Consider the following 57,671-nt stretch of genomic DNA (forward strand, 5'->3'; position numbering starts at 1 on the left):
CTGAACGCTCGCATTCCGACCCTCCCCAACTGCGTTCAGGAGGGTGATTTCAACCTGGCAAGCACAGCACTTAAAAACTGCACGACCTCTTCAACAGGCGAGGTTCGCAAGTTGTTGCGAAGGCGAACGGATTAAGAGAGCGTTTGAATGCATTCGATTTGTGAAATGCGTTCCAAAAGCAAACTTGGCACCGGAACAGCTGGGGACAACTGTTCTACTCGTCGTCATTCAAGTGTTCGACAAACGACGTGATCTCATCTTCGGTCATCTTCAGCTTTGTTTCCATCAACATGCGCTTCAAATGCTTCTGACCGCTATCGCTGGATGGGAAGCCAATATTGCTGCCATCATTTTCTCGGTTGGAAGTTACTAATCGTTTGCCGTCCGCATCGACGATTGCAAACCATGGAATGCCGCCCTCTGCCCCATCACGAAGTTCTTGCATCAATTCACGAGCACCGGTGTAGCGGTGATCCATCTTCACCCACAGGTAGTCCGCTTCCCAATCGCGGTGTTCGCTGAGGAAGTCGGACAACATGTGGCACGGCCCGCACCAAGTCGCCGTTTCTTGAACGATGACACGTTTGTTCTCTTTCTTGGCTTGAGCCAATGTCGTCTTCAGTAGCTCTCGAGCGTCAATCGGATCCGGACGGAACGAGTCAAGCCAATCGATCACGTGTGACTTCGAAAGCTGCTCTTCGACGATGAAGTCCTTGTCAGATACATGTTCGATAAGCTCGCCGTCCGCGTTGACCAGCACCAATGAAAACTCAATGGATTGATCCAGGTTCTTGACCCCAAGTTCGTCCAGCAACTCGCGTGCTTGTTCCTTTTGTTCTTGGCTTTCGGTGGAGATCGCCATGACCAAGTAGTCATCTCGAACCTTGCGATAGTCGCTGTCCTCGTATCGCCACTGCATGAAGTCATGCAGGCGAGGCTCGTCCACGGTTCCCACGGCAATCAGCAGCATTTGTTTGGAACGCTGAACTCGCGGCACCGCACGGCCAAAACGTTCCATAGCCGTCCCTTCGACCGCCATCGCTCGCTCGATGCGTTCATCGAGTGTTGACGCAACATTCGGTTTGTTTGGGGCGGGCATTTTCAAAGTGCCAAGATCTCTGTTTTCGCCAGCTTCCAACTCGAGCGTGCCGAGTGAACCTCTAGACCGGCCATCCTTCCCCGTGATTTTCAAATTGTATTCTTGGTCAGGAACCAAGTTTTCAATGACGAACCGACCCTCCGCGTCGGTTAAGACGGTGCCGCCAAAACTTGGCTTGGAAGTTTTAAAGTTTCGGTTTTGCACTGGGACAGCGTACTGAAACACTTCCATCGCAGCCGGCGAATCGGATTCGTGTTGGTGAAGCACTCCATGAGCTGCCCCAACCGGCTGCAATTCAATGTCGACCGCGTCAGAGGTGTTTTCAATCACGAGGATCGATGCGAGGGTTCCACCCCTGTTCTTCGCGTGGATGTAGAACGAGCTGTCCGCGGTCTCGACGCTAAATGTCCCATCGGGACCGGTGCGAGCCTGCCAGCCTCGAATTCGAAATTCAGTGGGCACGCCCTCCAGATGGGCATTTGCAATGGGCGTTCCATCGGACTTGTTTCGAACGGTGCCTGTCAGCTCGACCTTGCGAATGACTTCCGCGGTGGCGTCGACCGTCAAAGACTCCTCACCCGCAACCGTAAATTCGACGTGAGTGCGTGGAGGAGAGGGGGAAATTCGATAGTCACCGTTTCCAAGTTTCAACTCATAGCGACCTTGATCGTCGGTTTGCCTGACGAAATAGTACATCGGTCGAACATGTCGATTCGAGTTTTCTGAATTCGCGATTGTGACGTTCTTGAGTTCGTTCAGCGGTGTTCCATCGAGATAGACCACCAATCGATTTCTAGGGGCTGGATCGCCAGTTTTCACATCAGTGACGGTTCCTGAGACAACGGTCGGTTCACGCAACTGAAGTTCGATGCCTTCGATGGGGGATCCATTGTTGACCGCGAACGTGGGCACGCCATCGGTCACCCATGTCTCATCTTCAACCGTCAGCAAGTAGATCTGTTCGCCGGGAACCGACATTTCAAAGGTTCCATCTTCGGCGGAGATATCTTGACCACTTCCACCATCGGGCGCGTGGCCGCTTCCTCGAGCGATCACTCGAATACCTGAGGCCGGCTTTCCCTCAGCATCAATGACTGTTCCACGAATCGGAACGGTTTTGTTCATGACCACCAAAAGCTCTTGGTGATTGGAGTTCGGCAAATACATCGCACGTCGTTGTGCGTATCCATCGAGCGAAACCGTTAACGGTACAGGAGACGTCTGCCAGCGAGGCATCCAATCGAAGGCTACCAAGCCGTTCGCATTCGTTTGCTGGACGAACGAATCAGTGCTGCTAAGACTGATTCGGTCGACGCCAGGTCCCTTCCCTAACACCCATGGGTACACATCGGCGCCGGGCAATGGCTCTCCGCTGCCAGTGACCACCTTCAACGTCGCGGGACGAGTTCCGTCAAGCCGAAGCGTCTCACCATCCTCAGGAAATTCAGGTGCCTTCGCGTTGTTGTCGCTTCGAAGCTCATAGGGCAAAGAATAGGTTCTGTAATCTGCTCCAAGCTTATCCTTCCGAGCGATGACGGACTGAATGGTCGACGATGGTGGGTACAGGACCGCGTACTCTCCTGGCACTTTGGTTGGCATTCCATCCAAACCATAATTGTTTGCCAACATGAACAGCACCTTCGCATCCTCGACGGGTTTGTCGTCCCCGTCGATGACTCGTGCGATTGCACGAGCGGCCTTTTCAAGCTTGAGCTTCACCGGATATGGACGTTCCTTGATTGGCTCGGGTCCAACCATGTGAAACGTCAATTGGGATCCATCCGGATGGCTCGTCCGGAAAAGAGTTTGACGGAATACCAGCTCACCGATCCTGACGCGGAACCGGAACTTGCCTTCCGGATCGGTCTCCGTTTGCGCGGTTTGCCGGGGGTTGATACCGTCGTAGTAGCGGACTTCGACAGGAGCGTTTGAAACCGCGAGCCCCTCCGCATCAACGACCGATCCGACAAATTCCGTTGGTTGGTCGAAGTCGGGCTCGGGAATTTCTTCGCAGCGCCCAACGCTCGGCAATATGAAAAGAAGGAACAAGAACTGAACGGGCTTCAGAAACGAGATTGGATCCCAACGCATCACAACTTCCTTTTGCAACGACAAGCATTAGAGAGAGCGGCTTCAAATTCACCCGCTTGATTGTAGGGGCAACGTACTAGTCCTGCAGCCGTTCTATTCATTCTCCCTGTACATCTTCACCCACTAAAAAACGCCAGCGAAGCTGAGCCTCGCTGGCGTTGGTGGCGATCGATTGTCGTGAGTCCTACGACATCAGACGCAATTGACCTTGGTCGAGTGACAATGATTCGAGCAAGCTTTCCAGTTCATCTCGGTCCTCTTCTGAGTCCAAGTCGACTTGGCTGATCGCGGAGTAATCGAGCGAAGCTTGCGGCGCCACATTCAACAGCTTGCGAGCCTCACGTTCGACTTGTCCGAGAACGGCATCGAGCACTTCGACACTTGATTCATCGCTTGGCTCGCTGGATGGGACTGCATTGTCGACAACGTCGTTGTTGCTGAGAGCGTTGATCACACGAAGGGCATCGACCGCCGTTGTGGCACCGTCTTCGTTCACATCGAGGAACGCTCGAGACATCTGCGTATTGGGTTGGTTCAACGCATTGATCACCAACAACGCGTCCAACGCACTGACTTGGCCGTCATTGTTGACGTCCGTTTGCACACGTTGATTGCTGAATGGACCGAAGTCCGCCAAACGCTGTTGTCCGGCTGCCGAAGCAAATTCGATCGCGACGGGTGGACCAGCCAATTCCGGCGTGGGGTAGGTGTTGCTGAACCCAAGCTGATCGCTTTCCGCGGAAGTCAATCCGTGGTTGGCATCGAACAGGTCAAGGTCTTCGAAGTCCACTTGTCCCGAACCATCGAAGTCCGCCCAAGCGGCCAGACTGTTGGTTCCGCTGACAACCGCGCCAAAGACGCTGGCGAAGATCGAGAAATCAGCGAAGTCAATTTGGTCGCTGTCGTCCGCGTCGTAAGGGACCGCCCACATGCCAGTATCAGGGGTTTGGCTGACGCCGGCACTGCCGACGATGCTACCTGATGTGACGGTGGCATTTTCGACCGCCAGTTCCAAATCGTACGCACCGATGAAATTGCTGTTCTCATCGACGGGAGCGTCATCGTTTGCGGTTGGTGCAAAACGAATTCGACCGAGCAGGATCGGACCGCCATCCGAGACCGGCGTGGATGCGATCAGCGAGATATTGCTGACCAAGCCATTGGCATCGTCGACGTTCACCGTGCCATCCAATCTGAACGACTCGGCGGGTTCGAATGTCCAAGCACTCGTCAGTGAGGTGTTGTACGAGAGGTCAAACGAAACCGCGTCAACGGCTTGTGTGTTGGCTTCGGGCGTCAGATAGATCTCCGTGGTGAAGCTTTCCCATTCGTGAACATAGCCGACCGATTCAGGCACCTCGTTCACGCGGCCACCTTCTTCCAGAACGGTGTCGTCCCGAACAACGGCCAAATCGAGCATTGCGGCTTGAACATGTTGAACGGATTCAACATCGGTCAGATCCACGGCCCCAGCGTCCAGGTTTCCTCCGCCAAATCGTGCAAACGGAAGAGCCCCGGGTGCCAATGTGTAAGTCGCGGTTCCGCCGGCGTTGGCAACCACTTCGAAGTAACCCAAACGGACCCAAGTTGGTGCCAAGCCTTGCCCGGTCTGCAAGGTTCCGCCGCCAAGATCGTCAATCAGCCCGGCTGAATCGTCGATCGTTCCCGATGGCAGCAAGTCGTAGTCATCATTGGAAATCCCAACCGCGTCGACGACATCGGTGTTGTAGCGAACGTCAATTTGTCCGCCGGCCAGGCCATTGAATTGGTTGTCGAAATCCTGCACCCAGGCTTCGACGTAATAAGTCCCACCGATGGGGCTGGTCGTGATCGCAGAGGGCAATTCGGTCGAACCAGCGAGGCTCGGCGTCGCGACAGCACACAATTCCACGTCCAACACGGACTGGCCGAGCTGGAAGACGGTGACGCTGCCACTGACTTCGTTGGACGCGAGCAACAACGGTTGACCGTTGGGACTGTCTGCTGCGGAAACAAACTTCAGGTCTTCCACTCCCAGATCGCCAGCTTCTTCAATGTTCATCGCGTTGGCATCGCGATTGTTGATGTACTGAACGAAGGTGGCTTCCGCGGGCGACGTGATGTCGTAAACGAAGACGCCACCGGTACGTTCCAATCCGATGAAGGCATACATCCGATCGCCGATGACTCCTGTGGTGATGGCCTCGGGTTCAGGCCCTTTTGCATCGCTGCGCGAATCAAACTCGTTTTCATCATTGCTGCTGTTGAACAGATCAGGAACCAACTGAGCCGTGAGTTGCTCGAACTGGTCGCCTGAATCAAACACAACGTCGCCGGATGCGTTGAAGATCGTGAACGATCGGGCTCCAAAGGTGAAGAGCTGATCATAGTCGCCATCACCATCGGTGTCGCCATCGATATTCGAAATGGTCAGACGCCCCAAAACATCGTCTTCTTGCAGATCAGCAGCATTGGGGAAAACGGTGGGGTCGAGAACAATGTCTTTGATACGGTCTTCGTCGAAATCTCGCGAATCGCCTTCATTGGCGGTGGCATAAAAAGTCTGTCCGCCGACTTCGAATGAGGTGATAGCGTCGGGCATGTACAGGCCGAAGACGGGATGCGGTGCAATTGCCACAGAGTCGTCCCGATCGCTCGGGTCGATGCCGTTGCCCGGGAGCGAATGGTCTTTCACGCCCAGCGGTTGGATTTCCAAAATTTCAGGTTGGACCAAGTCCACGACCGCAACGGAGTTGGCTTCTTGCAGCGTCACATACGCTCGCGTTCCGTCCGGAGAAATGGAGGCGTACTCAGGTTCCAAATCGCGTGACGCCGAGCGGCCCGGGAAGATTCGGACGCCTTGCGAGCGTAGCGTGTCTTCTTGTCCATCAAACGCGGTGAAATCGAGCGTGGTCACGTCGAAGGATGTGATGAAGCCGTCCTGACGCAATCGAGTCAGGTCAATCACGCTGATCGTGCCCAAGGGGTCAATGGTTGGGGTGGGGTCTTCTAAATCGTCTGGTTCGCCTTCACCAGCAACGACCACTTTCATCCCGTCAGGTGAAAACGTCAGTGAGTCGGGCAAAGCCCCAACGGTGACACTGCCGAGCAGGTTGCCGTCGACGTCGAAGAACAGAACTCCACCAGGATCGGTGTGCGTTGGAGCAGCGACTGCGACTGCAACGATGCCGCCGGAAACCGCGACGCTGTTCACGCCGCCGGTCCCACTGGGGAACGTGATCGGGGAGAGTTCCGTGGGAGAGGTCGGATCGGCAATGTCCAGCACGCCAATGTGGTTGGCGTCGGAATTCGTGAAGAAGACTCGCTGGGTTTGCGGGTCATGAGCCACGATTTCCGCCGCCGATTCGTCGAACACACCGGTTTCGAAGGTGCCGGCGACGGAGATTTTGAAACTGTCGATCGAGGACGGCGTCAGAATCGTGTCGTTGGTGACCGCCAAGTTTTGAATGCGTTGATCCTGAACAGGCGAGGTCTCGCTCTCTCGAAAAGGAGCGGTTCCGCCGTCCGGATTGTGGTTGGCCAGCAGGTATTCGGCCAACGCATCCTGCTCCTTGCCGGTGGTAAAGACATCGGACGCACCATCCGACAAACCAGCCGAGGCCAGATGTGTCAGGGAATCACCGTAGGCCGGGAATGGATAGCCATCGCCTCCGATCGGTGAACCGCCCGAGAAGATCCCAGCGAGGAAGTCCAAGGTCACGATTCGAATTTCGCGATTTGGATTGCCGATCAATTGGCCGTCTTGCACCAAGACGTCGATGACCTCACCGTTGTCGTCGACAAGTGCGAAACTGCGAACTCTTTGGCCTTCTTGAACGACGTTGGCGGAAGCGCCCAACACCAAAGCTGGTTCGTTTGGATCGAAGCTGAACTTGGCACCACCGATTTGCGGGAATTGACCGGGAGTCGCATTGCCGGCCGCATCGGTCGCCGCAACGCCGTGTTCGATCAATCGTTTCAGCTCGATCGCGGTGACGGTCATCACCGTCAAACCGTTGTCGAACCGCAACGCGTTCTCGATGTCCAGTTGAGAAATCTCGCCGGCTTCCTTCCCTGCGTCCGGGTTCGCCGCGGTTGGAAGCTGTTCACCGGTCAATCCATCAATCGCACCGATCGCGGCGCGGATTCCGCCACCGTTTTTGATCGAAACCGCCACCGTGGAATCGAACTGACGAGCAGCCACGAGGTTCGCATCCGCGGTCAGGTTGCCCAAATTCGTTGCTTGAGTTCAAACCTCCGCGCGGCGTCCTTCGAGGAAGACATCGGTGGCACCGAAGATCTCGCCGTCTTTGGCAGTGACGACACCACGAACGGCTTGAACTAATTTGTTGACTTCGGTGGCCTTATTGCTATCAGCAATCGCGGTGGCAATGTCTGCCGCTCCGGTGACAGCCAATGTTCCCGCCTCGTCCGTTGCGAAGACTCCGCTAACCGAAGCGTCCAGCATCGAAGGAATCACAACGCCATTGGCGTCGAAATCCACGACCAAACGCCCGACATAACTGTATTCGCCGTCGGTGCTCACGATCAGCGTCGGATCATTGTCCGCGTTGGTCGTTTGCAAAGGATAAGTTCCTTCGGCTACATCGCCCGCACGCAAAGTGTCTTGCGCATCGGCGAGCAGTGTGTCGGAACCACCGGCGACAATGATGTCGACACCGTTGAGCAATCCAGCCAATTCTTCTTCCAGCGAAATCTGCTGGAGATGGCTAACCAAGATGACTTTGTTGACATCATCCGCGTTGCCCGCGATGTCGTCGTCGCCATCGGCGATGTCCGCAATGATCGGATTCAGGACATCGGCCAAAGCCTGCATGTCGTTGGTTCCACCCGCGTTGGAAACCGTTGCCCCGGGTGACGAAATCTGGCTCAGCAACTGAGTGGTCGCACCGACGATCGCGACCGATTCTCCATTCACTTCGGCAATCGTCGCGGGAGCAATCTTGGGGGCAGCGGCGGTTGCGGCCAAATCACCAAGATCGGCTTGATAATCGGTGGTGGGCAGAACATCGGCGGTGAACAAACCGGCCAAACTTGGATCGCCAGAGAAGTCTAGGTTGGCACTGAGCGAAGGGAACTGTGCCCCTAGCCAACGCACATCACCCGGCGTGTTGCCGCGAATATCCGTGCCAATCAAACCACCGAGTGTGTCGGTACCGAAGTCGAATTCATGGTTCCCCAGAGCCGACGCGTCGAACTCCAGCAGGTTCATGATTGAAATGTCGACGCGGCCACCGTCTTCGCGAATGTTGTTCAGGCCGGGTTCGCCGAGCAACCCTTGATAGGCTTCTTGCAGCGGAGTTCGCAGACTGCCATCGCCGGAAGCACTGAAGAAGGGGCCACCGATGAAATTGTCACCCGCCGAAACCAGCAACGAACCGCGACCGTCATTGGCAGCTTCTGTTTCCAAGCTATCGACAATCGCCGCGAAGTGAGGTGCGTCGGATATCGCCTCCACACCGCCTTCCAAATCACTGGCGTGGAGCAGTTGCAACGAGAAATCAGAAGCCAACATTTGGCGGGATTCGAGTGCTTGCAATCCCGCACGCAGGTGCTGACGGCGTTGATTGGAACGACGGGAAAGAAATCGTTTTGCCACGAGAGTGATCCAAATTCGATGGTAAGAACGGGGGACGATGTAAGTCCCGCGGATTCTGACGATCGAAAATGAAGTTGCTGCAAACGTTCCTCACAGAGTTCCATGCGAATTCAGTGAAGATTCGCAGAAGGCAGATTCGCATCCAACGCGATAGGCCGGCGACCGTTGCGAACGACGAGGAGAACGTCTCTATCACATTTCGATATCGAAACCGGAATCCTTGTGCAATCAAAGCACGTCGCTCGGACTCGTCGAACTTCGCTTGAAGCTAATGTACCCCCACGCGTCGCGATAGAAGAATTGCCAATTCCCTTGGCGAATTTCTTCCGCATCGAAATGTAGCCTCTGAATCGGCTGTGATTTTTTTAGTCGATTGTTCTTTCCCAAAGTGCCTCAAGCAGCGTGACCTATCCGCTCCCTAAGCACAGTTACTGGCTGCGGCGACGACTCCACGCAGCTTCGCCAATTTCAAGGGGTTGAAGTACTTCACTAACGCTCTCGCCGAACACCAACATGGAGTTGGCGTGACGCAGCTTGTTGATGGTGTGTTCGGACGACAGCGGTCGTTTCTTGCACATGGAAATCCTCGATCTGAAACGGCTCTAGATTTTCATTACGCTGGATTAGCTTTTGGGGGGCATCCCAAAAGCAACATGACGCCGTTTTCGCGTTAGACGAGCAGCAGCAACCAGCAAACAGATTATTGCCGAAGAAGGCTCGGGAACTGCTGTAGCTGTCGTTGTGATGGAGGCAAAGCCGTCTGCAATAAATGCATCTAGAACCGTGAAATCGCCCGCTATGTTGTTACCACCGGCACTAAAGTCTGTTGCTCTTAGCTGTGTTGTCTCAAGCGGTGAGTTGCCCGCAGTGAAGGCAAATGTACCCAAGAAGATTTCATTTCCAATGATCGGCGAAAGTATGTCGTCCACGCTGTCCTCAAAACCAGCGCTAACATTCGCATCCACGTCAACGTCCGCACCAAGCAATGAATCATCAAACGCCGGATTGATTGTTATATCGGGGATACTTTGGACCGTTGCCGGATCGGCCGGAGTTGGGTCATCAAAAAAAACACGAACTCCACCGGCAATTAAGCCCTCGTCAGTGAGGACTGTTGTCGGTGAGGTCTGTATAAGGCTAACTGAGATGTCAACAGTTCCGCCAGGAGCAACAGAATACGTGGCGGAATCAAACCTGAACACAAGGCTTGCAGATGCGTTTTGTGCGCTGACACAACCAGTAACAAACAACGTCAAGAGTAGAAACCAGCGATCGATCGTAGAAGGACAATGGTGATTTAAAAGTTTGAACATCTTATTCCCAGCCTAAAACGGAACTGTAGCGTTCCCTGAATCTGAAGTAGTCCAGACGATCAACATCGCTGTCGTCATCAAAGTTGAATATATTGTCGAATCCTTCTTGGCCTTCTGACTTGCCGTACGTTTCCCGGAATCGAAAGTAATCAAGGCGATCGACGTCACGATCACCATCTTTATCACCGAATAGTCGGTAAAAATTGTCAGTCGAGACTTCACCAAGAAGAAGCTGATCGTCGGAAAGTCCATCACCGTCCGAATCAACCCCAAACCCGTCCAGGTTCTCGATCTTAGTTCCATCAATCGTGAGTTGGTAATTTCCGTCGACTAGCGAACCATATTCGACGAAAGTTCCACTGAAGGTGAGGTCGGCGATGGTGTGGCCGTTTTGGTCCAGACGAGTGGTGTAGGCGACATCCACATTGCCGCCGTCCGGGCCGCGTTTGACAACGGTGAATGCGCCGAGAGCAATCGTTACTTCAGCGTCGAATTGGATGGACAGTGATTCCACGCGTGATCGCTGGGCGGTGCCGTCACCCACCGTGATGTCTTGTTTGGTGACCTCCACCAAGTTGTTGACCCCGAGCGTCAACGACTTCTCGAATACCAGGCCAGCACCGTCGGTGACACGCACACGGACGGAGTAGCTTGCTTGAGTCTCATGATCAAGTACTTCGCTCTGTCGGAGGAGCAGTCGGTCCGCCGTGATGAGGAAGCGACCGTTATCAGTATCGCCAACCCCAGAGACCAGCTCATAACCGTGCGTGTCATCCTCGTCGGCGTCCACGGCTGACAGGGTTGCGAAAAGCAGGTCCGCTGCCGAGGTGTCTAGATTCTCGTTGATCGAGTCAGTATCGAGAAGAATGTCCTCGGGAGCTTGAGGCGGCCGCTCCAGCACGACGGTATCTGAGCTCCCATTACCAAAGTTGCCCGCGGTATCCGTAAAGCTTCCTGACGGTATGGCGATGGTCCCGATGCCGTCCACTGCTGGATCCGCCGTGAAGGTCGCGGAGTAATTCATCCCGCTTCCCGAGAAATCCGACAACGTTCCGTTGGACACCGACACGTCCGCTGCCTCAAAGCCACTAACGTCTTCGCTGAATGTAAACGTGACGACGGATGTACTGTCATTCTCATTGAGCACCGTATCGACGATGTCCACGACCACCTCGGGATTGAGCGTGTCAATGTCAACCGAATCCGAGGCAGCTAATCCCGCATTGCCAAACGCATCCGAATAGCTGCCAGCGTTGACGGACACGGTGCCGATTCCATCGAATCCATCCACGGCAGTGAATGTTGCCGAATACGTCGTACCGCTACCGTCGAAATTTGAAATCGCTCCGTTGGTCACGACCACGTCGCCGACGTTAAAGTCGGTTGTTGTAGCACTGAATGTGAATGTGACGTTGCTCGCGTCGTCTCCATCAAAGAGCTGCGTGTCGATGATATCAACCATGACCGAGGGTGGCATATCGTCGTCCGTAACATCAACAGTCCCGTCGGTGCCCGCGTAACCAGTTGCGGTCGCCGTGATGGTGACGGTTTGGGTTCCGTCCACAATCCGATCGTCTACACCGGAGATAGGGACCGGGTCGGACACGCTTTGACCTGCGGGAATTGTCACGGCAAGTGGAATACGTGCTTCCCCGTTGTCACTCGTCGCAATCGTCACCGTGAGCGGGTTCGTCGTATCGGTGTTGCGACTGACCGTCGCAGTGGTTTGGCCCCCATTTTCCGAGATCTCAGCGTCAGCAATCGAAAGTCCCAATTCTGCCACGTCGTCATCAGTCACGTCGATGGTTGCACTCCCTGACGCAATGGCTGCCCCGTAGCTGAACTGAAAGTTATCGAACTCAATCGTTGCTGGCGTCGGACCAAGATTGTTTCCATCCTTCATGTTCAGACGAATAACGGCACGATCCATGATCACTGATTCAGTGTTGACTGCAACGCCATCAATGTAGGAGGTTGCAGTCATCGTGTCGGCATCGTAGGTGAATTTCAGCTGGTGCCACTGAGTCTGTTCGTCACCAAATCGATTCTGTACTAACTTGTGGCCGGTGAATTCGTCGTTGTGTAGCCAGACGCGATAATGGTTCTCGCCAAAGAAGTACAAACCATACGTTTGCGATGTGCCTTGACCCTGCGGACGACGGCCCAGGGTGAGCCAAGCCATCGCGTTTCCTTCGGGGACACGAAAGTCAACGCTGGCTTCAAAGTCCGAACCCGAGAAGATCGTGGCGCTTTCGACTTTGCTGTCAGTAAAGGTACTTGGAGCGGTAGGGCTGTTGATTCGTAGTGCACCGTCAACCTGAGTGATCGTTGAATCGGGGATCCCGGCACTCACGTTCCAAAACGAGTCAATGGTTGGACCGGAGAAATCGTCAACGTACTGCTGGGCGAGGCTGCTGACAGTGGATGTGGATGCGGTGATTGTGACCGTCTGCGTACCATCAACAACGGCATCGTCAATTCCGTTGATTACGAACGGAGCGGAGGTCGCTTGGCCTGCAGGGATGGTGACCGTTTGCGGCAAAGTGACCTCACTGGTATCGGATGCGGCAATCGTCACGATCAGTTCCTCGGTCGTGTCCGTATTGCGGCTGACGGTTGCCGTCGTCGAGCCTCCGTTCTCGGAAATAGAAGCGGCGATGATATCGACGGTCAGCCCCGGCGTTTCATCGGTCAGAATCATCCCGTCTGCAGTCGCGACGTCGATGGTCGACGAAACACTCGCGTTGCTTAGCGTGACGCGGAAACCCTCGTCGGCTTCAGCCAGCACATCACCTGTGACGTCAATCGTGATGAGCATGGATTCCTGTGCATCGTCAAACGCGAGCGTTCCTCCCGGCAAAACTCCAGTGAAGTCATTCGCGTCTGCCGCGTTGACTCCGTTGCCGGAGACCTGATAGTCGACACTCGCCGCACCGCTTGTGTCACCGCTTCGCGTTACCGTGAAGGTAAACGTTGTCAGGCCGGAATCACCTTCCAGCTTCGTGGCTTCGGTCGCCGTGATTGAGAATCGTGGCAACGTTGTCGTGCCTCTTTCAAAGGCACCAACGTCGACATTAGATCCAGACAGTCGCGGGAAACCTGTTCCACGCTGCTCCAAGTTTTCAGTGGATGTCGTATCGCCAGCGTCCAATGCCGGACTGCTTGCCAGTACGGCGTGCGTCAGCGTCGGACCACCGTTGTCAGCCAGGGGATTCAAACCAGGATTGACGACAAAGGTTTGGTCTGATGGTCTGGTGAATCGGTCGGACACGGCGTTACCGTTTCCGACGACATTGAACCCGTCGCTGAATACCGAATCCAAAGGGGCTGCAGGACCGGCGAAGACAATTTGATCCACATCGCTGTTGCTGTTACCTGCAATGATGCTGGAATAGATCGTTGTCACGATCGCAGATGTCTGAGAGGAGGTGAAACTGGCCACACCTCCGCCGTTAGCCGCTGGCGCTGAATTGTTTGTCACCGTGCTGTGATCGAGATGGAACGAACCGGCGAAGTTGGCGATGCCGCCTCCGTAAACGCCCGCACTATTGCCCGAAACAGTTGAGTTTGTCACGGTCGCCGTGAATCCAAGCCCGTCAAACGCAACGCCCCCACCTGAGCCGGTGACGGAGTTCCCTGAGATCGTACTCCCGAGAATTGTCAGATTGCCGCCACCGACCGTCACACCACCACCGGTTACGCTGTCGGCCGACGACATATTGTTTGAGATCGTACTCTGCGTCAGCGTCAAATTTCCATTGATCACGAGAACGCCGGCACCGACGCTCAAATCGCCTGTCATGGCGTTGCCATCGATCACGCTATCTTGAATCAAGACGTTGGATCCTCGCGAATGGATGCCCCCTCCCAACGCCGACGGCGCAGTTGTCATGTTGTTGGAGATGACTGAGTCGGTGATGGTCAAGTCACCGTCGCTATGCATTATTCCGCCGCCATCACCGAGTGATCCGCCGGCAACGTTGCCGGTGATGACGACGTCGGTGAGCATAAGATCGCCCGATGAAAAGATCGCGGCACCACTGTTAGGGCTGCCCGTATTGCTGGGACGTCCGCCGGTGATCGTCAGCCCCTGAAGTTCAAACGAACCAACGTTCAGCGATTGGAACACTCGAAACGAATCGCCGCCATTGATCGTCATGCTCGACGATCCCAGACCAGAGATCGTTAAATCGTCGGTTACTTCCAGCTGATCGACGGTCAGCGTGATGGTGCCGCCAGATAGTGCGGGCGCAAACTCGATTGTGTCGGCACCGGCTTTGAAGTTGGCCAATTCGATTGCCTCTCGCAACGACAGGTCACCGGGCGAGAAATCTCCATCACTTTCGTCGGTGAGCGTGTCGACAATCAAAGGGGCGGCCGAAACGATCGTTAACTGGTGATCCTCGACTTCTCCGTCGGCCGCGGTCCCGGTGACGCCAAGTCCACCAAGGGTACTCACCCTAAATCTGGCATACGTGTTCCCGGTGACAACGTTGTCACCGGTGTCTTGCGGAACCGCAAAGCTAAGGACTTGTCCGCCGTCACTTGTTCCCAAATCAAAACTGGTAAAGATTTGTTCGCCGGGATCCGCCCAGTCACCGTCACGATTGAAATCGATCCAAGCATCGAGTCGGTTAGATAACGGGTCAGCGTTTTGCAGCTCCACGACGACTGTCCCGGTCAAGGTCGCGTCAGCGGCGGCGAAGACGACGCCGCTAGTGAAAAACACGCCGTCTTCATCATCCGAACCATTTTCTTCGTCAAACTTGGCTTCTGAAGAATTCACTCCGTCGAGTTCTGCGTCCGCTAGGAAACCGAGGAAAGGACCACCCGCGGTCACATCGTGACTGGCACCCGAGTCGGCGAGTGTCACCGGGTAACCGATCGGCGCGTCCCCGAAATCAAAGTTCGAAGCATCGTCGTCCGTTACATCGACACTGGATGATCCGCTAAATGGAATGACTCCAGAAGAAATCTTCGCGATTTGAATGTCCGAGAGGTTTCCACCAAGTACGAGCAGACTGGCATCCGGAGTCATCGTAGACGCGAGAGTCAGTTGTGAGGAATTGCTCCCCAGCGTGGTGACCAAACGTCCGTCGCCATCGAAAGTATTATCGAGCGATCCGTCGCTATTGAGTCGCACGACAGCGGCTCGATTTCCTCCGACGGGCGTCGTGAACCCGACGACAAACAGTTTTCCATCGATTCCGATTTCCAGAGACGTCGCAAAGTCATCCGAACCGGCGACGTCGAGGGTGACCAATCCATCTGAATCGAACGATGGATCAAGGACTCCATCAGAACTAAATCGAGCCAAAGTAAAGTCGTCCGCAAAGCTCTCTGTCGCAGTTCCCGCGATGACGATGTTGCCCTCGCGGTCAACCAAGAGGTCTGTGAAAACTTTGGTCGCCGAGGTAAAGGGCACGAATGCCTCGCCTTCGTTTCCGAACGTCGGATCGACGTTGCCAAATTGGTCACCGCGAATCATTCTTCCGTCATCACCCAACAACAAAAAGTTGTCATTTGAAAGTGACGCAACATCAATGGCTTCGGAAAACACATTTGGAAAACCAGCTACGCCCGCAGTTCCGAATGAAGCATCGAGTTGACCGTCGGGGTTGATTCGCATGGCTCGAAACAGGCTTGAGTTGTTCGAACTCAGAGCAACGAGCAGTTTTCCATCGTCGGTTAAGTCCATTCCTTCAATGGATACCAATCCAACGCTCGTTAGGTCTGCGATGCCTCCGACGCCGAATGACGAATCAAGCGAACCGTCGGGATTGAATCTTGCTAGAAATGGCGTCTCTGCTCCGTTGGCCAAAACACCGCCGATGTAGAATTTGCCATCGGGGGCGACTTCGATCGATTTCGGAAATGGCTCAGTTGGATCAAGCGGCGCGGTTCCTGACGCGACCGTTGGAACAACGACGCCGCCGGTGCCAAACGAAGTGTCGCTCGAGCCGTCTGCGTTGAAACGCTGAATAATGAGTTCAAATTCCGTGCTAGCCTCGCTAGCTGCGAGAATCTTGCCATCGGGTAGTGAGGCAATGACTCCGTGCGGCGGTTGGTACTGCGAGTCAAGCTGGGTGTCGGCTTTGCCGAACGTTCCGAAGGAGTCGTCCAAACCCGGCATTCCGTCGGCGATCCCCCCGACGACTGATGCCGTGATGGTGACTGATTGTGTGCCATCCACCGCGGTGTCGTTGAGCGCGTTTAAAGTCATATCGACCGAGTTCTGTCCGGCCGGAATCGTTGCTGTCAGGGGCAACGAGGCTTCCGACGGATCACTGTTGGTAATCACAACGTCCAACGAGTTGGTCGTGTCCGTACCGCGAGTGATCGTGACAGTGGCGCTGCCGCCGTTTTCAGAGATCGAAGCAGGAGCAATCGCAACACTCAGTGGCTCCGTTGAACCTGAGATCTGTTGGATCGCGAGCGCCGCTAACGAGATATTGTCGCCAGCATTCGGCGTGACATCGACTGTAATGTCTCCGCTGGAACTCGCGGTGACGACCTCGGCATACGACTCCAGTGCCCTGAGATCCGAACCCTTTTCACCATTCACGTGAAGATTCTGGGAGGTCAATACTTGAGTGAAGGAAACCTCGCTTCCGCTTTCACCGGCGATCGTGACCGTTTGCGTGTTGCCGTTCCCGAACACGCCCGAGTGAGCGACTACATACACTCGGTAGGACGCTCCGGCTACCAAACCGCTGAAGGTCGCCGCGTAAGGAACGCCGGCCGTGCCCACGTACACATCATCGATCTTGGAGAGTGATTGTGTGTGGGAAGGTATCGTTGCGGCGTTCAGAATCGTGTTACCGATCCCGCCACCGCTGCTGAACTGAGAAACGACATCGATGCCCGTTGGCTGTCCATCTTCCGCGATCAAGTCATTCAGACTGAAATTAAGCAAGAACGACGCGTTCCAGTTCGTTGGCGAATCGTCGGTCGGGTTATTCTCACCAAGGTCGATCCCAACCAACTGGCCCACACCCGGATCGTCATTATCGAGGATCGTGCCGGTCGCCGAACCAGGCGAACCAACGACGTAGTCATTGTTCGGATCGATCGTTAGGACAACCGTTTCGTTCCCCTCTGGGATCGAATCCGGTGTCGCGTCGATCGTGACGGTCGCGGTTGCCGACCCAGCAGCAAACGTGACGGTTCCTGTGTGGCTTGCCGTATAGTCCGTGGCTGAAGAAGCGCTGCCACTCGTCGTAAAATTCACCGTTAGCGTTCCCGACATATCACCCGTTCGCGAGAGCGTGTAGACCATGGTCTCGCTATCGTCTTCGACAACCAGCATCGGTGCGACATCGATCGAAACGACCGTTGCAATTTCGTCATCGATGGTTGTCACAGCAACCAATTGATCCGCCAGAGCATCGAACAGGTCGTCGGAATCGAGATCGTTCACGGAGAGAGTGATGGCTGTGTTTTGGTCGCCATCGATCAGAGCGTCGTCGATGCCAGTGACGATCACCGTCTGGGCGACGTTCCAATTCTGATTGGTGAAGGTCAGCGTCGATCGATTGACAGTCGCTTCCCCGACATCTCCGCTGGTCACGTCAACGACCACGTCTGATTCCGGCTGGGCCGTCAATGCAACCATGAAGGTATCCGTCGATCCGGCTTCCGTGACGACGGTTCCAACCGGATTCGTGCTGTCGAGGTACTCGACGTCAAATTGCAGTGCCGTCGGGTCGAAGTCCCCCGTGAAGATCACGCTGACAAACATCCTGTCACCTTGATCGAGCCGCTTCGTCACCGGATCGGGTGATGTGAACAAGACGCTATTCCCAGTTACTTCTTTGTTCCAACGATCATTGGCAGAGAACGGATCAACATTGAGCACCGTGTTACCGTGCGACTCATTGATCGTGACGTCGCTTGGTAATCCCGAAAAGCTGACCCGGAATCCATCGAACGACCCGGGGGCCGGGAAGGTGGCCACACCGGTGCCGAATCCGGGCATTCCCCAACTCGGGAAACTTGTCGTGTTGGACGAAACAAAGGGCAGGCCGAATGGATCCGTTCCTGTCTCGCCGGAGCCTGACCATGCAAACATCTCACCTGGCTCGGAAATCTCAAACCCGGCAAAGTCGTCGTTGAGAATCACGCCGTCAGCACTCGCGGTGGTGAACGTCGCCGGGACACTGGGATTGCTTAGCGCCACGGTGAAGTATTCATCGCCTTCGACCATTAAATCACCACTGACATCGACCGTGATGACCTGCTGCGTCTCACCGTCGGCAAACTCGACGGAGCCGCTGGGAAAGTTACCACCGAAGTCACTCGCGTTCGCTTGGTTGGCCCCGGACCCAGTGACGAAGTAATCAATATTCGCTGGCCCTTCCGTATTAACTGATCGTGTCACAGTGAACGTGAACTCGGTACTGCCAGCATCACCTTCGTTCTTGCTGGCGTCCGTCGCGGCGATCGCAAACTCGGGATCGATTGCGACAACATTGACGGTCTGGTTAGCGGGTAGGCCAACAACATCCAAGCCCAAGAGAAAGCTTCCGTCCGAAGATGCTGGAATGGCGAACGTGCCGCCACCGGGATCGAAATCCGTTCCTCCAGAAAAATAGCCCGCGGCAAGCAGATAGTCATTCTGATCAATGTTCAATGCCCCCAGCCCGTTGTACGCACTGGATGCTTCCGGTGCCAAATGCGATGCGAGCCGGAAATCACCATCAGGCGAGAGCCCCCAAAATCCGGAAGCCGAACCCACTGGATCGATCTCAAACACATTCGCCGACGGATCAAAATCGATCGCTCGGTAAAACGAAACTCCGGCAACGACATTGCCCAGCGAATCGGTCGCAATCGTTCCCGCTGATTCGTTGACCGTGCTGCCAGCGGTACGAGCCCATTGAAACGCGCCATCGCTATCGAACTTGGAAACGAACATGTCGTACACACCGACGCTCGTCTGAATATCGGTGCCTGGGCCGGGATCGAAGTCTGTCGACGCGGTGGTTCCGCCCACGTTCGTACCGCCGAATGCTCCAGCGACGACGATGTTGTCGTTCTTGTCGACCGCCAAAGCACGCCCAACGTCAAATTCGGTGCTTCCCCAACTATTCGCCCAAACAAAGTCGCCCATCGACGTCAACTTCAGTAAGTAAATGTCGGGATTGGTGTCACTGGAGGTGCTGAGCTGAAAAGTTTCTGGGCCGAAGTCGAAGTCAAAATTGGCTCGGTATTCTCCCAACGCATACACATTGCCGGATGAATCAGTCGCAATGGCAGTCCCCCAATCGCCGACTTGATAAGTGCCGCCAACCTGCTCGATGGATTTCGCCCAAACGAAATGAAGGTTGGGATTCAGCTTCAGATAGAAGCTATTGCCATTGCCAGTCGAACCAGCATCCGGCAGAAAGAAGGTCCCCGGACTAGGATCGATGTCCGCTGTCCGGGTGTAGCTGCCGGTCAGTACTAGGTTGCCATCGGAATCCAATGCAATGTCCGACGTGTCGCCACCGAAGGAACCCGAGGCGACCAGACCGCCATCGCTATTGAGTCTCAGCAGATAATTGTCTCTAGGCCCATCGGCTACGAAACTTGCACTGCCCGCGCCTGAGTCAAAAACGACGGTTCCCGCGAACGCACCCACGGCGAAAACGTTCCCGGACGCGGTCACCTCGATATCAAGCACATCATCACTTCCGGTATCGCCAAACTGCTGGACCCAACGCAATACTCCGGCAGACGTGTAACTGGCAATGTAGGCGTCCTGCGAACCGGCCGTGCTGGTCAACAGCACTTCCGATGGTCCTGGATCCACGTCTGCGGTCCCGGTAAAGCGACCTCCCACGTACAGGTTTCCCGCCGCGTCTCGCCCCACTCCTTGAATGGAGCTGAATTCGGTCGTGCTCACTGCAAACGCAAAATCAAAGGCGAGTTCGACCGACGTTGCAGTACTTTGATTGCCGTCTCCATCGACGATTGTCGCCGTGATCAAACGCGGTAAAGTCGACGGCGAGTCGGAGGCATTAGAGTACTGCGCGTTTCGCAGAACTGCCTGCGCCGCGTCTGGCGTGCTTCCTGATGCGAACGAGATTAACAGTGGCGTCGTCCCCGCACCCCCACTAAATGTCGCTATCGCAACGCCTTCATAACTGATAACGTTCGCCGAAACGCCGACCTGCCCAGGGCCGGCTCCTTGGTTGTTGATCAACAGTTGATCATCGGCCGAGGCATTGTTTGTGATCTCCAGCGTCAACACAGCCCCATCAAAATCAGGCGAATCCGAATCGACAACTATCGCACTGGGATCGACGAGCAAGGGTCCATCGCCTTCAACGAAAGTCACCGCCAAAGATGGCAGCGTCACGACCGGAGCAAACGTTTGAATCAGATCATCGTTCACGATGGTCCCGTCAGCGGTTCCAGACGAAATGGTCGCTGGTGAACTCGGGTTGCTCAGCGTGACGGTGAAGCCTTCATCTGCCTCGACGTCTCCATCGCCGGTGACGTCAATGGCGATCGTTTTTGTCGCTTCACCGTCAGCAAAAATCACAGTGTCGCTGGGGAAGGTTCCACCAAAATCGTCCTCGTCAGCGGTGTTAACTCCTGAACCCGCGATGGAATAGTCCACCGAAGCCGTTCCCGTTGTATCGTCCGATCGGGTGACCGTGAACGTAAACGGCGTGGTGCCGACATCTCCTTCGCTCTTCGTTGAATCTGTCGCAACGATGCTGAACGACGCCGTACTGATTGTGTAGACCTCACCGGTTGTGACTCCACCGCTTACCAGATTGCCTGCGGCATCATTGACGGAACTCGCAGCTTTGTAATTCAGACCCAGCGTTCCGTTGCCACCTGTGTGCGTCACCGTGACGGTATAGGAAGGACCTGTTCCCGAAACCGAGTCAATCATCGCGCCGGTGACGCCGCTCACCGCCAATTCAAAGTCGCCCGTATCAACGTTCAAAACTGATTCGTTGAACAGGACATTGAAATCAAGCGATTGACTGGACGTCGGCGATGCGGAAGCACGCGTGATCGACTCGACTTCCGGGGCGATCAAGTCGACGATGTAGTTGGTACCGGACCCCTGAATGTAGGCAATCGAATTGCCTGCCAAGTCCTTGATCAGGCCTGCTGGGTTATCGATCCCCAGCAACAACGGACCTTGTCCACCACCGATATCAATGGTGACGGTGTAGGTGTCACCACTGCCACTGACATTGGAAACCGTCAGGCCGCCCAAGTTACCGGTTTGATCGGTGTGCGGGTAGAACGCCGACGCCGTGATGCCTGTCACTTGCTCTGGAAACACAACTTCGTATTGAACGGTGGTTGCATTGGTCACCGTCACCCCCGCCGGTGACACGCCGCTGATCGACATTGTTGTCGGTGCGGTTTTGTCGATGGTAACCAGTTCCGACTGCGTCGCCGTTGCCGGGACAGCGTTGCCCGAGGGATCGAAAATGGTTGGTGCGTTCCCAAGCGACAAACGTGCGGTTCCATCGCCAGTGCCAGTTTCAACACGTATGCTGTACGTCGTTCCGCTGCCGCTGACTTGAGCGATCGAAGCGCCGACCAAACCGGTGGTCGTCAGCGTCAAGTCGTTCACATCGAACGAATTGATGGGCTCGGAGAACACGACATCGAACAAGATGTTGTCATTGTTCGTCAGCAGCGCTGTCGCGGACGCAAACGTCGTGATCGTTGGGTTCGTTATGTCGATCGACACCACGTCACCGCTGAATCCTGCGGCCAATGAGTTTCCTGCGGCATCCACAACCGTCGGCGACGCGATCACATCTAATCCAATCGTGCCGTCACCGCTGCCCGTGTTCACCGTGACGGTGTAGGTGGCGTCGCTCCCTTGCACCGGATCGAGCGATGCCGATGTCACCGAGCCGCCGGTCACGAGAGTCAAGTCGCTGGACGAAAAACCCGAGACTGGTTCACTGAACGTAATCGCGTACTGAATGGATGATGCATTCGTATTTGAAACCGGTGAAGATACCGAAACGACGGTCGGCGCTGTTCGATCGATTGTCGCGACGGGCCCGGAGAATCCGACGCCGAGCGCGTTACCAAAGTTGTCGGCAAGACTGCCTGTCGTAACGGCATTCAAACCGAGCGTCCCATCAAACGATCCTGTACTGACCGTCACGGTGTAGTCGGTTCCGCTGCCCGCGACGTTGGTGATCGACGCACCGCTGATTCCGGATGTGGCCAAGGTGAAGTCCGTTGCGGTGACGTTATTGACCGACTCGCTAAAGACGACGTCAAAGTCGATGCTGGCGGCGGAGGTGTTCGATGTCCCGACCAGGCTGATCGAATCGACCTGCGGACCTAATCGGTCGACGACGTAGGCTTCAAAGTCGTTAGCTGGTGTGACCAACTGGTTGCCCGCAAAGTCGGTGGCGGTGCTTCGAGGAATCACGTCAAGCGAAATCGTACCTTCACCTGCCCCGGGACTCACCAGGACTCGCTTCTGGGTTCCCGAGACGCTTTGGGTTGACGACACAATCGCATCCGGAAAGCCAGTCTGGTCGATTGCAATATCGCCCAGGCCAAATGCCGTGACGTTCTCGCTGAGTGTGACCAAGAAACTCAGTGACGTTGCGTTCGTGGGCGATGGATCCTCCAAGACGACCGATTCGATTGTCGGAGCGATGCGGTCGATCTGGTAAACCAAGCCAATACCGTTAATCGCATTGGGACTGTTGCCCGCTAGATCACTAAAGTTTCCATCATTACTCAATCTCAGCGAGACAGAGCCGGTCCCGGTCCCTGTATTGAGCAAAACGTCATACGTGTCACCCGCCCCCGTTACATTAGCGACAAAGACGCCGGAGATGGGATCATTCGGATCGGGGAAACTAATGCGTGGCTCTAAGTTGTTGACCGAGACGCCGACAACGGGTTCTTCGAATGTGATTCGATAACGCACTTCCTGAAGATTGGTTGGTGACAAGTCCAGCGCAGACATGTTGAAAAATGCCGGGGCTGTTTTGTCAATTGTGACCGGTGATGAGGTCAGGCTCGTTGTTGGCAAGGGACTGCCAGAGGTATCCGTGATCGTTGGAGGATCAGCAATCCCAAGTTGAATTGTGCCGTCGCCATTCCCCGTTGATGCGGTGACCGTATACGTATCGGTGCTGCCGACAACGTTAGTCAGCATCGCGCCAGTGATGCCACCTCCCGTCGTCAACGTAAAATCATTCAACCCGACGCTCTGCACGGGTTCGCTAAACACGACGATGAAATCGACCAAGTTCGCGTTGGTCGGATTGGATTGCACAGCCGACATCGAAACCACCGAGGGTGGCGAATGTTCGACCGCATGCACGGGGCCGGTCTGCTGCGCCCCCACACCGACACCACCAAGTGGATTGGTCGCAAGGTCGACGATGGTGTCGTTGTCGTTGAGTGCCAACTGGACGATGCCCTGACCGCTGCCCGTTGACACTTCAACCACATACGACGTCCCATTCCCATTGACGGAGCTAACACCAGCTCCGCTGACACCGTTAGCAATCACCGAGAAGTCATTCTGGTCGACACCGTTGACAGACTCGCTGAATGTCACGTTGTATTCGATCGTCGCTGCCGATGCGGTCGGTGTTCCGATCAATGTGATGCTATTGGCGACCGGTGCCGACTTGTCAATCGTGTAGATTTCACCGGTAGTGAACGATCCATCCTGGTTACCTTTGAGTGACTTGCCATTGCCACTGACGCGAACAATCGAATCGTCGTCGATTAAGTCGAGGCTCAAGGATCCATCGCCCGATCCCGTTGCCACGTTCACCGTGTAAACTGCTCCCGATCCGGAAACCGGTTCGACGCTGGCAAATGTGGGGCCGTTCGCATCAACGATGAAGTCGGTGGCGTCGACACCGGTTACCGCCTCGTCGAATGTCACCGTGAATGCGACTCTATTGGCATTGGTCGGATTCGCATCTGCTCGCACGATTGACAAGACTTCTGGCCCTGGCCCTGCAAGCACCCGCCTATCCTCGAGCATCTCCATCCGAAGCTGCTGTCGTCGGTAACGCGGTACACGTTTGCGTTTGCGGGACTTTCGATCGCTATGCTGTCGCCCCGATTCATTGATCAGCCACGATCTCATCAGTCTTTGCTCCGACGCCTGGATGCACGTTCTGCATTTGCACAGGCGTCCAGCATAGCGAAGCAGTTCCACTGATTGGGGCGTGGCCAACCACTAAGCCGATATAATGGGCGGCAAAGAGACCTTGCGAGGGGACCCAGCACCCCTCCTCGCAGGCAAGTCGAAAGCTGCGCTATATGTCGCCGCAGAGACTGATTTTCTAGAACGACGATTCGACTCAACAAGCATCTTAGGTGGGATCCATCGACGTCTGTGGAAGCACGCTAAATTGGCACAAATCTGGGATGCGAGCTTGGTTCATTGATTCCCAGTCTTTCCCCGATATGGTCCCAATCTGCATCCAAGTAACCGAACGAAAACTTGTTGAAATTCAGTTCGTGAGGGATGCCGCTGGCTGCGAGGTTTGCCTAAAAGTCAGCAGCGCCGCACATCGGTGGAGCAACGATTTCGCAGAAAGCCTACCTGCCCGGATGAGATACCACGAAAGATCGTTTTAGAGAGGCAAACTTGAATCCATCCCGCTCAGCAGGCACCTTACAGCTTGTCATTTGCCGCAGAAGAAAAGCATGAAAGCAGAGAAGCCATGCGTGTTGTGTGAAGTCGATCCTGCCTTCAATGAGCATCATTTGATTCCGCGTCATTGCCACCGGAAGACTTGGTGGAAGAAACGCTTTGCAAAAGAAGAGATGCAGCGAACGATCTCGGTTTGCAAGATGTGCCATCGATCGATTCACAACTTGATCCCCGACGAAAAAGAGTTGGGGCGCGATTATTTCACGATCGAGAGACTGAAAGCGCACCCGGCATTCGCCAACTACCTGGCCTGGAAACGCCGCCGCATGTGACGCCAGAGCGTTCCGGCCAAAGACGCCCCACCCTCCAAATCATGTTGCGAGCGGACGCCGCCTGGCGTTTCCAATCGCCAACCCAACTGCCACAGCACATTGTCCCATCAACAATGCACCGCGTCACCAGGTGACGCGGCTTTGTCGGATCGCAGCGAAAAACCGGACGGCTTATGCGGCGGCGGATTTGCCGCTCAGCATCGCGCCGGATAGCGTGGTGTAGGTCAACAGCCAAGCCTCCTTCACGTCCTCGGTGAAGTCATCACCAAGGCCTTGCCCGAGTGTCCAAATCAATGCTTCCCCCACGGTTGCATAGCTGGAATCAGGCACCTCGTATTCGACCGCGTGCTTCCGTCCCAACGCTTGTACGGTCGGCAAGATCGTTTCGAGTCGATCGAGAGAAGTCACCGCCAGCGTGATCGTGCTCATCAGCTTCTTGCCTTGTTCGCTCATATCGCCCTTGAACAAAGCCCGCAGGCTCGGATCGAGAGTGAACAACCTTCCGTAGAACAATTCCGCGGCTTGCTCTGAAATTGGTTTGACCTTTTCCCAACTCTCTTTGACGAGAGTGACTTGTTCTGGAGTCATGTCGAGTGTGCTCTTTGAATCAGTGAAGTTGAAATGAATTGGGAACAAGATTCCCACAAATTGGTTCTGGGTCGCGTCTTTCGGCAGCGTCACCGTGCCGATTGCTACTTCATGGGCACTCGAACAATGACGCCACCCATGACGTCGTCTTTGACGAACTCGGGGTAATCATCGCCGCGATTGGGGTGATCGTTGTGGCAGCTCCAACACGCTTCCGCGACAGCTTTGTCGGCATACGCTGCGACGAAATACTTCTCACCACCGAGCTCTTCTTCGCCGTAAAAGTTTTCGGTCGGGTTCTCAGCGATGAAATCCAAAGCCGTGACTTCGAGATCGCTCTTTGGTTTGTTCTGTTCATTGAGAGGCCATTTGCTCTTCAACGCGTACGTGAATCCGGCTTCCGGATTGTCGAACACCAACTCGGATCCCATTCGGAACATTTGCGCCGGAAGCGGGATCGTGTGTTCTTCGTCTTCCCAGTACTCGCTGGGTTCGACCGGGGCCTCTTGCTTTTTCAGTCGCGTGACAACTTTGGATGCGTAGACCGTGCGGTCGGCCATCATCACCGCATGAACCGCATCGGCAAACTTCTTGTACGGGATGCCGGGTTCAGATGGCTCCGAAGGTGTTGCCGAAGCGTTTGCACCACCGCCACATCCGGTGGAGGTTGCAACTAGCAGACAAAGCAGACTGAAAACGAACGTGTTGGGTGTGAATCTGAAAAACATGAAAAGGTCCTAGGGTTGGGCGTGCCTTGGAAAAGCCGAACGAAACGGCTGAGTAGAACGTCGCGGGATATCCGGTGACAAAGATCACCAGTTGACGAATCGATTGCTTGAGTCACTTCTTCTTCGAACGTGCCTCCTTCTTACGTTGTCTTTCTTCAAATCTCGCTTTCACGAGGTCAATGCTTTCAACATGCACCGCAGGGGTCTCGGCGAAACAGTTTTCGATCAGTTGCGGGTCAGCCAATGCATCGATCGAAAAACCAAGTCCATGACACTGCATGCACACATCACGAATCATTTTTTCATTGGGCCGGAGGTTGTCGTTTTGGTTGTGGTTGGCCCAGACGTTGCCGTCGTCGTCTTCCACTCGTGGCATATGACAGGTCGCACATGAAACGCCGCTTCCCGCTGGTGCTGTCCCAGCGATCTCGTTCTGCCAAGCGGCATAGTGGCTGGTCGTCAAAAACGCCTGGCTGTGTCCGTCGGCATGGCATTCCAAACAAGCATCGACGGATGCGTACTCGGTATCGAAGCGGTGCCCGGCATGACACGCGTTGCAATCAAGCTGGCGGTGCGCCGCATCCGCGTGCATCGAGATTCGAGCATCGCCCGGTGTCATTGCTGACAAACCCGCCGCCAACCGCATCCCGTGATGGCCTTGGAAAAACGTTTCCATCTGTCCCGGATGGCAAGTGCCACACATTTGCACTGAGACCTCACGGTTCCACACTGGGTCGCTCTTGGAATCCGCCTCCGTCTCGTCGCTAGGCGTCTGCAGATGGCAACCGCTGCAGTTCACTCCGGCCGATGCGTGCGCCGTGGACGCCCAATCATTCAAAACGTCGACGGAATCGGGATCCGTGCCGGACCATTCCTCAGGTGCGTCGGCATCGGTTTCCGACAATGATTTCTTAGAATCAACCAGCATCGGCTCGCGAGCCAGCCCTACCATCTCGTCGAGGAAGTCATCTTCATCGGCGTGCTTCAAAAGGAAGTTCTCGTAGAGTGCACGGTTGTCGTGATAGTTGTGACAACCGGCCGTTGCGCACGAGTCAAACTTGAACTCGGCATGACTGGGACGTGTCTCGAGAGTCTCCTGATGGCAGTGGTAGCAATAGTCTGATGGCAGTGTCAGCCCCATCGGCAGCGTCTGTTCGTCAACGTGCTCCCGATGGCAAGTGACGCAGTTGGTGGCATCCAAAACCGACAACAACTCGGCATTGGTTGGGTCATTGAACTTGCTTGACGGATGCGTGTCCTTCGCCAGTCGCAGTTCTTCCGCGTGACAACTGGTGCAGGCATCTTCCCGCAGTCCACTGCCCTCGGTGTGACACAGATCGCATCGCATCTCGATTTGATAGTGGCCGTGCGATGTCTTGCCGGGCAACAACATCGTCTTGGTCGACGCCCCCGGCGCGAACGCAGAGTACGCGATGCCCGCGACCACCAGCACGTTGACGCCGATCAAACTCAACCACAATTGTTTCGCCGCTGTCATGTCAGTACCAATACACGCTGAAGACGTGACCGGCCAACAAAGCTGGCAGCGGAACAAATAAAGCGATGTGGATCCAAGTCAACTTGGGTCGCCAAGCTCGCATGAACATCGCGGAGTCGCCCGACAACTTTGATTCGAGCGATGACGCTATCCCCGCCAAACCACCAACCAGAGCCAGCAACAGGAACGTCAGGCTGAGAGCAAAATTCAGATTGCTCCCCATGCGAACACCGGTGTGAACAATCAGTCCAAACAGCATCGCCGTACCGATTGCTGCATGGGCCGCTCGCCACCATCCATAGTCGCCAAAGCTGATTCGCTTGACTCGTTTTCGCAGCGAAAAGACGAGCGCGGCCAACATCAGAAACAACAATGAAAAACCGCTGACTTGTTTGATGAATCCGTCACGCCAAAACAAATCGATGTTCCGCCAGGAATCCTGAACGCTGGTCGCAAACCGAAGCGGAGGCGTCAAAAACAAGGCCAACGCCAAGCATGCAGCGAGAACCGAAGTGACCAGCACAACTTTGCTGCCACGGACGTTGACCTGCTCAGGTCCTTCGCCAACCAATTCACACAGCAAGTTGGTGCAGGTTCCGCAAGCCGTTCCCGCACCAGTCGCGGCGGATAACTGCGACGCGGTGGAATGTCCATCGGCGATCGCCAACCCGAGTTGATGACGTGTGATTCCCATGCAAGAACACACCGTCGCATGTCCCGGCCATTGATGGATCTGAAGCCCGGTGCCACCGGCATAAGGCATCCCCGTCCGCTGAAAACGAACACGTTGGGTTGGCCACAACCGTTTGTGCTGGGCGACAGACATGCGAATCAAATTCACATCGTCCCACTCACCGACCGATGCCGCCCCAACGACGCGGCCTTGTTCCAAGATCAACTTTCGATAGCCGTTTTCGCCATCATGGGTGACAACAACCCCTGACGTCGACTCACCAATCGCTTTACCAAGCGTGATGACCGGAACGCCAAGCAACTTCAGTTCGACAGATTCTTCACTGTCGACAAATTCAGCTTGTTCGCCGGCCAAACGTGCGGCCAATACATCGGCCATCCGATAACAAGGAGCCACCAAGCCGTGAATGTGTCCATCAACCGCGGCACACTCTCCGATCGCGAAAACGTGTGGGTCGCTGGTTTCCAATCTCCGGTTCACCGCGATGCCACCTCGCGGACCGAGTTCTAAACCAGCGTCGCGAGCCAACTCATCGCGAGGTCGGATCCCTGCGGCGACCAGAACAATATCCACTTCAGTCGGTTCCGCGTTTTCATACTGCAGCGTCAGGCGGCCGTCTCTCGGTTCGATCGCCTTTGTGCGCCGAGTGACATGAACATCGACGCCCAACGACTCGACCTGCTCCCGCAATACCTTCGCGGCTTGTGCATCCAGCTGCCGTGGCATCAACCCGGGGGCGACTTCCAAGATGGTGGTCGCCAACCCAAGATCCGTGATCACTTTCGCGGCTTCCAAACCAAGCAATCCACCACCGATGACGGCCGAAGTCTTGGCATCGTGTTCGCGAACGTATCGCTGGATGGCCTCCAAATCATCAATCGTGCGATAGACAAACACTCCGGGGCTGTCCGAACCCGAAATCGGTGGCACCCAGGGATAGGACCCGGTCGCCAACACGAGATGGTCGTACGATTCAACGCCGCCCCGATCATCGTGAATCTGTTGACGATCGAGATCAATTCGCGTGATTCGACGTCCGGTATGCAATTCGATATCGTTGGCTTCGTACCAGTCTCTCGGCGAGAGCAACAATTCCGATTCGGCTCGTCCCGACAACAACGATGAGAGGTTCACCCGATCGTACGCCGGACGGGGTTCTTCGCCGAAAACCGAGATCGCAAACCGCGAACGTTGGCTGCTGCCGATGACTCGTTTGCAAAAACCGTGTGCGGCCATCCCGCCCCCAACAATCACCAACCGCTCCGCCGATGTGACATCGACGACGGAAGGAGCGGCGAGTTGAGGGGCACCTTGCATAGACAGACAAGCGGCGTGCGAACGTGGAACAGGTAGTTCACGCAGCACTCGATCAATCGAGTGCTCGGAACGGGGCTGGTCGTCGAGTCAAAGCACACATCATTCCAATGTCCGCACGAAAGCGTGCCGGAACGCACGGATGGCCCCTAGCAAGTCGCTAAGGGTGCGCATCCCTCAAAAGATGCACGCCTCGGGCATCTTTTAAAGCGATGGATGATGGCGCATCTTTCGCGTATGACGGCGGAGCGGATTCTGCCGTTGAAAAGAAAGGCAGATCAATGCCTAGCAAGCGGGCATCGGTGCCCGTCGTTTAAGCGACCTTCAAAAAGAGCGTTTGGCGGGACGAGCGAAAAGCTCCGTCGCCGGCGATCGTTCCGAGCACGCTCACTTGTTCAGTCAATCTTCTCGAGCTGGCAATCCTCGAGTTTCACGCTGACGCCTTGCTCCATGAATCGAACGAAGACGAGCAAGCGAGTTTCGTTTTCGCGGCGGATGACCGTGCCCTCATAACCGGCGAAGGTGCCGTTCTTCACTCGTACATGCTCGCCAGGCTGCAGCTGACTTTCGATCGTCAGCGGCACGCCCATCACGATCAGGCTGCGAATCTGCTGCAGGTCCTCGATCAAATCCGGGACTTGCACGATCTCCGAAGCCTTCAAAACGGAGCCGGTGCAGATCGCTTCGTAACGAGCTTGATCGTCGCCTCGAATAAAGACGTAGGTTGAAAACAGCGGAACGAACGATTCTCGCATCCGCCCACCTGGCGAACGAAAACGCTGTTTGATCATCGGCGCGTAGTGCGGCACACCAGCGTCACGCAGCTTGCGAACCACCGCCTTCTCTTGCCGAGATTTGGTGTAGAGCAACCACCACGGCGAATCGAGTGATTCTTCCTGGTCGATCAGATCGTCCGGGTAGCAGTCGGGTTCAAAAGGCAGAATGGGCATCGATGTGACAGCGTCCGTGGAGTCAGAGATGAACCGTTGTGAGTCCGTCGAGGGTAATCATGAAAAAGCAATGCTGCTTGCGAAACCGAGCGAACTGCTCGCTATCCATTAGGTTCGTCACGGCAAGCAAGGATCGCGGCAATGACTTTCTCGGAGGGAACATCGCCGACCATGGCAACATGTCCGATTCGGTCCGGCAACACAAACCTCAACTTCCCGTGTGAAACTTTTTTGTCGCGAGACATGACGGGAAGCATCTTTTCGGGATCCGCATCCTTCCATGCCAGCGGCAATTTCGCGGCGGACAACACCGCCGTTTGTTCTTCTAGCAAAGATCGGTCGCACAGTTCCATGTCGATGGCCAAATGAGCGGCCATTTGCATTCCGATCGAAACCGCTTCGCCGTGCAGACACACTCCATAGCCCGCCGTGGCTTCGATCGCATGAGCAAACGTGTGGCCATAATTCAGGATCGCACGCCGGCCGGATGTTTCACGCTCGTCCTCGGCAACCACTCGAGCCTTGGATTCACAGCTTTTTCGAATCGCGTACCGAAGCGTCTCGGCATCCTTCTCAATCAAGCGTGCGGCTTTGTCCTGCAACCAGCTAAAGAACTCGGCGTCTTCGATCACGCCGTACTTGATCACTTCCGCCATGCCGCTGATGAAATCGCGATCGGGCAACGTCGAAAGAGACTGCGTGTCGATCCAAACCATCTGAGGCTGCCAGAAACTGCCGACCATGTTTTTGCCGCCAGACAGATTGATTCCGGTCTTGCCACCGACGCTGCTGTCGACCATCGAAAGCAACGTCGTGGGAACCTGCACAAACCTCAATCCGCGTGTGAAGGAAGCGGCAGCGAACCCGGCCAAGTCGCCGACGACTCCACCGCCGACCGCGACGACAACGCTGCGACGATCTGTCCCTGATTCCAACATCGTGTTCCAAATCGACTCGAGCATCGAAACCGACTTGCTCGTTTCACCAGATGGAATCGAGATATTGGTGATGCGAATGCCGGCCTGATCGAGTTGTTGCTCCACTCTGCTAGCGATCGTATTTGACACCGCTGCATCGTGTATCAGCACGACATGCGTGCAGTCGCCAACGGCCGCTTGAAAGTGTTTCGCGAAATGAGGTTGCTCGGCGGATTCGGTCAGTCCAGTGGAGACCCAAATGGGATAGCTGCGATCGCCAAGCGAGACTTCGATCGATTCAATCGGTTCGGTCATGAGGTCGATGGGTTGGGGCAAAGTTGGTTGCACGGTTAGGATAGTGTAGCCGTTGGCCTGTTTTTGCGGCATGCCACGGTGGCCCACTTGGCCGCGGTCCAGTGAAAGTCAATCGAGCCCGGCGTTTCGACTTTGTCACCGCACTTTTGCCACTTCCAAATTGTGTTTCTTTGATGAACGAAAACGAATCGCCCGCCGTCGACCCTCATGCGGACAAGTACAACGATCCGCGAGTGGTCGTCACGCGATACCAAGTGTTGGCGTTGGTGGCGATTGTCGTGATCGGTGCGATTGCCGCCGTGGTCAGCATCGCGGCTCGCCGGACCAAGCTGGAGAAAACGACCGAGTTTTGGGGCCCGGACGTCATCACCGCGATCCAGTTGGGTGATCATGTGGAACTGATCCCTGGCCCTGGTGCCGACTTCGCCCAAGTGGAACTGACCGCCTTCCCCGGGCTGGGGCACCTTCGCAAAGCGTTGTTGGAACAAAGCCACTACCAATGGGCGACGGTCGAGGCAGATTCGGTCGAAGCCTTGGCAGAAGCGTCTGCTTCAGAAGCTTATGCCGGTGAGACAATGGACCAACCAATGGTCGTCCGCTTGGAGTTTTCTGACCCGCACTATCAACGCGTGCCCCCGGCTTTGATCGACGTGGAACTGGCAAGCGGAACAGTTGGGCCCGCCGATGGATCGCAACGAGTGAAGGTGACCGATCGAGTCCGCCCGGCACTGAGGCACCAACTGAAGTTGCTGATGAAAGTCAGCGAGTTGCGTTATGGCCAGCGAACTCACGCGGCAGACGAAGAGGACCAAACCGACGAGTGATACGGCGCAAACGGCTTGCTCCACTCGCCAATCTTCGTGATTAAAACGGTGAGCGCCCGACACTCGCTCGTCTCAGTGGTCGCCCCTCTCAGCGGACCCCCCACCACAGTATCGCGACGACCGAGACGACGTGGATGACCGCCGCGACGACAAACTGAATTCGGTAGGAAACCTTGGACGTCTTGTGTCTCAGCTTCTGACCGGCGAGGTAGCCTCCGGGCCAACCGCCCAGCAAGCTGGCCAGCAACAGCGTCTTCTCCGGGATCCGCTGAGTTTTCCCTCGAGCGGCACGTTTGTCCTTCCAGTACAAAACCGCGGTCAACACACTGGCAAAAAACGTCTCAGCGGCGATGATGAGTGCGAGCGTCACGGACCGTTTCTCCGAAGGCGTGTTCCATTCCCGCTGCATCTTGCCGCGGGTTCGTTCTAAAGATTGTTCTTCGCATGTCATCACGTTCGCGCAAAGCCCGCTCGAAAGCCAAGTCCCAAAGAGAAGGCAAAACCGCGTTCAAAAACTCCGATGCTGGCTCGTTTGGCGATGGAATTCTCTCTGGTGGCAAGAAAAGCGACGCCAATTCATCCAAGATTGGCTTGGCAAATATGAACGTTCCGTATCCGGCCGGTTTGCCAACCGATCGCCCGCTCGATCAAGAAGACTACTTCGAGCAGCTCGCCATTTGGTTGGATTTGGAAGCTGAAGCCGAACGAGCACGCCTCGCAAAGCTGCGTCAGATTCGGTCTCAACGTGACGTCGAAAGCACCGGCCAAGCGATCGTGGGGCTCGACATGATCGACTACCACACCGGTCTGGCGGGACGTTATCTGCTCGACTTGGCCAAACCGGGCGGCAAAGACCTGCCCATGAACCGGCTGAAAGTCGGCTCGCCAGTCGTGCTGTCGATGGATGACGATCCGTCGGACGAAGGCATTGCGGGAGTCGTCAGTCGCCGCAAGAACCACTCAATCCAAATCGCGACCGACACCTTTCCGGTCCGCGACCAAGACGACCTGAAGAAGAAGGGCGTGGGCAAACACGGAAAATCCGGCCAACGCCCCGCCGTCGTTTCGGACCGCTTCCGGTTGGACATGTCACCGGACGAGACGACTCGGCTTCGACAGCTCGCCGCGATGGCCAAAGCCCAAGAAATTCGCGGCCGCTCAGGCAAGCTTCGTGATGTGTTACTGGGAATCAAAACGCCTCGCGTCGACGGCAACCCAATCGACACACATGACATTGATCCCGAGAGCTTCCAGTTCGAACTCAATGACATCGACTTTCGCACCGAGCTCAATCCCCCGCAACGCGATGCCGTCGCATTCGCGATGATGGCCGATGATGTCGCAATCATTCACGGTCCTCCCGGCACCGGCAAAACAACGACCATCGCCGAAATCATCGCTCAATCCGTTGAACGCGGCGAAAGAGTCCTCGCCTGTGCGGCCAGCAACACCGCCGTCGACAATTTGTTGGAACGCCTCGTTCGTTTGATGCCCAACGTGGTTCGCGTCGGTCACCCGGCTCGAGTCTTCGAATCCTTGCAAGAACACACGCTCGACGCTCTGGTTGAATCAGACCCGACCAGCACCGTCATCAAAGACCTCCGTCGCGAACTCGATCAAATCCTGCGAGAAGCCAACCGGCCGATCCGAGCGGGTGGCGGTCGAGAACGCAAACAACGCTCCGAACTGTTCAACGAAGCCGGGCGTCTTCGCGGCATGATCCGGTCGCAAGAACGCGGCATTGTGCGTTCGGTGATCGATCGAGCCGATGTGATCTGCACCACAACCACCATCGACGAAGAACTGCTCAGCGATCAATCGTTTGACTTGGTCGTCGTCGATGAATCGTGCCAGTGCACCGAACCAGGAATGTGGCAAGCGATCCTGCGAGCCGATCGGTTGATCTTGGCCGGCGATCATTGCCAATTGCCTCCAACGGTCCTATCCGATGATGCCGCCAAGATCGGCATGCGAGACTCTCTGATGCAGCGATTAGTGCATCGCTACGGCGAGCGGATCTATCGCCGACTCACCGTGCAGTACCGCATGAACGAATCGATCATGCGGTTCAGCAGCGACCATTTCTACGACAGCACCTTGATCGCAGACGCTTCCGTCAAACGGCATCGCCTGTGCGATTTGCCAAACGTCGAGGAAAACGATTTCACGACCGAACCATTGCTGTTGATTGACACCGCGGGTGCGGGCTACGAGGAGGAATTGGAACCGGACGGCCAAAGCAAACTGAACCACGGGGAAGCCAAGGTCATCCTGCAGCTCGTCAAACAACTCGCCGACATGGGAGTCACCGGCGATCAAATTGCAGTCATCGCACCTTACGCCGCGCAAGTCCGCAACCTCCGCATGCGGTTGGATCTGGACGGGATCGAAATCGACACCGTCGACGGATTCCAAGGACGCGAAAAAGAGGTCGTGCTAATCACCATGACTCGCAGCAACCCAGACGGTGAAATTGGGTTCCTATCCGATCAACGCCGCAGCAACGTGGCACTCACGCGAGCCAAACGGAAACTGATTGTCGTTGGAGACAGCGCCACGCTCTGCAGCCACGATTTCTATTCGGACCTGTTTGGCTACTTCGAAGACGCCGGTGCCTATCACAGCGTCTTCACGCTGGAAGGACACTGACTCTCGGATCAGTCGGCGGTCTCAGCGTTTGAAGCTTCCAAAATGATGGCGGGTGCATCCACGTGGCCAACGAAGAGCGAGTTCTGATCTTTGATAAATCGGAGATTGTTGTAAGTGGGTTTTGCAAGACCAATGCTCCCAAATTGCCGCTCGGTCTTGAGATCCCAAAACCGAATGGTCGAGTCAACCATAGAAGTAACGACGGTCTGGTCGTCGTCTAAGAACAATTGATCGACAACGTTGTGACGGTGCCCCTTCAAAGTCGCGATCGGCTCAAGATCTGGATAGGATCTGATCCGGATGACTCGGTTGTGATGTGAAGTTAGCAACTGCCGCCCTTTCGAATCGAAACAAATCCCAGCGTAAGCCTCGGACTCATTCAAACGTTCCAACAGAGTCAATTCTCGATCCTCGAAACGGTATAGATGGCTTTCCCCCATGACGATCAAGGCATCCTCACTCGGAACGCGGCATAGCCTCGACAGATTCCCGTCGTCCGTATCGAACTCGTCCACGAAGGAAAAGTCGTCGGCGCGATGGAGGAGCATTCGATCGTTGAAAAGCGTGACAAGCCAATCGTTTGTGAATTGCAGATCTCGGCAGCCCGTCGTTTTCTCAACAGGCATCGGAATGGTGGTCACAATTTCGCCCGTCTTTGAATCCGCAATCACAACTTCATTCAAGCGTCCGATTGCCATTTGCTTACCGTCCGGAGCGAGCGAGATAGCGAGACCGACTTCGGCAGGATAGTCTCCGATCTTTCGAAACTCGCCGACATCGGAATCGTTGCGGTAGTGCCCAACAACACCACCTTGAAATCGGACATACACATCGGAACTTCCATGGTGCAATGTCCTGGTCTCATGCAGTCGATACTTCTCGCTCGCGACCAGATCGCTGCCCGGCGTTTTCCAGACCAGATCCGAAACATCCCACAACCGCACCGTTCCATCCAAACTCGACGTGACTATCCGCGGAACGCCCCAATCGCCAGCGATCATCTTGATGCTTGAGATCCCTTTCTCGCTCGCTTGAATCACATTGGCGTGAATGAGTCTCTTGCCATTGGTTCTCTGGTAGAGATCCCACAACAGAACCATTCCTTCATCGACTCCGGCGCAAACATAACGACCGTCATCGGAGATATCGACGCAGCGGATGCGTCCTGGGATGTCTTTGAAAGACGCAACAAACTTGCGCTCTTTCCCATCGACCACATGAATCATGTCAGAATTGCAGCTGACCAGCCGAAGCTCGCCGCTGTCGGAAAGCGGCTTTGAAAAGGTGAACGATGTCGGTGCCACAATGGTTGGCAGGACATATGTCTTCTCTGGATCTTCGTCCCAGACCAACACGCGTGCCTCAGCGTCCTCCGGGTTTTCGAGGAAGGCAAAGTTCCCGCCGTCCCCAATGAACTCCAAGCACTCGTTTCGCGATTCGCCCTCATAGCGTTCCACCAAGTCACCATTGATGTTGTGAATCTGGACGCTGCGATATCGTTCTGCGGAGGCAACGGACTGCCCGTCTGACGAGAAGGCCACCGATTCGATGGTGTTCTGGTGTCCGACCATCGAGACCACTTCATCGCCTGTCCGAACATCGCCGATAAAGACGAAGTTGTACCCTAGACTACCGTTCAGCCCCGTGACAAAACGCCGGTTGTCTGGGCTGATCGCGACAGCATTGAGTTGATTGCCGACTTGATGACGATGCAGGACCTTCTTGTTTTCGAGGTCGATCACATGCAATTGACCTTCCTCGCCGACAGAAAGAACCAGCTTGCCGTCTCTGGAAACGGCCACTTCATTCGCTTCGCCCTCGTGCGTCGTCAACAACACCGATGGCGCTTCCCTGGTCAGTCGATCAAGCAATTGCCAAGCAAAATATGGCTTTGCATTCGCGGCTGATTTGTCTTGAGAAGAACCCGCGTTCGGACTGTACTTTTCAAGCAGTTTCCTGGCTTCCAAAAAGTTATGCGAGGCATAGGCTTGATAGGCCAACGTCATGTCGGCGACATACAGATAGTTCCTCAACTCTTCCTGGCTGGTGGCAAGCTCCAAGTTGGTTCGCGACAATTCATCGTTGGTTGCTTCCAGATCCGAGTTGATGGTCATCAACCGACCGGAATAAATCGAGATCGTGGCAATGACCGCAACGATCGTGGTCACCATTCCAATCAAAGATACGAGTGCCACCAACGGATTGCGTTCGCTCCAACGAAACAACCGTTCGCTCCAGCCCGGCATTTTCGCAGTGACAGGTTCCTGGTTCGCAAACCGACGAAGGTCCTTCGCGAATTCTTCCGCCGTGGCATAGCGGTTCGCCGGCGTAAGCGACATCGCCTTGCCGATGATCGCCTGCAAAGCACGTGGTAATTCCGGGCGAGCTTTGCCGGCTGGTGTGTGAGCCCCTTGCGTGACTTGATTCAGAATCTGATCCCGCGATCCCGAATAAGCTCGCTGCAATGTTGCCCACTCGTACAGCGTGACACCCAAACTGTAGATATCCGACTGAGGCGTCGTGGCCGCGGTTGCACCGGAAGTCTGCTCGGGGCTCATGTAAGCCGGCGTTCCCAGCACATCGCCAGTCATCGTCAACGCAGTGTTTTCGTCTTCGGAGAACGCTAAACCAAAGTCCGTCAGCCAAATTTTGCCATCGCTGTCGAACATCAAGTTGGATGGTTTCACGTCGCGGTGGATCACCCGATCGTTGTGAGCAGCTTGCAACGCATCCACCACATTCGCGATTGATTCGGCGATGAACTCAAAGGAGTCGCTCGACGCACTTTCGGCTTCGAGGCTGATTCGAGTGTCGACCGTTTCGCCGCTTGGAGCGGCCATGCAAATTCGAGTGTCGTCGTTTTTGCCTTCCTTCGAAATCCGATCAGCCAGGGTTTGCCCGTCGATGTATCGCATGACGAGGTATTGCGTCCCCTCGTCAACTCCGGAATCAAGCAACGGAACAATGTGGTCGTGCTGCAGGTCCTGAATCAACGTCGATTCACGTTCAAAACGGCGGCGCAAACGAGCTTGCTTCGACGCGCGATGTTGCAGCAGTTTCAGCGCCACCTTCTGCCCCGTGGTGACGTCCTCGGCCAGGTACACTTCGCCCATCCCGCCGGTGCCGAGTGTCCGGATGACTCGGTAATTGCCAAAGTGTTCAAGAGACTCGTTGAGGTCACCCGCCTCTGTGCTGGCCCCTTCGGTGGGATTGTCAGTTGGTAGATTCACTTCGTGCAGAACCGTGACTTCGTTAGCGGTATGGTTGTAGAACGAGACTGGTCACTCGGATGACAATCGCAATCCTTGCGTTCGCGTGACGAGAACGTCTCGATGATAACTCGAACCAATCCATGTCGCAGCATGCTCGCGTCGGCGTACGAACAGATTCCAAAATTCGCAAGCGCACCCGCGAATCACTTGGGCGAATCCGATTCATCAAATGGGATTGCGCGAGCCAACTTCTCACGAGAGTGTTTGGTCATCAGCAATTCCGTGGGACCCGACGCCGACGCCACCAACAAAATGTCAGCCTCTTCGATGTAGTGCAAATGGCTGTCAAAGTGCCCGCGGGTTGGAAGCGCCCCCATCTCACGTTGACTCGCCAAATCCCAGAACCGAATCAGCCCTTCCTCTCCGCAAGTCGCGAGCGTTCGCCCGTGGTCCAGGAAAACGCAAGCGTAGACAGGTTTAACATGTCCATGCAGAACCGCGGTGATTTCGTTCTCTGGGTAGCTCCGAATCTCAACCAAACGTTCGTCATGAATGACAGCCAACTGAGATCCATTCGTATCAAACCGAACTCGTGAAAATCGGACTGCAGCGGAAGGCGAAGATTCAAAAACCGAAACTTCAGCATCCGAATAAACGCTGAGCATGTTCGGCGCGACAAGCATCAGCGAGTCGCTGTTGGGAACATTGAACAAACGCTGGTTATTGTCACTCGGAAGATTGTGGACCTCGACAAGCGAGAAATCTTCCACGTCGTAAACCAACAATTGCTTGTTTAACAGAACACATAGCTTTCTGTCACTAAACTTCACGTCAACAACTGATTCGGTATCGTTTGGTGGAACAAGCTTCGCCAACAATTTGGACGTTTTCAGATCCCTGACTTCCACCTCCGCGAGAGAGGCAATGGCGAGCATGGATACGTCGTCATTGGTGCCGAGACCTTTCCCCCACTCCCTCAGCTCACTCTCAACCGGATGCATCTGGTCCAGACCACGCCGCGGGTCGAAGTGCCAGACCGAGTTATCGTCGTACCTGAGAAAGACATCAAACGGGTTGTCGTGGGGAGAATGGATGTCGATGACGTGTACCGTCGGGAACGTGCGTCCTGGAGGACAGGGACGAACCGGTCGTTTTTCTTCGAGGTCCCAAAGTCGCACCGAGCCATCTTCGCCCGCTGTCACAATGCGGGACGAGTCGTCTGGATCGGGGAAACACTGCAGGCTGCTGACCCGGCCATTCGTTGCTTGAAACAACATCGGAGGTTGCAGAACACCGTCATCCGAGCGGTTGGTCAGCGTCCAAGCGAAAACCACCCCGTCGTCCGTCGCGTGGAACAAATCCTCACCATTGGCAGCGATTGCAACACAACGCACGGGAGTGTCCATGGCATACGCCTGTGCGAAACGAGACGAGTTGTTGGAATCGGAAATTAAGAGGTCTTTGCTACCATAGGCGACCGTTCGAAAAGCTTCGCCTTCATTCAAATTCACCGCTGCAAACACGATGGTTTCGCCACCGATCGGAATCAGCCGTTCGGCTTCACTGTCCAGATCCAAGACAGTCATCAAGCGTTCTTTGTCGACTTCCTTCACGTAGGCAATTTGGTGACCATCGCCCACGAACTGCAACGCCTCGTTTCGTGAACCACCAGGAAACGTCTTGACGACTTTTCCCTCTCGATCGTGGACTTGGACGTCGCGGTAGCGGCCTGCCGTTGCAAACAATTCCCCGTCCGCTGAGAACGCGGCAGATTCGACGTTGTGCCAATGCCCCAGCAGTTCAAGTGTTTCCTTGCCCGTCGCGACTTCGCGAATGGAGATGCCGTTGAAACCCACGTCACCGTTGATGCCCGTCAAAAAATGTTGGCCATCCGGGCTGATCGCAATCGCATCCAGTCGTCCAGGAAGTTTGTATTGATGGGTTCTTTGCTTCGTTACCAAATCAATGACGTGGACCTCCCCCTCATCGCTGACCGAAATCGCCATCTTTCCATCACGCGAGATGTCCACTTCCGTTGTTCGACCATCATGTTGCGTAAGCAAAACCGAAGGTGGCGGTGAGACCAAATGATCGAGGCATCGGTACGCGAATCGGGGCGGCGTCGTCTCTTCCGATTCAGGTCGATACTTGTCGAGCAGTTGCTTCGTCGTCCGGAGGTTGTTCCCCTTGTACGCTTGGAATGCCAACGACATGTCCGACACATACAACTGTTCGCTCAATTGAGCTTCACGAGATTCCAGTTCCAGGTTGGTGGCGATCAACTCATCGTTGCTCTCCGCAAGCTTTTCGTTTACTCGCGTGAGTTGCCCCGAGTGAATCGCCTGCATTCCCAGCACGGTCATGACAAGAGTGATCACACCGATCAATGTCGCGACAGCAACCAAAGGGTTGCGCCGGCTCCATCTCAACAAACGTTCGGGCCAGCCCGGCATTTTCGCTTGAACAGGCTTGCCATCGGCAAACCTGCGAAGTTCCCGAGCAAACTCCGCCGCGGTGGTGTAGCGAGCGTCGGGTGACCGTGACATCGCTTTGCAAATGATTGCTTCGAGCGGTCGTGGCAGGTCGCCGCGAATCTGTCTCGGCGTCGCGAGGCTTCCGTTGGCAACGTTGGCCAAAATCTGATCGCGGTTGCCTTGGAAGGGACGTTGCAGCGTCGCCCATTCGTACAACGTTGCTCCCAAGCTGTAGATGTCAGACCGTCGGGTGATATCGGTTTGCGAACCGATCGTCTGCTCAGGACTCATGTAAGCCGGCGTGCCAAGGATGTCGCCGGTCAAAGTGAGCGCCGTGTTCTGGTCCTCGATCAATGCCAATCCAAAATCAGTCAGCCAGATCTTTCCATCGCTGTCGAAAATTAGGTTCGACGGTTTGATGTCTCGGTGAATGACTCGTTCGTCATGAGCCACCTGCAACGCGTCGGCGACGTCCGCGATCGATTTCGCAACCAACTCAAACGAATCCGTCGCGAGCGCAGTTCCATTTCCTTCGGTATTGAGCGTCGTGGCGGCGGGACCAGCATCAATGGAAAACTCGCCGGAGTCTTGCTCGCCATTAGCTTTCAAGATGCGGTCGGCAAGCGTCGCTCCATCGATGTACCGCATCACCAGGTACTGCGTCCCCTGTTCGATACCAGAATCCATCAGTGGGACGATGTGATCGTGCCGAAGTTCTTGAATCAGGTTGGCTTCGCGTTCGAATCGACGCCGCATTCGAGACTGCTTTGAAACCTGATGCTGCAACAACTTCAGAGCCACCTCCTGCCCCGTCGTGGTGTCCTCGGCCAAATAGACCTCGCCCATCCCGCCTGTGCCGAGCGTTCGAATGATTCGGTAGCAACCAAAGTGCTGAGCCGGCGAATCTGCCTGATCGTCCTCAATACGGGCGGCTTCCGTGGGGGCATCGTTTCGAGAACTCACTTCGTGCTGAACTCAATCAATCAAAGGTTTGGGAGTGCTTGATAACCACAGGTTCATCGCACAAACATCAAAAACCGGCCGGCTCAACGCCGCCGGAACCGCCAACACCGTTTGCATGAATCAACAATCGGCATTTCCATACGATAGGCGTTCGCCCCGGTTGGCGTCTGATGAACCGCAGCTAACGCGGTACGGCTCATAAAATCATCAGACCGCTAAGATACCTCGATCGCGAAGGCATTATTTCACAAGATTGCTGTCTTTTTCATCCGCTCATTTTTCTTCTGTTTGTTCAGCGGAGGCGAATCCTGTTTGACTCCGGTTGGTCACCCATAAATCCATTGGAATTGCATCGGAAGTCGAAAGCAGCATGTCAAAGTCGTCAAAATAATGCAGACGATTGTGTAGACTTTTGCCTGCAACCAACGATCCCATTTCCCGCTCGCTGGCGATGTCCCAAAAACGAATGAGCCCATCTTCGCAAGTGGTCGCGAGAGATAAGTCGTTGTCCAGAAATTGACAATCGCTCGGTATTTGAACGTGTCCTCTCAGAACTGCAACCGTTTCGAATTTGGGAATGGAGCATACTTCGATCAATCGATTGGATCGTATAACAGCCATTTGTTTACCGCGTGAATCGATTGCGACACCACGAAATTGGTCGGCCGCGGATTCTGCCTGTTGATAGATACTCGCGGACATTCCATCCACGACGCAAAGTGCTTTATCGGTCACGATCAACAAAGAATCATCCTTTGGCAACCGGTGAATCGCACTGGCGTTGTCTGACGGGAGTTTGATCGTACCTTCCAATGAATAATCGGGAACGCTGTAAACAAGCACTTCATCCGTGTAGAGGAGGTAGAGTCGATCTCCCATGTACTGCAAGCTACGGCAGCTTCGTTCTAGATCGAGACTCGGAATTGTGTTGGTAAGCTTTGTCGTCTGGACGTCATAGATTTTCAGGTCCTTGTCCGAGCATACCGCGATCACTGATGCGTCTTCGGTGACAGCAAGCTCAACCGTATCCTTTCCAGGAATTTGGGTGATAACCGCTATTTTGTGCAATCCTTCCTGCGGATTGTAATGAACGATCTCGCCGCTTCTGAGTGCAAAAAACACATCCGCTGAACCTTGATAGGGTGTCGTAATCGACCTCGTTCGCGTGTTCCGGTATGCGACAGTCTGGTTGCTTGGTCGAATCGGCATTTTTTCTTCGGTTTCCCAAAGAGTCACTTTGCCATCTTCGGCGGCGGTGATGAAACCTGGCGTTTCCGATTGTCCTGCCACGGTTTCGATATCGTAGATTCGCCCTGTGGCAGCCGGCACGATCAACGGCCGAAACAATTCGTTGGAAGAACTCCGGTCACTCAGACGCCAAACATACACCGCTCCCTCATCGGTACCGGAGTAGATCAGGCTTCCATCGTCACTAATTGAGACGCAACGAAATGAAACGCCAAACGAATCGAATTCGATGAATGGTGACGGCTTCCCAAAATCGGACACCGACAGGGAACCATACCCCTGCGACACAACTCGGAATGCATCCTTTTTCCCTTGAGGCTTCGAAATTGCGAATTGCGCAACGAGCACGTCAGTGGGAATAACGGTGTGCTTTTTGGTATCGAGATCCAGCACCCGCAATTCACGGCCGGATTCCTCTTCGTGCACGTAAACCAATCGGTGGCTGTCTTCGATGAATGCCAAAGATTCATTCCGAGTCGTCGCATCCAACGACTTAATCACATTGCCATCTATATCGTGTATCTGGACTTGGCGATATCGATCCGCCGTCGCGATCAATTTGCCATCCGATGAAAACGTTCCGGACTCCATCGAATGCCAGTGCCCCAGCAATCCCAAGACCTCCTCGCCGGTATCGATTCGGTAGACCTTGATGGGACAAAACCCGATGGACTCGTTCAGCCCGGTCAGAAAGAACTGATTGTCAGGACTGATGGCAATGCAATCGAGCCGCCCCGGCAATTGGTACTGGTGCAATCGTTGGTTTGTCTGCAGGTCCACCACGTGAACTGAGCCGTCTTCACCAGCAGACACCAGCAACTTCCCATCATTGGAAACAGCGATCCCGGTGGACGGCGAATCATGCTGAGTCAGCAAGGTCGAAGATGGCGGCGAGGCGAGGTAATTCAAAAGTTCAAATGCGAATCGATTGGTCCCAAAAGGAGATGCTTGCGTCCGGTGCTCATCAACCAACTGCTTGGTTGTGAAAAGGTTGCGGGCCTCGAAAGCTTTGAAGGCGAGCGACATGTCCGAGATGAAAAGCTGGTTGCTCAGCTCCGCCTCACGAGCTTCCAACTGCAAGTTCGAAGCGATGAGGTCATCGTTGCTCTTCTCGAGTTGTTCATTGATCAGAACCAGCTGACCCGAGTAAATCGCTTGCATGCTCAAGACGGCAACGATCGTGGTGATCACTCCGATAAACGAAGCCAACGCGACCAACGGATTTCGCTGGCTCCATCGGAACAGTCGTTCGCTCCACCCTGGCATCCTCGCGTGGACCGACTTTCCCGCCGCGAAACGTCGTAGATCCTCGGCGAAAGCTGCCGCGGTCGGGTAGCGACCGTCCGGCGAACGTGACATCGCTTTGCAAATGACCGCTTCCAATGCGACGGGCAAATCGTTGCGCAGACTGCGAGGCGTCGCCAAGCTTCCATTCGCAACGTTGACCAACACCTGTTCCCGGTTGCCACTGAACGGACGATGCAACGTTGCCCATTCGTAAAGGGTCGCTCCCAAACTGTAGACATCCGATCGACGCGTCACCTCCGAGTGCGATCCGATCGTCTGCTCGGGGCTCATGTAGGCCGGCGTTCCAACGAGATCACCGGTCATCGTCAATGCGGTTTGATCGTCTTCTAAAAACGCCAACCCAAAGTCCATCAACCACAACTTGCCATCGCGATCGATGATCAAGTTCGACGGCTTCACGTCGCGATGAATCACCTTATTCGAGTGAGCACTGTGCAACGCCTCAGCAACATCAGCAATCGCGTTTGCAATGAACTCGTATGATTTCCCGCTGTCATCGGGCGTTACCAATGCATGCGACAGAATGGCCGTGTCGGTCTGAGAATCCACGCCTGAGCGATCCGCATCATCAATCCCACGCTGCTCGAGAATCAAATCCGCGAGGGTCTGACCATCGACCAACTGCATCGCCAAATAAGGCACACCATTGTCGTCACCGGTTTCCAACAACGGCACGATGTGGTCGTGGTCCAGCGTTTGAATCAGCTTCGCTTCACGTTCGAATCGCCGACGAAATCGCGGATTGTCCGCCACATGATTTCGCAACACCTTCAAGGCAACGGTTTGATCCGTTTCGGTGTGCCGAGCCAAATAGACTTCGCCCATCCCGCCGGTGCCGAGTGTTCGGACGATTTGATAGTCGCCAATGTGTTTGGCGACGATTTCAGCGGAGATCGAAGTGCGAACTTCGGTTGGATCTTCGTTGGGGCGTGGCACGTATCTTGGAGCCAATCAAAGACTCGAATAGGAAGCAACAACAATCGTATCAAACGTGGCCTTGCATCCTAGTCAGTACAGCGGGTTTTCGGTGAGAAAGCAGCAGCCTTCGAAGCAGTTCTGCAAATCCAATTCGGCGAACGCTCGAAATCGGTCTCCTCCCATTCGCACCGCCACGGTCACCCGGACTTGGTCGACCAGCGGCGACCAGGTCTATATTGTTCGAAACCAGGCCGATGCGAATGACAAAGCATGCGATAATCGCGACGTCACCGGTTTTCAGGCCAATTCTGGTAGCAAACGGGGCGCACAAAACGTTCCAAACTGGCATGACCAACCGATGTGCTGCGACCGTCAAGACTGGCAGGAAACGGGCCACCATGCTGCGTCGCCGCCCCAATCTCCATCCCCGTCGGCCAGCCGTTGAGAATGATTCGGCCGGCAAAACGCTCTGACACCTTGAGCCAATCGAGGGCGAAATCATTATCAGACGCTTCCGTGTGCAACGTCGTGGTCAGCGAACCATGGAATTCGCCCGCAACCCGCAACATTGTCTCCTCGTCGGGGCACCGCACCAAAATCGAAACCGGCCCAAACGTTTCGCTGTGCAGCCACCCGCCGCGAATCGCGGTTTCGGCTGTCATTCCAAACCAGTGAGCCCCACGATGCCAGGGGCCGTCCGACTGAGAGCGTTTGGCAATAACCAACTCATCCACATCCTCGGCCGATTGCAGCTGTTCGATGCCGCGATCAAATGCATCCGCCACGGGACCGCTTAGCATGGGCAAGTTCGGCTGTTTGGCGAACGTCTTGCAAGTCGCTTGAACAAACGATTCGGCATCGGCTTCATGAACAACCACCACTCCAGGTTTGGTGCACATGTGCCCGTTGCCAAATCTCAGTGAAGCAGCAAAGCCATCAGCGATCGCTTCAACTCGCGCGGCCATCGCATCTCGGCCAATGAACACTGGATTGGTGCTGCCCAGTTCCGCGAAAATGGGGATTGGGTTTTCACGTTCCAAAACTGCTTTGGCGAGAGATCGCCCGCCTTGTGGACTGCCGGTGAATCCGACGGCGGAAATCGCCGGATGCGAAACCAAACGGATCGCCGTATCAGGACTTCTCCCGTGAAAAAGATCGAACGTCCCCGCGGGGAAATCCAACCGCTTCACCACCTCTTTGACGGCATCCCCAAGCAACTCGCACGTGCCCGGGTGGCTGGGGTGAGATTTCACAATCACCGGATTGCCAGTCGCGATCGCGGAGACGAAATCGTTCCCGACGACCGAAATCGCCAGCGGGAAATTGCACGCACCGAAAACGGCGACCGGACCAACAGGGACGAATCGCCGTGACATCCGTGGTTTGGGGAACGGTTTGCGATCCGGATCCGCGGGCTCGGATGTCACCCGATCCCAAGGTCGCTCCACCGCCAACCGAGCAAACAAATTCAATTGCCCGGCCGCTCGATCAAACTCGCCTTCCACACGAGCGTTGATGTAGCCGGTTTCGAGTTCGCAACGTGCAACGATTTCCGTTCGGCGTGATTGAATCTCCGACGCCACCGCCGACAAAAATTCTCCCAACCTTTCGGGTGAAAATTCGCGAAGCTCCAATGCCGCGTCCGCAGCACGCTCGCACGCGGCATCGATCTGGTTGGCAGTCGCCTCCGCAAATTCGCCAGGAAGCAGCTCGCCGGTTGCGGCACAGGTGGCTTGGAAAAAATCCATGATCACATTCGTTGAAGAAGACTATCGTTTTCGAAGCACAAACAGAGCGTCGGTCAGGTCGTCATCCATTTCCCGCTGCTCTTCGATCTCGTAGTCGAAGTCATGGACGCCGACGATTTCAAACGCGTCGCTGACGGACTCCAGCATTTTGAAGGCTTGGGCGGGAGTGTAAAGCCGCAACGGGAATTCGCTGCGTACACGCTCGACGGTTCCGTTCTTTCGAGTTGCCTTGATGGACACGCGAAGAGTTTCACGCCGCTTTCTTCGCTGAAAATCAATGACCTTCAATGTGACGCTGATGTTTGTCCCACCGTGGGAAGCTTTCCAGCGTTCGATGCAGTCCGGATCGGCGTCCAAAGGAATGCAGTGAAACCCGAGCACGTAGATTCCACCATCACGCAACGATTCCGCAACGGAACGCAAATGCGCGGTCGCCGACGCTTCGTCCATCATGTGTCGGAACGTGTTGAACGTGCAAAACGCGGCATCCACAGCGGGCGAACAGACATGCGAGGTCATGTCTCCGTTGATCAGCTCGGCAGACAATTTTCGACGTTGCAATCGACGCCGTAGATAGGCGAGCATTGCATCGTTGTTATCCAAACCGACGACGTCGTACCCGCGGGCTGCTGAGGCGGCCACCAAACGACCGCTGCCACATCCGGGTTCATACACTCGCGAAACGGTTCCGGTCGCGTATCGCTGGTACGCCTCGTCAAGGAATGCCATTTCGGTTGCCGTTTCGTCACGAAACACCATGTCGAAGTACTGAGGCCGGTCGTACCAATCGATCGTCGCAGTCGAGGCTGGCTTTCGTGCCTTTGACGCTCGACTCTCTTTCGCGGAATTTCTCTTCACGGGGGTTTTCGTCGGCGAACGAGGGATTTCGGTGCTCTTTGTCACGGGGCGAATCGAGGGGGCATGAGGTGAATTCGTCAGAGATGGATGAAATTTGTTTCAGACCCTGCGGTCTGGGTGACGACTGTAACGATTAGACGGCTTGTCCGCATTCTCCCACTTGTTCCGCCTAGGAAACTTCGACCATGTCTTCGGTTGAACACTCTTTTCACGTGCCTCCATTCCCACCCTTCCCCAGCGCGGAGCGATACGTTCCAGTTGGCTCGCAGGACGAGGCACTGCAGCGAATCCAACGTGCAATTGAAGCCTGGGAAGCAATTTCGCTGGTCATCGGCCCGCCCGGTGTCGGCAAATCAATGCTGTGCCAACTGTTGCTTAAGCAATTCAGCGATCGCCGCGAAGTCGTGGTGTTTGGCGACGCGATGCTGGACAACCCACTGTTGTTCCAACGGCACCTGCTGACTCGCCTCAACCGTGTCCAGGGAATTCACTCGACGCCGTTGGCACCCAACGAAGACCCTCAGTTTGCCTTGGTCGAACGACTCGCTCGCAGCACCTCGGAATTCCCCGGCTTGCTCTTGCTGGTCGATGAAGCTCAAGCGTTGACTCCAGAGGTCCTGGAAACCATCCGCATCATCACCAACACGATGAGCGAAGGCCAACCTCGCGTCAGCGCGGTCCTGATGGGCGGTCCCAAATTGGACGAGACCCTGGCATTGCCATCGCTCGAAGCTCTCGTGCAACGCGTCGCGACACGATGCTACCTGCACCCACTCAATGGCGACGAAGCACAAACCTATGTGCGCCGCGTCATCGAGAGCTGCGGATCGAACCCAAGCGAAGCGATCACCAACGAAGCGATTCGTGCAATCCATCAAGCTTGCAGCGGAACGCCTCGCTTGATCAACCAAATGATGACCGCCGCGATCGATTGTGCCGCGTCACTCAATCAAAGCATCATCGACAACAAAATCGTCGATCGTGCTTGGGCAATGTTGCAACAACTGCCCAGCCCCGTCATGGACGAACCAGAAATCGCCGTCCCGAGTGCGGAAGCATCCAACGTTGAATTTGGTGCTCTGGACGATTCGAGCTGGAATGACTCCGCTTCGGAAGACCAACCAGCGACCGCGTCGTTCGAGTTCGAAGAATCCAACGAACATGGCCGACGCTGGAACGACCAGCCGTTGCCGGAAGAGACCGAAACACTAGTCGCAGCGGAAGCAACCCAGTGCGACGTCCAAGCTTGCAGCACATCGGAATGCGAAGACCAAGCTTGCCAGAGCACCGGCCAGTGTCAAAGCGAAAACCAGGGCCAAAGTGAAAACCAATCCCAAAGCGAAACGGCAGAAGCCGAACAAAGCGAACTGGAATTTGCTGCTTCAACCGAGCAAACGATCGATGAGCAACTCGTCTGCGAAGAAGCCACCGCTCAGTGCGAGGCTTCCGAAAGCGACATCGAATTTGGTTCGTTGAGCATCGACTGCCAGTCCTACGAAGGTGACTACGAAATGGTCTCCGACGTGATCGGATCGGCTCTGGCCGCTGACTTGCCCGAAACAACCGAATCAGAAGAATTGGTTGAGACACCGGTCGCAGCTACCCCGACGGCTGACCAATTGTTTGGCGAGTTTGATGACGAAGAAGAAATCAAACCCACCGCTGATTCGTTGACCGACACAGTCGAACCAGTCGCCGAGCGAGACGAAGTGGCCTCGGATCTGGAGACTTCGCTGCATGAGGAAATCCTCAGCATGCGTGGTGCAGCCAACTCGCCACTGGCATTGGTCGGCGATGAAGCCAACTGCTCGGACGAGATCTGCGACGAAGAAGACATGGGTGCCATGCAAAACCAATCCGCCATGGCAGCCTCAGCTCCCGTGTTGTGGATGGAAGAAGATGGCGACGACATCGCCGTCAACCACGACGACCGAGACATGCTGGTCATCGAAGACGACGTGCAAGTCGAAACGGCAGCATTGCACAACGAATCCGCGGACTTGTCCGCCGGACGTCCTGTCGCCGTCGACTTCCAAGCGATGTTGGCCAAGATGCGTTCGCCGCAATCTTGATCGTTCGCGAAGGTCGCCAGATCTTCGCACCAGACATTTCAGCGGCTCGGAATTCCCGAGCCGTTTTGTTCGAGCTTGAATCATTTCTCGGGCTTTGAATCCCAACGTGGTCAATGTTCAAACCGGATCAAACTTTGCGAACTTTGCTCCATCGAACCGTTGAACAAGCCGTTCGATACGGCAAGACGTTGGTATTGGTCACGCCGGATGAACTGCGACTGCAGCCGGCCTTCTTCGTGGCGTTGGGGCATGCTTGGCGAGAAGCCAACGCGTCACACCAACCGGAATCGGGCGAGCAATCCGCGATGCCTCGGCTGCGTGTCGATTGGTGTGCCCCGGCCAAAGGCTTCGGGTGGAGCACCTTGCAAAACAAGTGGCACGCTCGTCGTTGCGAGCGGACACTTCAGCGAGAACGATTGAGCGATTGTGTCCAGCTTTCGCAGTGCCTGCTGATCGGCAAAGCGTCTCAGCACCCTTCGACGATCGTGCTGGGCATCACTTCCGAAGCGACTGAGCTTCCCGAATGGACCACCGCGGTCCCGATGCAACGCTAACATCACCGTATTGCCGATCCAATGCCGCGTGTCCGCATCGTTGGTGTCGGAGCGGGTTCCAGCTATCATTCGCGAGCATTCTCTTCCCAGCCTCGCAAATTCTCCGATTCGTTCATGCCCACGCAGTGCCTCATCAGTTTCGGATCGAACCTGGGTGATCGCCGCGTGGTGATCGCCGAAGCGGCACGCCGGGTGGCTGAGTCGGGCGTTGTCGCCGCGCCCTGCGCCGAGCTATCAAGCGAATCCTCCGAAGAACCTGTTCAGCGTCTTCGAACCAGCCGCCTTTTCGAAACCCCTCCAATCGGAGGCCCCGGAGGCCAATCGCCCTTTCTGAACGCCGTCGCCGCGTTTGCGACGGAAGCCTCCGCGGCGGAAGTCTTGGACGTGCTGCAACATCTGGAGATCGACCTGGGCCGAAAGCGTTTGGTTCGATGGGGCGCCCGTGTGATCGACTTGGACATTGTCCTACACGGTCGCCTGGCAGGTCCCGCCAGCTCAGCTGGACGTCGAGGTCTGATCGGCGGCCGCGGCCCAGCCGGATCGGCAAAAGCATTGGTCGTCCCGCATCCTCGATACACCGCCCGACGATTCGTCTTGGAACCGGCTTGCGACGTCGCCGCCGACTTCTGCGACCCGCGTTTTGGTTGGACAATTCGGGACTTGCGAGACCACATTGCCGCGGATGTGCCATCCATCGCTTTGGTGGGCGGCGATTCACAGCTTCGGCAAATCATCTGCCAGCGTTTGTCTTCCGAACACGGCATCACGGTCATCGATCCAGATCGCCCCGATGCCGCAAAGCGTTTGCAGCAATGGGTCGCGGCCGATCCACCAATCGCATTGCGTGATTCAAAGGAGATCGACCAAGACACTTCGCCGACGTCGCAGTGCCTTCCCAGGTTGCTCGCTCGAATCCAGCACGCAACCGAGAAAGATCGATGGCCAGCACCGCATCAAATTTGGCCAGCAGGCTGGAAGTGGCCCGAATACCGATTGGAAGTCGACGACCTAGATTGGGCCGTCGGCGAACTCGCCTCCGCGATTGACTCCATGCGATGCGAAATCCACCCCATCACGAAAGACGGCCGCTGGTGGTGAAGCCAGAGTAGAACAATTGTCCCCAATGGTTCCGTCTCACAGCGTTCCATCGCCGATCCGCACCCCACTTCAAACTTCATCCGCGATCGCATCACGCTACCCGGCAACTCCAACCAGCCACGCAAACAGTCGGGGACAACTGTTCTACTCTAAGGTTCACTCCGCTTTACTGTTGAACCACATTTCATAGCGTTCGGCTCGTCCAGCCCCATAAGTTCTTTCGCTGTATGGGATTCGCCCAATACCGGGCTCTTCATATGGCTGGTTCGTTTCATCGTCAGTCCAAAGCACCGCCGTGGCACCGTCACTATCCGCACGATACCCAAGTTGTTCTCCGGTCGTGAGCGTCCAATCGTTGAGATTCGCTCCTACGGACCGCAGTCCATCCAAGGACCTCGGGAACTCGCCATTCTCAACTTGGTATTCTCGCAGATAGACAGCGATCAACGTCCACAACCTCTGATTGTGTTGCTGGGTCTGGAGCCGTAGCCGGTTCGGCCGGGATATTCTCCAGACCTGTCGGACATCAAGGTTCATCGTCGCGTACGGTACGGACACCCAATTTCGCGATCGATCAACGATCTCGCCGAACCGTTCTTGGTCTTCCTCACGCTCACGCTTGGTGCGTTTTCGTGTCACATTGGGATCTTCCAGTTCTTCTCGATCCGCTTGCAACCACTCGACTGCCGCCAAAGCGTGGACTCCGGTTGCACCGAAGAAGAAGACACTGCGTTCCCCCTCATCTTCGTATATCACGAAATTGCTTGTGCGTTTCAAAGGTTCCCAAGCGACGAAGCTGGACACCAAATCGACGTCACTGGCTGCCCCCGACAGATCGCATTCCCGGATAAGCTTGGTTATTTCGCGTAGCTGACCGGCGTCCCAAAACTCGGCTTTCATCGACTCTCGCACCACATCAAACCATTCTCGATGCAGGGCTCGTTGTGAATAAAGACGAAGCCCACCCATCTCGCCAATTTGCTGCCCCAACTCATAGCTCGTTTGGATCAGAGATAGAGCCCGATCCGAATCGCCATTGTGGTAAACCAACCGAAACTCGTCATGCAGTTGAGCCTGCAATGAAGAAACCGGATGATAGGAAACGAACGCATACCGATTTTGGATAGCGTGAGGACTCCAGACCGGAACGTCATCTGCAAGCAACGTGTCCATTTTCTCTAGCAACGGTTGAGCCTGTTCGCTCATTAACTCGGCAAAAGGCTTTGCCGGCCAAGGTTTATTCGGCGGCACAAGATCCGAAAGCCCTGCCACAGAGTCCCGTGACATTTCTCTCAAAATCGAAACCGCATCCAAAAGCTCTTTCCATTCCAAAGATTCCTTTGTCGGTTCAAACGACTCGTACCGATCGCGAATTTGCGTCGTTGTGACGGGAACACCATTGCTCTCAAGCTCATCGACAATCGCATGATATCGACTTGTCGCCCAATACTCGCGTCCGACACCCCAAGTGATCGCGATCACAACCAACACGGGAGGCCCCCACATCCACACTCGATACCAAACATCAGTTGCGCGATAACTCATTGGACTTCCTCCTCAGACGGGGCATTGGATTCAATGGTCGATTCGTTTTCCACTCGGGCCTCGCCACGGTCCATTTCAAGCATTTCCTGCCCTTTGTACTCCCAGGGCTCGAACCAGCTTGCCGCAATGTAACCCTGGTAAGCGGGAGTCCATGTGCCCACCCATGGCTTTCCTTTTTGATTCACGTTGTCCGCAAAAGGGCTCGTTTCGAAATCGCCGCCTGGTCTGTCAAATAAAACGTGCAGGGCTCGAAAGTCGGATTCCAAATCGCTACCGGACTGGCCCTTGTCCAGTAAGCTGAGGCAACGATCGACAACCGCACCGAATCCCTGCTTCAAAATCGAGCTCCTCCATCCCATGGGCACTCGTTCAAACCAGTCCTCCATGGCGCTGATTCCGTACAGTGTCCCTTGAAGACGCATCGGTGTTTCTCGATCTCGGTACCAACTGATCAAAAGAGCTCGTCGACGTGCCGCTTGTCGGCCCTCGAAGTCTCCGACCTGCGTCAACGCGTTTTGGAAGAATTCTTCTGAACGCAATGGACGGAGGGCCTCATCCGATAGGTTGTTGACAAGCCAAATTTCGACTTGATCCGCCACCTCTTGGTCGTACCAACGAATGCTCAATCTCAAACGTTTGGCAATCATCGTCAGACGATCAACAAACGCGGCCAACTGTTCCTTCTTGGTATCATCCGGATCTTGCTTCCACCGAAGCTTCGCAAGCGAAGCGGCTTCGAAACCATTTTGCACATTCCACCAATCAGCTCGCAGGGGATTCTCGTCCTGATCCCCGATCACCATCCATGTGTCAGCTGACATGAAGTTGCGTTGCCGAAAACGATCCACCGCCAATTCGCCATCGATCTCGCCGGTTGGACTCCAAAGCTCGTCTCGAAGCTCAAGGTCTCCTTGCCGCATCGGAATCGCGTTGAAACACGTTCGGGAGGCCAGCGCGCGTGCTTCAGGCAACAACTCCGCGACTCGATCTTGCGGCATCGATGGAAAGCGAGCTTTGGCAATGGTCGATGGCACACTTGGTGCGAACATAAACAAGACCGCACCGCCAACCATCACCGCCCAATACTTCACCCCACGCCGGCCGTCCATGAAGTCATGCATCGTCCACCACGTCGCAGCGAAGGGAAGCACGGCAATGAGCAGCAACCATCCCAGTCGAACCCCGTTGCCCACGCCCGCGTTGATCAGCATCGCCAATGCGACCAGCGAGAGCACCGGAGCCAAGAAAGCGGACGCTGCAAGCATCGGTACCAACTGGCTGGTCCACTGAGACACGCCATACACGACCGCGAACACAGCCAAAATCGTCAGCAGGGAAACCTCCGGCACAGCGGGTCGATCGTATGCATCCGGACTGAGTGGTGTTCCCATAATGGCCTGAACCACAAGGATCAACAAAGAAATCCCGCATAGCAGACTGACGCCAAACCAGTGACGGCCAACCCACGCTCGATGAGGCGACACGCCGCGATCGGCCAGAAACTTTAGTCGCCCGGAGGAACCGTCTCCCGTGAATACCGCAACGCCCAACCAAGACACGGCCAGCAGCGACAGTCCGATCGAAACTTGGATCGCCACCATCAACCAGCTTGAAATTTGCCCCAGGTGATTGGTCAGCACCAACCAAGCCAAAGCACCGGCAAGTAGAGGAACGCTCAAGCCAATCGACATCCAACGCGAACTGTGAATGGTCTGCCAAACCAACGAAGTCAACGAATTTCGAAACGGCAACTCGCTTGGTGCCGAAGTCTCCGGTGGACGCCAGGCATCGGCAGAATGCAACCCGTCACGGCCGAGCAATCGTTCCGGTTCATCGGCCTGCAGCTCTCTCCGGCCAGCTCGATACGCAAACCATCCCGCGATGGGAATCGCCAAAGCCGTCACGATTCCCATCACCCAAGTCTTCTGGGTCACGTCCGCGTATTGCGAGCTCCCGACAAAAGGCATCGCATGCCAAATTTCCACCACCAGAAAGGGCAGCAACGCCAGTGGAATGATCCAGACCAGGGCGGGAAAGGCATTCTTGTTTCGCCATGCGGTGTAAAACCCACAGAGCAAGACGTAGATGGAATGCAGAAACCAAAAGGCGGGGTGAATCTGCTTCAATTCAGTCAACGGTCCACCGTTGCCACCATCCAATCCGGCCAAGATTCCGAGCAGCCAACATCCGAGCCACATCAGCATCAAACCAGCAAACGCGACGACAAATTTTGTCATCACGATCGGACGAATAGGAATCGGAAGCGACGCCAGCCAGTTCAACGAACGAGTTTCCTTTTCGTGGCTGATCAGGATCGCCCCCGCACCGGCCGCGAACAACGCTGGCATGATCAGCGGAACGATGTCTCCAGTGGCCTGCAGCGTCACATTCAATTGCCGAGACGTGGCTGCCCACACGATGAACAATAAGGCCGAGACTCCTAACAACATCCCGATCAGCGGGATGACCTGCTTGGCCTCTTTCCACAGCAGGCCCTGCCATAGACGAGTTTCGTTCATGACTGTTCTCCCGAGGTGACCACTTCGGATTCACGTCCGCCGTCGCCGGTGGATGGCTTCGGCGACTCGGACGGTCCGCGAGACATTTCAGGCGGCGGTCCGGGCGGGCCAGCGAAACCTTTTCGCGTGTGGGCGATGAAGATTTCTTCCAACGTCATGGTTCGATCTCGCACGGCGACCACGCCCGAAGCGGACTCGATGAACGAAATCATCGACGGGTCAAAATTGCGGACCAGAACTCGCCGCTGTCGACCTTGGTTCTCTTCCAGCAATGTTTCGGCTGGTTCGGGCAGCGTGGGGACTTGGACCAGCGGATCGTCCAACGAAACGGTCAGCTCCGTCATCGAGCCTTTCAAATCGTTGAGCGGTTCGCAGGCTTGCAGTTTGCCGTTGTGCAAAATTCCGATCGTGTCGGCGACCCTTTCAACTTCGTTGATTTGATGACTGGAAAGGAACACGGTTCGCCCCGAGGCGGCCCTGCCAATCATGCTTTCGAGAAACTCGCGACGAACCATTGGGTCCAAGCCGGACGTTGGTTCGTCCAGTATCAAGAGTTCCGGGTCGTGTGCCAGAGCCAATGACAACGCGATCTTGGCACGCTGGCCCTTGCTGAGCACTCGGATCTTGCGATCTTCGGGAATCTCATACTTCGCGACCGATTCACGGTACGCTTCGTAGAAGCCATCGGGATAAAACGAAGCCGTGAACCAGCCGATTTGGCCAACGGTCATCCAGTCGTACAGCGCGGGATTGTCAGAGACGTAGCCGACCCGCCGTCGAACCTCCAAGGGCTGTTTCAGCGGATCGAAATCGCAGACGGAGGCGGATCCAGACGTCGGTTTCTGGAACCCGGTGAGGATTCGGATCAAGGTTGTTTTGCCGGCTCCGTTTTCACCCAGCAAGGCGAACACGGTCCCGGGCTGGATGGTCAGATCCACGCCCAACAAGGCGTCGCAGCCTCGAAAACGCATGGTCAGTTGATCGGTCGAGATGACGGGGTTCATGATGACGATCCTGCTTCGATGAGATGGGTTCAGTGTGCGTCGAATCAAACGCGGCCGAGGCATCTTGCCCGCCCGCATGGCAAGCTCATTGCAATTCGGCAATCGCTTCGATGGTTCCGTCGAGTGTCCGCAGTTGCTCGTCGACGAGCTTGCGGACCTCTTTGGCTGACAGCCCCGCTTGCAGAGCTTCGGTCAATACCGCGGAAAGGCGTTCCGCAAGAAGCGACTGCCGCTGTTTGCGACAACGCTCGACGGCGCCTTTGCAGACCACAACCCCGCGCCCGCGGAGCGTTTCAATCACGCCCTCGGATTGCAGGTCCTGGAACGCCCGAGCCACGGTGTTCGGGTTGACCGCCAATTGCTGGCTAAGCTGCCGAACGCTGGGAAGAAGCTGCCCCGGACGCAGTGTTTGCTCCGCGACAGCGAATTTCACTTGGCGAACGATCTGGGAATAGATCGCCACGCCGTTGGAAGGGTCGACTGTAAAAAACATATTCGCACCGATGCCCAAACCTGGTTAACTGGTGTACTGGCTACACGGTACAGCGGTTCGGCAACAGGGTCAAGCGAATTTGCAAAAGAAATTTTGGTAGGCCGAGATGCGTACGCTGCCGTAGGCCAGGTT

Annotated in this window: 28 protein-coding genes; 6 read left to right on the forward strand and 22 right to left on the reverse strand. The window is 55.5% G+C overall.

Annotated features, from left to right (window positions below):
* Positions 1-214: 214 nt before the first annotated feature.
* The 6 genes from B2R17_RS17195 to B2R17_RS17220 all read right to left on the reverse strand — a co-directional run bounded on the left by B2R17_RS17195 (position 215) and on the right by B2R17_RS17220 (position 24,098).
* Positions 215-3,190 carry a thioredoxin gene (locus tag B2R17_RS17195; protein ID WP_286764948.1) on the reverse strand — a complete coding sequence of 992 codons (2,976 nt, stop codon included), beginning with the start codon at positions 3,188-3,190 and terminating at the stop codon, positions 215-217.
* A 184-nt stretch (positions 3,191-3,374) separates the two neighbouring features.
* The gene (locus tag B2R17_RS17200; protein WP_414707351.1) at positions 3,375-7,373 is read right to left on the reverse strand and encodes a choice-of-anchor I family protein; all 3,999 of its coding nucleotides are present in this window, start codon (positions 7,371-7,373) and stop codon (positions 3,375-3,377) included.
* A gap of 45 nt (positions 7,374-7,418) precedes the next feature.
* Positions 7,419-8,789, reverse strand: coding sequence for a hypothetical protein (locus tag B2R17_RS17205; RefSeq protein WP_286764950.1), 1,371 nt, complete (start codon positions 8,787-8,789; stop codon positions 7,419-7,421).
* A 428-nt stretch (positions 8,790-9,217) separates the two neighbouring features.
* Positions 9,218-9,367: a hypothetical protein gene (locus B2R17_RS17210; protein ID WP_286764951.1), complete on the reverse strand. Its 150-nt coding sequence runs from the start codon at positions 9,365-9,367 to the stop codon at positions 9,218-9,220.
* A 45-nt stretch (positions 9,368-9,412) separates the two neighbouring features.
* Entirely contained in the window at positions 9,413-10,102 is a 690-nt protein-coding gene (locus B2R17_RS17215; RefSeq protein ID WP_286764952.1) for a hypothetical protein, read from the reverse strand.
* A gap of 1 nt (position 10,103) precedes the next feature.
* Positions 10,104-24,098 (reverse strand): Ig-like domain-containing protein, encoded by a 13,995-nt coding sequence (locus tag B2R17_RS17220; protein WP_414707353.1) that lies wholly within the window; start codon positions 24,096-24,098, stop codon positions 10,104-10,106.
* A gap of 671 nt (positions 24,099-24,769) precedes the next feature.
* Between B2R17_RS17220 and B2R17_RS17225 the strand changes: the two genes are divergently transcribed.
* Positions 24,770-25,048, forward strand: a complete 279-nt coding sequence (locus tag B2R17_RS17225) for a hypothetical protein (protein WP_007327457.1) — start codon at positions 24,770-24,772, stop codon at positions 25,046-25,048.
* Between the two features lie 171 nt (positions 25,049-25,219).
* On the opposite strand, the gene B2R17_RS17230 is transcribed toward B2R17_RS17225, so the two are convergent.
* The 6 genes from B2R17_RS17230 to aroB form a co-directional block, all read right to left on the reverse strand.
* Positions 25,220-25,729: a globin family protein gene (locus tag B2R17_RS17230; protein WP_007332697.1), complete on the reverse strand. Its 510-nt coding sequence runs from the start codon at positions 25,727-25,729 to the stop codon at positions 25,220-25,222.
* 11 nt (positions 25,730-25,740) lie between these two features.
* Positions 25,741-26,364, reverse strand: coding sequence for a Tll0287-like domain-containing protein (locus tag B2R17_RS17235; RefSeq protein ID WP_286764954.1), 624 nt, complete (start codon positions 26,362-26,364; stop codon positions 25,741-25,743).
* Between the two features lie 112 nt (positions 26,365-26,476).
* Positions 26,477-27,862: an ammonia-forming cytochrome c nitrite reductase subunit c552 gene (locus tag B2R17_RS17240; protein WP_286764955.1), complete on the reverse strand. Its 1,386-nt coding sequence runs from the start codon at positions 27,860-27,862 to the stop codon at positions 26,477-26,479.
* A gap of 1 nt (position 27,863) precedes the next feature.
* Positions 27,864-29,873: an FAD-dependent oxidoreductase gene (locus tag B2R17_RS17245; RefSeq protein ID WP_339888019.1), complete on the reverse strand. Its 2,010-nt coding sequence runs from the start codon at positions 29,871-29,873 to the stop codon at positions 27,864-27,866.
* Positions 29,874-30,265: 392 nt separating this feature from the next.
* Entirely contained in the window at positions 30,266-30,820 is a 555-nt protein-coding gene (gene nusG / locus B2R17_RS17250) for a transcription termination/antitermination protein NusG (protein WP_007332693.1), read from the reverse strand.
* 101 nt (positions 30,821-30,921) lie between these two features.
* The gene (gene aroB / locus B2R17_RS17255) at positions 30,922-32,085 is read right to left on the reverse strand and encodes a 3-dehydroquinate synthase (protein ID WP_414707354.1); all 1,164 of its coding nucleotides are present in this window, start codon (positions 32,083-32,085) and stop codon (positions 30,922-30,924) included.
* 140 nt (positions 32,086-32,225) lie between these two features.
* Here aroB and B2R17_RS17260 point away from each other — a divergent pair, with 140 nt between their 5' ends.
* The gene (locus B2R17_RS17260; protein WP_286764958.1) at positions 32,226-32,876 is read left to right on the forward strand and encodes a hypothetical protein; all 651 of its coding nucleotides are present in this window, start codon (positions 32,226-32,228) and stop codon (positions 32,874-32,876) included.
* Positions 32,877-32,964: 88 nt separating this feature from the next.
* On the opposite strand, the gene B2R17_RS17265 is transcribed toward B2R17_RS17260, so the two are convergent.
* Entirely contained in the window at positions 32,965-33,285 is a 321-nt protein-coding gene (locus B2R17_RS17265; RefSeq protein WP_339888021.1) for a DUF1294 domain-containing protein, read from the reverse strand.
* A gap of 35 nt (positions 33,286-33,320) precedes the next feature.
* On the opposite strand from B2R17_RS17265, the gene B2R17_RS17270 reads away from it, so the two are divergent.
* Positions 33,321-35,525, forward strand: a complete 2,205-nt coding sequence (locus B2R17_RS17270) for an AAA domain-containing protein (RefSeq protein ID WP_286764960.1) — start codon at positions 33,321-33,323, stop codon at positions 35,523-35,525.
* Between the two features lie 8 nt (positions 35,526-35,533).
* On the opposite strand, the gene B2R17_RS17275 is transcribed toward B2R17_RS17270, so the two are convergent.
* The 5 genes from B2R17_RS17275 to B2R17_RS17295 all read right to left on the reverse strand — a co-directional run bounded on the left by B2R17_RS17275 (position 35,534) and on the right by B2R17_RS17295 (position 48,299).
* On the reverse strand, positions 35,534-38,764 hold the full coding sequence (locus B2R17_RS17275; protein ID WP_414707355.1) for a protein kinase domain-containing protein: 3,231 nt from the start codon (positions 38,762-38,764) through the stop codon (positions 35,534-35,536).
* Positions 38,765-38,940: 176 nt separating this feature from the next.
* On the reverse strand, positions 38,941-42,174 hold the full coding sequence (locus B2R17_RS17280; protein ID WP_286764962.1) for a serine/threonine-protein kinase: 3,234 nt from the start codon (positions 42,172-42,174) through the stop codon (positions 38,941-38,943).
* 273 nt (positions 42,175-42,447) lie between these two features.
* Complete coding sequence (locus B2R17_RS17285) at positions 42,448-45,666, reverse strand: serine/threonine-protein kinase (protein ID WP_286764963.1); 3,219 nt, start codon at positions 45,664-45,666, stop codon at positions 42,448-42,450.
* A gap of 269 nt (positions 45,667-45,935) precedes the next feature.
* Positions 45,936-47,402 (reverse strand): aldehyde dehydrogenase (NADP(+)), encoded by a 1,467-nt coding sequence (locus B2R17_RS17290; protein WP_286764964.1) that lies wholly within the window; start codon positions 47,400-47,402, stop codon positions 45,936-45,938.
* Between the two features lie 15 nt (positions 47,403-47,417).
* Positions 47,418-48,299 carry a class I SAM-dependent methyltransferase gene (locus tag B2R17_RS17295; protein ID WP_339888006.1) on the reverse strand — a complete coding sequence of 294 codons (882 nt, stop codon included), beginning with the start codon at positions 48,297-48,299 and terminating at the stop codon, positions 47,418-47,420.
* A gap of 140 nt (positions 48,300-48,439) precedes the next feature.
* Here B2R17_RS17295 and B2R17_RS17300 point away from each other — a divergent pair, with 140 nt between their 5' ends.
* The 3 genes from B2R17_RS17300 to folK all read left to right on the forward strand — a co-directional run bounded on the left by B2R17_RS17300 (position 48,440) and on the right by folK (position 51,978).
* The gene (locus tag B2R17_RS17300; RefSeq protein WP_286764966.1) at positions 48,440-50,326 is read left to right on the forward strand and encodes an ExeA family protein; all 1,887 of its coding nucleotides are present in this window, start codon (positions 48,440-48,442) and stop codon (positions 50,324-50,326) included.
* Between the two features lie 134 nt (positions 50,327-50,460).
* On the forward strand, positions 50,461-50,880 hold the full coding sequence (locus B2R17_RS17305; protein ID WP_236617835.1) for a hypothetical protein: 420 nt from the start codon (positions 50,461-50,463) through the stop codon (positions 50,878-50,880).
* 21 nt (positions 50,881-50,901) lie between these two features.
* On the forward strand, positions 50,902-51,978 hold the full coding sequence (folK, locus tag B2R17_RS17310; protein ID WP_339888009.1) for a 2-amino-4-hydroxy-6-hydroxymethyldihydropteridine diphosphokinase: 1,077 nt from the start codon (positions 50,902-50,904) through the stop codon (positions 51,976-51,978).
* A gap of 156 nt (positions 51,979-52,134) precedes the next feature.
* Here folK and B2R17_RS17315 read toward each other — a convergent pair whose 3' ends face one another.
* From B2R17_RS17315 to B2R17_RS17330, 4 genes are all read right to left on the reverse strand, one after another.
* Complete coding sequence (locus B2R17_RS17315; RefSeq protein ID WP_286764968.1) at positions 52,135-53,523, reverse strand: hypothetical protein; 1,389 nt, start codon at positions 53,521-53,523, stop codon at positions 52,135-52,137.
* The gene (locus B2R17_RS17320) at positions 53,520-56,042 is read right to left on the reverse strand and encodes an ABC-2 transporter permease (protein ID WP_286764969.1); all 2,523 of its coding nucleotides are present in this window, start codon (positions 56,040-56,042) and stop codon (positions 53,520-53,522) included. The genes B2R17_RS17315 and B2R17_RS17320 overlap by 4 nt, the downstream gene beginning before the upstream one ends.
* The gene (locus tag B2R17_RS17325; RefSeq protein WP_286764970.1) at positions 56,039-57,046 is read right to left on the reverse strand and encodes an ABC transporter ATP-binding protein; all 1,008 of its coding nucleotides are present in this window, start codon (positions 57,044-57,046) and stop codon (positions 56,039-56,041) included. Before B2R17_RS17325 ends, B2R17_RS17320 begins: the two co-directional genes overlap by 4 nt.
* An 85-nt stretch (positions 57,047-57,131) precedes the next feature.
* On the reverse strand, positions 57,132-57,539 hold the full coding sequence (locus B2R17_RS17330; protein ID WP_037254513.1) for a GntR family transcriptional regulator: 408 nt from the start codon (positions 57,537-57,539) through the stop codon (positions 57,132-57,134).
* Positions 57,540-57,671: the final 132 nt, after the last annotated feature.

The sequence above is a fragment of the Rhodopirellula sp. UBA1907 genome, from assembly GCF_002337565.1.
Lineage (GTDB): Bacteria > Planctomycetota > Planctomycetia > Pirellulales > Pirellulaceae > Rhodopirellula > Rhodopirellula europaea.

What these genes read in the sequence shown, in the direction of transcription:
- B2R17_RS17240 (WP_286764955.1), bottom strand. Translation starts at nt 27,862, where the DNA reads ATGACAGCGGCGAAACAATTGTGGTTGAGTTTGATCGGCGTCAACGTG.
- B2R17_RS17245 (WP_339888019.1), bottom strand. Translation starts at nt 29,873, where the DNA reads ATGCAAGGTGCCCCTCAACTCGCCGCTCCTTCCGTCGTCGATGTCACA.
- B2R17_RS17210 (WP_286764951.1), bottom strand. Translation starts at nt 9,367, where the DNA reads ATGTGCAAGAAACGACCGCTGTCGTCCGAACACACCATCAACAAGCTG.
- nusG (WP_007332693.1), bottom strand. Translation starts at nt 30,820, where the DNA reads ATGCCCATTCTGCCTTTTGAACCCGACTGCTACCCGGACGATCTGATC.
- B2R17_RS17260 (WP_286764958.1), top strand. Translation starts at nt 32,226, where the DNA reads ATGAACGAAAACGAATCGCCCGCCGTCGACCCTCATGCGGACAAGTAC.
- folK (WP_339888009.1), top strand. Translation starts at nt 50,902, where the DNA reads ATGCCGCGTGTCCGCATCGTTGGTGTCGGAGCGGGTTCCAGCTATCAT.
- B2R17_RS17215 (WP_286764952.1), bottom strand. Translation starts at nt 10,102, where the DNA reads ATGTTCAAACTTTTAAATCACCATTGTCCTTCTACGATCGATCGCTGG.
- B2R17_RS17320 (WP_286764969.1), bottom strand. Translation starts at nt 56,042, where the DNA reads ATGAACGAAACTCGTCTATGGCAGGGCCTGCTGTGGAAAGAGGCCAAG.
- B2R17_RS17195 (WP_286764948.1), bottom strand. Translation starts at nt 3,190, where the DNA reads ATGCGTTGGGATCCAATCTCGTTTCTGAAGCCCGTTCAGTTCTTGTTC.
- B2R17_RS17220 (WP_414707353.1), bottom strand. Translation starts at nt 24,098, where the DNA reads ATGCTCGAGGATAGGCGGGTGCTTGCAGGGCCAGGGCCAGAAGTCTTG.
- B2R17_RS17325 (WP_286764970.1), bottom strand. Translation starts at nt 57,046, where the DNA reads ATGAACCCCGTCATCTCGACCGATCAACTGACCATGCGTTTTCGAGGC.
- B2R17_RS17225 (WP_007327457.1), top strand. Translation starts at nt 24,770, where the DNA reads ATGAAAGCAGAGAAGCCATGCGTGTTGTGTGAAGTCGATCCTGCCTTC.
- B2R17_RS17235 (WP_286764954.1), bottom strand. Translation starts at nt 26,364, where the DNA reads ATGTTTTTCAGATTCACACCCAACACGTTCGTTTTCAGTCTGCTTTGT.
- B2R17_RS17315 (WP_286764968.1), bottom strand. Translation starts at nt 53,523, where the DNA reads ATGAGTTATCGCGCAACTGATGTTTGGTATCGAGTGTGGATGTGGGGG.
- B2R17_RS17300 (WP_286764966.1), top strand. Translation starts at nt 48,440, where the DNA reads ATGTCTTCGGTTGAACACTCTTTTCACGTGCCTCCATTCCCACCCTTC.
- B2R17_RS17265 (WP_339888021.1), bottom strand. Translation starts at nt 33,285, where the DNA reads ATGCAGCGGGAATGGAACACGCCTTCGGAGAAACGGTCCGTGACGCTC.
- B2R17_RS17330 (WP_037254513.1), bottom strand. Translation starts at nt 57,539, where the DNA reads ATGTTTTTTACAGTCGACCCTTCCAACGGCGTGGCGATCTATTCCCAG.
- B2R17_RS17270 (WP_286764960.1), top strand. Translation starts at nt 33,321, where the DNA reads ATGTCATCACGTTCGCGCAAAGCCCGCTCGAAAGCCAAGTCCCAAAGA.